We start from the raw sequence: 57,028 nt of genomic DNA, 5'->3' as shown, positions 1-57,028 counted from the left end.
GGCGCGGGCCCGGGGACGGTCTCGGAGGCGGTCGACAGGACGTTCGGGATCGGGTTCGTCGGGCCGGTGACCTGGACGTAGGTCTCCTCAGCCGGAGGCTCCGGAACTGGTGCGGACTCGCGCGGAGCCGCAGGCGGTGCGGCTGCTTCCTCGGTGGTGGCGCTCTGCTCCGTAGGCGCGGGGGCTGCCGGTGCCTGACCGGGCTGAGTCGGCGGTGTCGATGGGGGCGCCGACTGCACCGCTGACGGGGCGACCGTCGCGCCCTTGCCGGCACCACTGCGCCGCAGCCGGTCCAGGACCCCTCGGGCTGCGTTGGCGACGCCGGCTCCGGCAGCGCTGACGGCGGCGACCGTCGCGCCCGCATTGGCCCCTGCGGACCCGCTTCCGGCGCTGCCGGCGGCCGACGACGGACGCTGCGCCGTCGGCATCGGCGTCGAGCTGGACTCGCGGTAGCCGACCACCTGGTCCCAGCTTCCCAGCGAGCGCGCCACCTCGGCCGCGGAGACGGGGGGTTGGCTGCTCCAGGTGCGTTCGCACAGCTCGTCCAGAACCGGGTCGACGCCCGGCACAAGCGTGGAGGGCTTGACCGGAACGCCGCCCAGTCGTGGTGCGGAGGGGATGCCGGGGCGCTTTCCGGGCCACCGCCCGGTCAGGCCGTAGTAGAGGATCTCCACCAGAGCACGGGCGTCTGCGCGGTCGGCGGCCGAGGGGTCGTGACCGGCTACCCGGCTCTCCAGGTCCAGTGCGGCCGCCTCGATACCCAGGCCGCTGACCTTGATCGTGCCGTCGGGAAGAACGCGGATGGACTCGGGTGACAGGTTCAGATGGTGCAGACCCTTGCGGGCGCCGGCGTCGAGCGCCTGCGCGGTCTCGCCGATGATGGCGCGCGCCTGTGCCGGGGGCATGCCCCGTGAGACCAGGGAGGAGAAGGTGCGTCCGGTCAGCGGCTCAGTGACGATGACGGAGGGCTCGGCGCGCTCGACGTCGTAGACCTGCTGAAGGCGCTGGTCCTCGACCAGCACAGCCCGGCTGGCGGACTCCAGGACGTTGTCACGGTGAAGCGTCGCGTCGGTGAGAACCAGGATCGTGACTTCTCGATCCAGGATCGTGTCAACGCCACGGTGCCTGACAATGCGCGGCAGCGTGGTGGACAGCGTACCCAGGAGTCCGTAGCGACCACTGCCGATCGGCGTCGCCTCCGACATGCGTCTCCTTCCTTGAGATGGTTGTCCATCTGAACCAGTTGAACCCATCGTAACTGTCTGAGGGCTCCAAACCGGGGTGATGTGGCTCGTGTGGGCAGAGACGTGGGGCGGGTAGGGGGCGGACTGCCCTGTGGCCACCCGGGAGGGAGGGATGCTCGCGGGAAGTGAGGGAGGGATACTCCCGGGAGTGTTGGCTGGGACGTGCCCCGTGGTCCAGGAGCGATGAGAGGCGTCAGCCGCGTAGTCGGCGCGTGTAGGGGGTGGTGGTGCCACTGCCTGCGAGGGCGCCGGGGGCGCGGGCGCGAGCGGGTAGACGGGCTGTCCGTCCTGGGTGTAGCCCGTGGGCGCCTGCGCGGGCCGGCCTCCGGCACTCCGCTGCCCCATTTGACCCGGCTGATCCCAGGAGTCGGTCTGCGCCTGCGGGGGCGGGGGTGGGGCGGACGGGGAGGCATGAGTGCCGCCGGCGGTGTAGCCAACAGCACCATGAGCGGCCTGATGAGCGGACGGTCCCGATGGCATGGCCGACGGGACGGAAGCCGATTGAGGCGGTGGCGGTGGTGCTGGCGTCTGAACGGCATCCATCTGAGCGGTTGCCGTCGTCGTCGGCTCCGGCGGCGACAGCCAGCTCGCGATCGCCAGAACCACTCTCCCGAGGCCGCCGGGCAGGCGACGACCGATGGTGGACAGGATCCGTGAGAAGGGCCGGAAGGCGACGGCGATCTCCTCGATTCTGACGACGCGCCCCATGAGCAGGTAGACCAGTGACATGACCGTCGCCACGATGCAGATGTGCCCGAAGGCCGCGAGCATCTTGGTCAGGGAGGAGTCGGCGTCGACATTGCCCAGGATCAGGTTGAGGACGATCCCGGCGATGACGGCGGGTGCCACCGCGATGACCAGACGCAGGTGGGTGGTGATGATCTTGCGTCCGTCGAGGCTGGGCAGGTGGGAGCGCAGCATGGGGATGACGACCAGGCAGCCTCCGATCTGGCTGAGCGTGTTGGCCGCGCCGGCCCAGGCCATCCAGTGGTTGGCCGGGGCCATGAAGTAGGCCATGACGCACAGGACGACCGGGACGACTCCGACGACGACGTCGGCCAGGAGCAGCCGCTTGGTGTCCGAGTAGGCCAGCATGACTCGCTGGGTCCCGAACCAGATGCCCTGAGGGACGATGCCCAGCGCCAGAGCGATGAGCATGGGGGCGCTGGCCTGGGCCTCGGGAAGGGTGATCGAGGGGGTGAAGAGCTGGAGGGCCGGGACGGCCAGCACGCAGATGCCCGCGGTGGCCAGGACGGTGAACACGCCCGCCGAGCGCAGTCCCAGGGAGAGGTCCTCACGCACGCCGGCGGCGTCCCCGGCCGCGGCCTTCTCACTCATGCGGGTGAACAGGGCGGTGATGATGGAGGTGACCACCAGGGACTGCGGCAGCATGTAGATGAGGTAGCCGTTGAGCCACATGGTGGTCGAGGGCACGATGACGTCCGCGTACTCGGGCTGCTCGGAGGCCGTCACCGCGTAGGAGCCCAGGTTGGAGGTGATCCAGTTGCTCAGGCTGGCCACGCCCACTCCGGCCAGCGCCCACAGGGCCACTTTGACGGTCTTGCCCAGGCCCAGGCCCCGCACCCCGAAGATGATGCGCGGCCGGAAGCCGGAGCGCACCAGGGGGATGTAGAGGACCAAGGCCTGAACGGCGATACCCAGGGTCGTTGTCGCCCCGATAAGCGTGATCCGAGGAACGTCCCAGACCTCAGGCCCTTGGCCTGTGGTGTACCGGCCGTAGATATGAAGGTAGGCCAGGATCGAGGCGATCGAGATGATGTTGTTGAGCACCGGCGACCACATGTAGGGCCCAAAGCTCGAGCGCGCGTTGAGCACCTGACCCCAGAGCGCGTACAGGCCGTAGAAGAAGACCTGCGGCATGAACCAGAACGCGAAGGCGAAGGACAGCATCTGCCACTGCCCCTGGGCCAGGGAGCTGGCATTGATGGCGAAGATGAGAGGCGCGGCCGCGGTCGCGATGCAGGTGACCACCAGCATGAGAGTGGCCGCAGCGGTCAGGAGACGGTTGACGACCTCCTCGCCGTTGCGCCGTCGCAGCGCCTGGACGATCTGCGGCACCAGGATGGCGTTGAGGATGCCGCCGATCATCATGTTGTACAGGTACGTGGGCAGGTTGTTGGCCGTGTTGAAGGCGTCGGCGGCCCCGGACCCGGTGGCGCCGAGCGCCATGACGATGAGGGCGTTGCGCACCATGCCCAGGACGCGGGAGACCAGCGTCCCGGAGGCCATGATCGCCGAGGATCGCGCCAGGGAGGCCTGACTGCGTCCCTGGGAGGAGGAGCGCTTGGCTCGTGAGTGCTTGATCATGCTCATGCCGTCTCCTGTGCAGCCGGGGTCACCGCTGTGCGGCGGCCTCGTCTTACTGTCCTCACGGTACCGATCACCACGATGGAGACCAGGACGCCGACGATGACACCGGTGCCCCGGCTCTCCCAGTCGGCGCGGACTCTCATGTTGACGGTGGTGGGGGTGCCCACGGTGGTGCCGTCCGCGGCGAGGACCTGCACCGTCAGGCCGACGTCGCCGGAGCCGACGGCCTGGATCGGTACCGTGACCTTGGCCTGCTGGTGGGCGGGGACGGTCACGGTGGTGGTGCGTGGGACCTGAAGGCGCTTGTTGTCCGAGGTCAGGTAGACCTGGACGGTCACGTCCTGGGCCAGGGAGGAGGTGATCCGCACCGGCAACTGCGCCTCGGAGCTGATGAGGTTGATGGTCGACGACGGTACCGCGGCCAGCGAGGAGGTGACTCCGGTTCCGGCCGCCTCGGCAGCCGGAATCTGCGCCCTGCAGGTCGCTGGTTTGGCCCGCCAGGTCGCCGAGGAGACGACGGCCTCGAGGTTGGTGTACTCGCCCAGCAGCGCAGCCGGGTCGGAGAGCACCGATGCGACTGACTGGAGCCTGCTGGCCGTGCCGCCCGCGGCCGCAAGGGTCGCCGTGGTCAGCTCGTTGTCGTCGGTCACGTTGTCGTCCGATGGCTCGGAGCGCTCGATCCCCGAGGTCCCCGCTTCGACGGCCTCGACCTCGGCCCGGGCGCGTTCCTCAAGGCCGCTCAGGGACTGGGACTGAGTCCAGGAGGTTGAGCGCAGGGCGGCCACGCGCGCCTTCAGGGCGGACGGGTCCGCGGTGGAGGCGGCCTGGCGGGGCATCGCCACAACGATGTCGCGTTCCAGCCCCGGGGCCTGACGGGTCAGGATCGCGCTGTTGCCGCGTAACAGCTGGCGGGTGTCGAGCTCCGCGGCCTGAGTGGTCTGGCCGGATGAGGAGGCCTGCCGCGCCTGGTCGGAGGCGCCGTCCTGGGACGCCTCATCGGATGTGTCATTGGATGTCTTGCTGGATGGCTCGCCGGCGAGTGCCTCCGACAGGGACTGCTCGGGGATCAGCACCGCGCGATCGCCGAGGGCGCCGAGTCCGGAGGGCGTGTAGGTGAGCTCGTCGGTCACGGGCAGGGAGTCGGGTGAGGTGATGATGGTGGAGGTTGATTGCGGCAGCGTATTGACCGTGGCGGAGTCCATGACGCTGGAGGCCAGCCAGCTCATCGACGCCGGCGCCCCGGCCTTGACGATGGCCGACTCCTGGGTGCGTTGCGTGGCGGTCTCGATCAGATCCGCCCGCTGCAGGTGCGCCAGTGCGGCGGTGTCGGAGTCTCCCCACGGCAGGGCCACCAGGCTGCCGGTGCCGATGGCCCGCATGAGGGCGGCGGAGAGCTGGGCGACGTCGTTGGAGGTCTTGCCGCCTGACGATGGTGCGGTGGCGCTCGCCGATGGTGAGGCCGTACTGGGTGAGGACGGCGTCGGGGATGAGGACTCCGCCGCTGGTGCCGATGGGTCGGCGGAAGCCGAGGGACTCGCGCTGGACGACCCGGACGAGTCGTCGCCCTGAGGTGCCTGAGGGGTTCCGTCCGGCGTCGAGGGCTGGGAGTGGCCGTTGCGGGCGGCCTTCTCCAGGTCGGCCGATGTGACGCCGAGGGCCTCGACCAGTGCGGGGTCGACCGCCATGACGACGTTGTCGCCGGCCATGCCCAGCAGACCGAGGACCCGTCTGTGGACACTGGTGAGGGTCTTGGCACGCTGCGAGGTGTGCGGACCGGCGAGAACGGCCATCTCCTCCACGGAGGCGGTGACCGGGATGAACGTGGTCAGGCGTACGGGTGTGACGGAGGCGCCGCTCTCCCAGACGAGAATGCTGCGGTCCTGAGCCACAGAGGTGCCTTGAGACTCCAGCGTGACGGCTATGCCGCGCGGCCCCCACCGGTCGGCGCTGGTCAGCGGCAGCTCGTCGGCAGGAACGGTGATGGAGAACTGGGTGGTCTCACCGGGCTGGAGGTCGCGGCCCAGCGGGATCGTGACCGGGTCCGACAGCCCCGACTCGTCGGTTCCGGTCAACCACTTGGTCAGGCTCTCACTTGTGACGTCGGTGGATCGCTGCACCCTGGTCACCAGATCCACCCCGGAGACGGCCTGGCCGGTTCCGTTGGTGATGGTTCCGGTCAGGGTCAGGTCCTGGTCGCTGTGCAGCACCTCGGGGGTCATGGTGTCGATGCTCAGGGTCACCTGCTTGGCGGCCGCCTCGGTGTTCTGGATCGAGGCGCCGGTGGTCCTCCCGCTCATCGACGCCGAGGCGGGCAGTGCGGAGGGGACCGTCGTCGCGGACGGTCCGGCCGGGGCCACCGGCGCAATCTTGGCTGAGAGCGCGCCAGGGGCCGGTTCCGCCTGGGCCGTCGGCAGGGCGATCAGCGGCCAGGTCGCCAGCCCCGCAAGGCCCAGCAGGGCGGCAAAGGTCACCATCGCCCTGCTCCGCAGCCGGGAGCCCAGCGTGGTGACCACCTTCGCGCACAGGTCGGTGGCGCTGGTCATCCATCCCCCACCAGGATGTCCCAGGCCGCGGCGACGATACGACGCTCGTTGGGGTAGGCCAGGCGGTGGGAGACGTCCTCGAGGGCGACCCACTCGACGTCCTCGGCCTCATGGTCCGGGTCGTTCTCCGTGGTCAGGGTGCCGCTGACCGCTTCCAGCAGAAAGTGGTGCACCACCTTGTGGACGCGGTGCTCGTGACCGGCGAACCAGTAGTCGATGGTCGCCAGGTGCCGAAGAACACGGCCGGTGATCCCGGTCTCCTCCATGATCTCGCGGACCGCGGCCTGCTCGGGGGTCTCGGTACCCTCCAGGTGCCCCTTGGGCAGGCACCACTCCAGCCGGCCTCCGCGGTTGCGTCGGGCGATGACCGCTGTGAAGGCCTGACCGTTCTGAACGTCGACGACCAGGCCGCCGGCACTGGTCTCGTTGACGATCGGCAAAGCGCGCGCACTCGCCCGATGTGCCGGGTTTCCGGCGCGGGGCGTGCGAGTGCGTGGCGAGGGCATAGGGACACTCTAGGGCGTCCAGGCCGCAGGATGTCTCTGGCCGAGTACGTCGTCGCACACAACTGCGCCGCCGGAGGGCAGCGGTGCCTGTACGTGCGAGTACGCGCGAGAGGGTCCTCACGGCGAGACCGATGGCGTCGTCGACGACGGCGCGCCGGTCAGGGTTCATGGCAGGCTTGGGCCGATGACTGCTCACCCCGCTCCCGCCGATCCCGTCAATCCTACGGACGCCTCCGCTGAGAACCGAGGCCTGACGCCCAAGGCCCGTCGGGCGCTTGAGGGCCTGCCCCCGGCCCTGGCGGCCCTGGGGCACGCCTTCGTGCGCGCCGGGCACGAGATCGCCCTGGTCGGCGGACCGGTGCGGGACGCCTTCCTCGGCGTCGCCCCCCACGACCTGGACCTGACCACCTCGGCGCGCCCCGAGCAGACCGAGAAGATCCTGGCCGCCTGGGGTGAGACCACCTGGGACGTGGGCCGGGCCTTCGGCACCATCGGCGCGCGCAAGGGCTCCACCATCGTGGAGGTGACCACCTACCGCAGCGAGGCCTACGAGGTCGGCTCCCGCAAGCCCCAGGTCACCTACGGAGACACCCTCACCGGGGACCTCACCCGCCGCGACTTCACCGTCAACGCCATGGCGCTGCGCCTGCCCGACCTCGAGCTCGTCGACCCCTGCGGCGGCCTGTCCGACCTGGCCGCCGGTGTCCTGCGCACCCCGGTCAGCGCCGAGCAGTCCTTCGACGACGACCCCCTGCGCATCATGCGGGCCGCCCGCTTCGCAGCCCAGCTCGGCTTCGATGTCGAGATGGACGTCATGACCGCCATGGAGGAGATGGCCTCCCGCCTGGAGATCGTCTCCGCAGAGCGCGTGCGCGCCGAGCTCGAGCGGCTGCTCATCAGCCCCTGGCCCCGGCGCGGACTGGAGCTGCTGGTCCACACCGGCGTGGCCGACGTCGTCCTGCCCGAGCTGAGCGCCCTGCGCGAGACCGTGGATGAGCACAAGCGCCACAAGGACGTCTACGAGCACACCCTGACCGTCCTCGACCAGGCCATCGACCTGGAGACCGGGCCCGACGGGCCCGTCCCCGGTCCCGATCTGGTCCTGCGCCTGGCCGCGATCCTCCACGACATCGGCAAGCCCGCCACCCGTCGCTTCCTGCCCGACGGCACCGTCACCTTCCACGGCCACGACCACGTCGGTGCCCGAATGACGGCCAAGCGCCTGCGGGCGCTGCGCTTCGACAAGCAGACCATCAAGGACGTCTCCCGGCTGGTCGAGCTCCACCTGCGCTTCCACGGCTACGCCGACGCCGCCTGGTCGGACTCGGCCGTGCGCCGCTACGCCACCGACGCCGGTCCCCTTCTGGAGCGCCTTCACCGGCTCACCCGGGCCGACGTCACCACCCGCAACCGCCGCAAGGCCGCCATGCTGGACCGCGCCTACGACGATCTCGAGGAGCGCATCGAGGCCCTGCGCGCCGCCGAGGAGCTGGCCGCCATCCGCCCGGACCTCGACGGCGGCCAGATCATGGCCGAGCTCGGCGTGGCCCCCGGACCGATCGTCGGCGAGGCCTACCGTTTCCTCATGGACCTGCGTATGGAGAAGGGACCGATCGGCGAGGACCTGGCTCGCCAGGCGCTGCGATCCTGGTGGGCGGCCCGCCAGAAGAGCTGAGGGCGGGAGAATGCTTGAATCGTCAAGGGAATTGCGGGTCGGCGTCGTCGGCATCGGGGCCCGCTGCTACCTGGCCGCGCTCGCGGACTCCTCGCCCGTTCCGGCCCGGCTCGTCGCCGCGGCCGACACCGCCCCCGACGCCGCCGAGCGTGCCGAGCGGCTCCTGCCCGAGGGGGTGACGGTCGTGGGCGACCACCGCGACCTGCTGGAGTGCGGGCTCGACGCCGTCGTCCTGACCACTCCCGATGACACGCACGAGGAGCTGGCCTGCTTCTTCCTTGAGGCCGGTATCCCGGTCTACCTGGAAAAGCCCCTGGCCATCACCATCGAGAGCGCCGACCGCATCCTGGCCACGGCCCGGCGCACCGGCACCCGGCTCTACGTGGGCCACAACATGCGCCACATGGAGGTGGTGCGGCTGCTGAAGTCGATCATCGACTCCGGGCGGATCGGGGAGCTCAAGGCCATCTGGTGCCGCCACTTCGTGGGCAACGGCGGTGACTACTACTTCCGCGACTGGCACGCCGAGCGCCGCCACGTCACCGGCCTGCTGCTGCAGAAGGCCGCCCACGACATCGACGTCATGAGCTGGTTGGCCACCTCCGAGCCGGCCCGCGTCGTCGGCATGGGCGGGCTCATGGTCTACGGCGAGGCCGGGCGCCGGGAGCCGGGAACGAGCGCCGGCACCGTCATGCAGGACTGGTTCAGCCTCGATCACTGGCCGGCCGATGAGGTGAGCGACCTCAACCCCGTCATCGACGTCGAGGACCACTCCATGCTCATGATGACCATGCGCAACGGGGTCATGACCTCCTACCAGCAGTGCCACTTCACCCCCGACTACTGGCGCAGCTACACGGTCATCGGCAACCGCGGCCGGGCCGAGAACCTCGGCGACGGCGCCGGCGACGTCGTCAAGGTGTGGACCGAGCGCACGGAGCACTACAGCGAGTGCGCCACGCAGGAGTACGTCATTGCCGAGGAGGGCACCGGGCACGACAGCGCCGACCAGCTCGCCATCGATGAGTTCCTGCGCTTCGTGCGCGACGGCGGGGTCACCGACGCCTCACCGGTCTCCGCCCGGGAGGCGGTCGCCGCCGGGGTGCTGGCCACCCGGTCCCTGCGCTCGGGGTCCGTCCCCTACGACGTGCCCGAGCTCGACGCGGACCTGGCGGCCTACTTCCATCGTGGCCAGCGGGGCCCGGACTCATCGACATTTTCTTCATAGATGACGCGGCTCCGCGTCATCTATGAAGAAAAAGTCGGTTTGGACGGTCGGCACCACGTACAGTGCGAGCCGGGCGGGGCCGGGGTCTCACGAGGACCTCGCCCGTAGGCGGACAGGCAGGATTCGAGGAGAGCGCATGATTCACCACATCACCCTGACCGGGCGCAGCATCGCCCTGGCCTGCGACGGCACGGTGACCACCCAGCACGGGGCCGGTGGCGCCACCGGCGCGGTCTACGTCGAGGCCTCCCACCTGACCCTCCTGCACGATATGCGCGACGGCGAGTTCTACCGCACCGGCCAGAACTCCTGGTCGCCGTCGGGCTGGCGCCGCCTGAGCGAGGCGCCGATGCGTATCGCCGATGAGCAGCGCCGTCGGACCGCCGACGACGACCCCTGGGACGACACCGTCCGCCACCACTCCGCCTGGATGGCGGTTCTGGAGGACTCCGCCGGGGCGCTGCTCGTGGGCTGCCTGGACGGGCGCACGCCGCGGGTGCGCGCCGACACCGCGGTCCTGGAGGCATTCACCGAGTCCGGCGACCCGGCGCGCTGGGTGATCCTGCCCGGCCCGGCCACCGCCGTCATGGCCCGCTACGCGCGCGAGCTCGGCGAGAGCCTAGGCAGCCGGGCCATTGAGCCGCAGAGCGTGTGGTGCTCCTGGTACTCCTACTACGAGGGCATCTCGCAGGAGGCCCTCGAGCGCGAGATCCCGCAGGTCGCCGAGCTGGGCTTCTCCACGCTTCAGATCGACGACGGCTGGGAGGTCGCGGTCGGCGACTGGGAGGCCGGTGAGAGCTTCGGCGACGGCATGGAGGCCGCCGCGACCCGGATCCGCGAGGCCGGCATGCAGCCGGGCCTGTGGGTGGCGCCCTTCATCGCCCTGCCCGGCTCCCGGGCGGTGCGCGACTACCCGGAGATGTTCGTCCACAACGCCGACGGTGGACTGGCCGTGGCCGGCTCCAACTGGGGCGGCAGCTACTACGCGCTGGACACGACCCACCCCACCGCCCAGACCTACGTGCGCAAGCTCATCGCCAAGATCGTCCACCGGTGGGGCTTCAGCTACCTCAAGCTCGACTTCATCAACGCCGCCGCCATCCCCGGCTACCGGCACCGCCAGATCGACCGGGAGGAGGCCTACCGCACCGGGCTGCGCCTCGTGCGCGACACCGCCGGCGACGAGACCTTCCTCCTGGGGTCCGGGGCGCTCATCATGCCCTCCATTGGGCTGCTCGACGCGGTGAGGGTAGGGCCGGACGTGGCCCCCATGTGGGAGAACTACGCCTCCGACGACCTCTCCGACGCCAAGGCCTACAACGCCCTGCACGCCGGCATCAACCGGCTCTGGCTGGGCCGGGTCATCGGGGTCGACCCCGACGTCGTCTTCTTCCGCCACCGCCGCAACCTCCTGGATGACACCCAGATGCAGTGGCTGCGCGATGTCGCCGAGGCCAGCCGCTACCGGTGCCTGTCGGACCAGATGACCTGGCTCGACGACGAGGAGAAGGAGGCCGTGCGCGCCTACCTGGCCGCCGAGGACGAGCCCCTGGAGATCCTGGGCCGCTACCGCTTCAGCCTGGGCGAGCGCGAGATCGACCTCACCGAGGCCATCGAGGGCAAGGCGTCGGCCTACCCTCTGTGAGGCGGGGCTGAGCCCCGGCTGGCTGGAGTCGGTTAAAGCTAGGTGGATCGCTTGATCGACTGTTTGGTCGCCTCTTCATGATCTGTTTGGTCTGTGTGTGCGCATCGCTCGCTTGAGGCTTCGCAAGTCAACTCCATCGCCATCACTGGAGATACCGGTTAGTGGCCTCTTTGCACTTGACCCGGTACCCGGGCCCGGTCAGCCGGGCCAAGACGTCTATTGCACGAGGGTTGGGGGCTACTGGAAAAGGGGTGGGGGTACTCCACATGGGTGGTGGGTTCGTGCAGTACGCACGACCCCTGGCCAGTAGATCCCCACCCTCGTGGAGTGGGGCGGTCCGAGGACGGTGCCCAGGGCTTAGTGGGCGTCGAGCCACTGCCAGGAGGCAGCGTGGGAACCAGAAGGGGCCGGGCAGGAGTCAGGCGGCGGGAGATGAGGGCGCGCAGCCTCACGACCAAGACCTCACAAGACCTCGCGGAATCGAGCACGTCAGCAGCCCAGTGTCCACGGCGCTGACATCAACGAGCCCGCCGTCGGCACGCCCAGTGGGAACCGTTGGAATTCCAAGGATCCTTCCCGGCTTGCGACGCCGGTGCGGGGTTGATGTCAGCGCCATGGACACCAGCGCCCCGCCAGACCGCTGTCAACGACCCGATCCTCAGCCGGCCGTAGGTCCCGCGCGCCTCGACGCACTCGACAGCGGGATGAGTAGTGCGCGAGCTGTCGGCGCAGAACTGGCCGGGGAGGCCGGTCCTGGGCCGAAGCCCCGCCAGATTCCGTTGGGATTTCGCCGTCGTCGGGCCGGGGCCCTACTTGGTGGGGGTGCGGCCCAGGGTGAGGTAGCCGGGGAGCGTCTGGTCCTGGCCAGCGCTGGAGAAGCGCAGCGGCTGGCCCGACTCCAGCGGGTTGACCACGCGTACCAGGATCGTGTTCTCTCCGGCCGGGTCGTCCGGCAGCTGCCCGGAGAAGGTCTGGGTCTTGCCGATCTCGATCTTGCGCAGGTCGCCACTGAGCGTGGTGCGCCCGACCTCCGTACCGGTCGAGGTATTGAAGGCCACCGCCTCCACGTTCCAGTTGTAGTAGAAGGGGGCCACCCCGTTGTTGGCGATCTGCACCTCGACCTTGCCGTTGCGCATCCGCCAGCGCGCCACCGCCAGATCGTAGCCGGTCTCGGCGGAGGCCTGCACGGTCCGCTCGCGCTCGGTGCCGTTGAGCGTCGTGGTGAAGGCCCAGTTGTCCACCAGCCAGCTCGCGTGCGTGGCCTTGATGGAGGCGCTGATGTCCACTGTTCCTCCGTTGGAGCCCGAGGCCATGCAGCTGCCCGGGTTGCGCACGGAGCACTCCTGGATACCGGGGTAGATCTCGCCGCCGATCGGGTAGTGCTGCCAGGCCTGGTCCGCCTTGGCCTGCTTCAGCTGGGGCAGGAAGTGCCAGTCGGCGGTGTCCATCGTCGCGTAGCCGAAGGAGTCGTCGTGGTAGCCGACTCTGTGCTTGGCCGTCTCCGCGGACGGGTAGCGGGCCAGCGTCGGCGTCACCTGGAAGGCGCCGTCCCAGGTGTCGACGAGGGTGTTCTGGTTCGCCGTCGACGGCATCCAGTTCTCGCCGGAGGGGTTCTCCCCGGAGACCTTGCCGTTCATCGGGTAGGTGTGCCCCTCGCCCCAGAAGCCCACCAGGCCGTGGGTGATGAAGGCCAGGCGCGGATCGCCGTCGTACTGCTGGCCGAGGGCGGAGATGAAGCCGGTGAGCATCGACATCATCTCGGGGTCGTTGTAGTCCGGCGCCAGCGACTGGCCCGGCGCGTTGCCGTTGACCGTGTACTCGCGGGTCGGGACCTCATGGGAGCTCAGCAGGTAGGCAGGCATGCCGCTGGGGCGACCGGGGTAGTCGACGTAGAAACGCAGCACCGCCTGGTGCCCGCGCGCGGCGATGGCGTTGAGGTGCGCCTCGAGCTTGTCCCACGAGTAGGAGCCGGGCCCGGCGACGACGTCGCTGACCGGCAGTGTCAGCCACTCCATCGTGTAGGGCGGGGCCGTCTCGGGCAGCCCGGGCGAGTAGGAGGCGTCCGACGGCGCGAAGGGCATCATGCCCTTGAGCGGGTTGGCCTCCGGTGTGGCCGCCGCCGGCACCTCGGTCCAGGCCCGGTTGCAGTTGCAGGCCCGGAACCCGGTGGCCAGGGACACGACGGCGACGAGCGCCACAATGAGGGCGCCGAGTCGCGGCCTGCGCCCCCTGCGGAGCCGGTCGATCAACTGGCGGCCCAAGGAGGGCTCGCGATCAGAACCTGGACCGTGCGACTCCTCTGCGGCCCTCGAGCTGGAGCCGGGAGCTGCTGCCGAAGTGGTCTCGTCGTGCTGTGAATCGATCATGAAAACTTGTTAGGTAGGGACCTGGGTGTGGGTAAACCCTACCGGTCAGTTGAGCGGTCTACCTGTGCTATCGCTGACAACGTGCTTGGTTGACAGGGCGGAGCGCCTATGTCACCCGTACTTTTAGAGGACATGAGAATTTCGCGCCGTGCTGCGCCTCGTTCCGGCTGTGGCCCGATGTCGGCCGGCGTTGTCGGCTGGGGAGAACGTTGAGGAGCTCTTCGGGGCCGGCCGAGGCGGGGTGGGATGAAGAGGTGTCATCGTCGCCAGGCGGGACGAGATTGCCGCCGCGCGCATAAGAGGCAATGATGACTCCGTGCGCGTCTTCAATTTCTCCGCCGGTCCCGCCCAGCTCCCCCTGCCCGTCCTCGAGCAGGCCGCCTCCGAGCTCACCAGCTGGGGAGGATCGGGAATGTCCGTCCTGGAGGTCTCCCACCGTGGAGCCGACTTCGTGGCCTGCGCGGCCGACGCCGAGGCCACCTTGCGCCGACTCCTGTCCATCCCTGAGAACTACCGCGTCCTCTTCCTCCAGGGAGGGGCCAGCGCCCAGTTCGCCGGCATCCCCCTCAACCTGACCGCCCCCGGTGACACGGTCGCCTACCTCAACACCGGCCAGTGGTCCGCCAAGGCCATCAAGCAGGCCGGCGCCTACGAGCTCGACGTCGTCGTGCCCGCCGACGAGGCCGCCTCCTCCTACACGACCACCCCCGAGCCCGGCTCCTTCACCGTGCCCGAGAGCGCCCGCTACCTGCACTACACGCCCAACGAGACTATCGGCGGCGTCGAGTTCGACTACGTGCCCGAGGCCGGCGACGTGCCGCTCGTGGCCGACTTCTCCTCCACGATCCTCTCGCGGCCCATCGACGTCAGCCGTTACGGCCTCATCTACGCCGGCGCCCAGAAGAACATGGGCCCCTCGGGCCTGGCCGTCGTCATCGTGCGCGAGGACCTGCTGGGGCACGCCCGCCCGGTGACCCCCACCGTCCTGGACTACCAGAAGATGGCCGACGCCGACTCCATGCTCAACACGCCCCCCACCTTCGCCATCTACCTGCTGGGGCTCATCGGCCACTGGATCGAGGACGGCGGCGGCCTGGAGGCGATGGCCGAGCGCAACCGCGCCAAGGCCGAGCTCCTCTACGGCTTCATCGACTCCTCCGACTTCTACGCCAACCCGGTCCAGAAGCGCTCGCGGTCCTGGATGAACGTGCCCTTCACCCTGGCCGACCCAGCCCTCGACGCCGACTTCCTGGCAGGTGCCCAGGCCGCGGGCCTGACCAACCTCAAGGGCCACCGCTCCGTGGGCGGCATGCGCGCCTCCATCTACAACGCCATGCCGATCGAGGGCGTGCGCGCCCTCATCGACTACATGACCGACTTCGCCGACCGAGCCTGAGCCTGAGCCGCCTGCCGGCCTTTGGGCTCGGCTTCCCGCCGCAACCGCCCCTCCATTCGGACCGTTCTGAAGAAAGTACCTCCGTGACCACCAGCAGCGCTGACCGCAAGTTCCGCATCCGTACTCTCAACGCCATCTCCGGGGCGGGCCTGTCCCGCCTGCCCGACGATCTCTACGAGGTTGGCGGATCCGTGGAGGAGCCCGACGCCCTCCTGGTGCGCTCGGCCAAGCTCCACGACACCCCCATCGAGGATTCGGTCCTGGCCGTGGCCCGCGCCGGCGCCGGCACGAACAACATCCCGGTGGACAGGCTCACCGAGCGCGGCGTGCCCGTGTTCAACACCCCCGGCGCCAACGCCAACGCCGTCAAGGAGCTGGTTCTGGCGGGCCTGTTCATCGCCTCGCGCAACCTCATCCCGGCGGCCCGCTTCGCCCACACCCTGGAGGGCGACGACGCCGAGATCGCCAAGGCCGTCGAGGCCGGTAAGAAGCAGTTCGTCGGCTTCGAGCTGCCCGGCCGCACCCTCGGCGTCATCGGGCTGGGGGCCATCGGTGTGCAGGTGGCCAACGCGGCCCTGGGGCTGGGCCTCAACGTCGTCGGCTTCGACCCGGGCATCTCCGTGGAGCACGCCTGGCACCTGAGCGCCGAGGTCGAGCGGGCCGACTCCATGGAGGAGGTCTTCCGCCGCGCGGACATCCTCACCGTCCACGTGCCCCTCATCCCCGCCACCCGCGGGCTGGTGAGCACCCAGCGCCTGGCCCTCATGAAGGAGACCGCGGTGCTGCTCAACTTCGCGCGGGACGAGATCGTCGACACCGACGCCGTCGTGGCCGCCCTGGACGAGGGTACGCTACGCGGTTACGTGTGCGACTTCCCCTCCACGCAGGTTCACAAGCACCCCAAGTGCATCTCCCTGCCCCACCTGGGCGCCTCCACCAAGGAGGCCGAGCGCAACTGCGCCATCATGGCCGCCGACTCCCTGCGCGGCTTCCTCGAGGACGGCCAGGTGCACAACTCCGTGAACTTCCCCGAGGCCGTCATGGCGCGGCAGGAGGACACGCACCGGCTCGTCATCGTCAACCGCAACGTGCCCAACATGGTCGGCCAGGTCTCCACGATCGTGGCCCAGCACGGGCAGAACATCGCCAACCTGCTCAACAAGTCGCGCGGCGAGCTGGCGGTGACGCTGGTCGACGTCGAGGGTGACATCGAGCCCAGGGTCCTCGAGGAGCTGCGCGCGATCGACGGCGTCCTGTCCGCTCGCGGCATCTGAGCGGCCTGCTTTCTCGGCCGGGGACGAACCTGTACGGCCGGGACGAACGACGCGTGCGGGGACAGGAGCTCCTGTCCCCGCACGCGCAGGATGTGCCCGACCAGTTGTGGGTCAGAGGTTGTTGACCCAGGCCCGGCGGTGCCCGAACAACGAGAGCGTGGGCTTGTAGAGCAGCACGTACTGACCGCCGGCCGACACGTCGGTATCGAAGCAGACATCGCCGCTGACCGAGCCGCCCGCGATGAGCGTGGAGGAAGACAGGTGGTTGCTCGACCCCAGGAAGCCGCTGTTGCTGATCGCCCCGGCCGGGTTCTGCAAGGTGAAGTCCAGGGCGTTGACGTCCAGGTTGTTCTTGGAACCGTTGGTGATCGTGATGGTCGAGCAGGCGGTGGGGCCCAGGGTGGCGTCGCCCGCGGCCACGGTCGTGGCGGTCACCTTGACGCCGTCGTCGTCGATCGTGTCACCGGCCTTTCCGACGACGTCTCCCGACTGCTTCCCGGGGAAGCTCAGGCCGGAGTCGGTCTTGCCGGCATCCGTCTTGCCCGTGTCGTCGGCCTGAGTCGTCTGCTCGGGGGAGGGTGCAGGGGCGGCATCCTGTCCGGCAGTCTCCTGGGGGGCCGCGCTGGCGACGGACTGGGTGGTGGACTGGGCGGCGGGCGAGGCGGCGGCGCTGGACTCCCCCGTGCCTCCGCCGCCGTTGAGTGCGGAGGCGACGATGCCGACGGCGACCAAGGCGCCAATACCGGTGAGGATCTTGTGGCGGGCGAACCAGGAGCGTTTCGGCTCAGGGGCAGGCATGGCTGCCGGTGGCCAAGGGTATCCCGGGGCGGGGCTGCCGACGGGTGAGGGCGGGACTGGGTTGGCCGGGTTGGTCATGATGGGTCCTTCGAGATGTAGGCGGTGAGGTGCTGAACCGGAAGCGGCGGCGCCGACCGGGATACGAGTCATGGCTTGAGCCGACGGGATCAGCTGACGGGAACAACGATGGCCCCGGCTGCGCAGTGGGCACATCGACCGATGAGTCCGAGACGGCTGTCCAAAAGGGTGCTTGTCGGGACTGTCCGAAAGGACGACGAGTCGGGTGCTCGATCGTCCGGAATCGTGTCCTATCGGGTGACTATGCGTGTCAGTGCCCGGCTCTACAGTGAGCACATGTCAGTCCCCGGCCACCCGTCCGCTCCTGCACCCGGCACACCGCCCGTGCCGGGGTGGAGCGGTGTCGCCGGCGTTGGCCGGGCGGCGCCCACCTCCAGGACGCCGGGCCCGCAGAGCCGGCCCGCCTACTCTCCCTATCCCACCCACCCGGGGTATCAGGGGTACTCGGGATACCCCATGCCACCCTCGTATCCTGCTTATCCCACTCCTCCCGCCGCTTCTGCGGGGGCGGTCCCGCACCTCCGCCCCCCGATGGCTGCGGCTCCCTACGGTCCTGCACCGCTCACCCCTGCGAGACCAGCTCCGTCGTTCAAGGAATCCCTGTCCCCGTCGCAACGCCGCACTCTCGAGGTCACTCTCGCGGTCCTGCGCTCCCTGGGACTGTTCGTCCTGTGCCTCCTGAACTCCCTCATCGCGCTGGGGTCGCACTTCGGTCATGAGCAGGCGCTCAAGCAGACGGGTAATGTGCTGCTCGAGTTTGCCGCGGTCCTGATGGGGCTGGTGCTCCTCGTCGCCGTCTTCCTGCGTCGGCGCTGGCCGGTACCGATCACGGTCGCCTCGGCGCTCTCGGGCATTGCGCTCTTCTTGGACACCACGGTAGGACTCATCGCCTTCACCACCGTGGTGCGCCGGTCCCGGTCCCTGCGAGACCCAGTCCCGTGGGCCGCGGGTGCCCTGCTCACCGTCGGTACCCTGGTGGCGCTCTTCCGCGACGCGAGCTATGGATCCACTGGGAACTCAATGATTGGGAAGATCGCCTCGGGATCACCTGATCCCGATGCCGTGACCCATGTGTCGGCGCTGCAGGTGCTGTTCCTCGCGATGGTGGTCATGGCCCTGCCTATCGCCGTCGGGCTGTGGCTGCGCGCACGTGACGGGGAGAAGGAGGCGCGACGTCGGGCCCACGAGGCCGCTGCCGCATCGGCCCGCGCCGAGCGCACCGCTGAGGAGCAGGCACAAACCTCGACCCGCCTGGCGGACACCGTGAGCCTGCAGGCCGAGCGCGAGCGGGTGGCCCGTGAGGTGCACGACGGGCTCGGCCACCGCCTGTCGCTGCTTGCCCTCCACGCCGCCGCCCTTGAGCAAGGGGTGCTGGCGACGCCGGACTCCCAGGGTGCCGTGGGCTCCGCCGACCCTGCGGATGAGGAGAGTCCTCAGGCCGCCGCCCAGCGCGTGCGGGAGGAGGCCCAGGGGGCCATGAAGGATCTGCGCTCTCTGCTGGCGGTCCTGCGCGAACCGGTGGGTGCGGCCGAGCCCGCCCCGCGTCTGGAGGACCTCAAGGAGGTTGTCGACGGGGTGCTCGCCGCCAGCCAGCCGCTGAGCTCGTCGATCTACCTCGATCGGGCCGCGGAGGCCGACGAGGTGCTCTCCCGCGCCGTCTATCGGATCGTCCAGGAGTCCCTGACCAACGCCCGCAAGCACTCGCCCGGCATGAGCGTCCAGCTGAGGGTCGAGGGCGGGCCGGAGGCCGGCATCGACATCACCTGTTCCAACCGGATCCCCCGCCAGAAGCCGACGCCCGAAGCCGGTGCGCATGGTGAGGAGGCCTGTGAGGCGCCTCAGGTCGTCGGCTCCGGCTGGGGACCAGGAGCGGGCTCGGGAGTCGGTGCCGTGGCCGGTGACACCCAGGGCGGCTCGGGCCTGCGCGGCATGGCTCGGCGGGCGGAGATTTGCGGCGGCACCTTCCGTGCCGGCCCCGACGGCCACGGCAGGTTCGTGGTGAGCGCGCACCTGCCGTGGCGCTCGGTGGACTCGTCCCCGGCTGGCCGCTGACCGGGCCGAGCCCCGGGAGATATGGATCAGGGCACTGGGCACTCGACCTGAAGAATCCTCGTGCGTCTGGGCCGTTGGGACGGTGATCGTGTCGGCGCACGCACCTAGGCTGGCCCCGTGCCCGACCCCTCCGCCGCCCCGGTCCCCTCACCGTCCTCCCCTGTGCGCATCATCCTCGTCGACGACGACCCGCTCACCCGCGCCGCCATCAAACCGCTTCTGCGGCCGCGTGAGGACTACGCGGTGGTCGCCGAGGCCGGTGACGGTCGCCAGGCGATCGAGGCCGTTGAACGGGTTGAGGCCGATATCGTGCTCATGGACCTCGGGATGCCTGTCATGGACGGGATTGAGGCGACGCGCCAGATCTGTGCGGCTCCGCGTCATCCTCATGTCGTGGCTCTGACCACCTGGGACGTCGATGACGCCGTCGTGCGGGTCATTGAGGCCGGTGCGGTGGGCTACCTGCTCAAGTACTCGGCCTCCGAGGAGCTCGACGCCGGACTGCGCCGGGTCATGATGGGCGAGTCCGTCCTGTCCCCGGGCGCACTGGCCGAGCTGTTGCGCTACGTGCGCTCTCAGCCGGCGGTCGCGGCCCCGGTGGTGGCGGCCTATGACGCTCGCGCCGAGGAGCGTCAGCGCGCCGTGGCGCAGGCCCGGCAGGCCGCGGCCGGGCTCAGCCGGCGCGAGCTCGATGTCATCGCGGCGGCGGCCGAGGGACTGACCACCGAGGAGATCGCTACCCGGCTGTACATCTCGACCTCCACCGTCAAGACCCACCTGCACAGCGCCCAGGACCGGGTGGGGGCCCGCAACCGGGTGCACCTGGCGGTCCTCGCCGAGCGCGCCGGCCTGCTGGGGTGACAGGGACGCGACCGGCCCCTGAGACCGTGGTGTCTCAGGGGCCAGTCATCTGAACGAGGGGATCAGCTCGAGTCCGGCACCATGGCCTCTCGGGTGATCAGTTGTTGCCGCCGGCGTTGTTCCCGCCACCGCCGGGATTGGGGTTGGCTGGTTGCTGTTGGTTGTTGTTGTCCCCGCTGTCCTTATTACCAGTGGAGACCGTGAGGTTGACGGTGGAACCGGCGGGCACCTGAGTGCCAGCCTTCGGATCAGTGCCAATGACCTTACCGGCGTCCACGTCCTTGGAGGCCTTCTGATCCTGGGTAACGTTGAGACCGAGCTTCTGCAGCTCGGCAGCCGCTTCATCGGCAGTCTTCCCGTTGAGGTCCTTGGGCACCGTCACCATGCTGCTCGGCGTCGGCGTGGCCCCGGCCCCGCTGGAGAAGTGCACGGTGATCGTGTCTCCCGCTGAGGCGCTGGAGCCCGAGGCCGGGTCGGAGGAGACGGCCTTGCCCTGCTCGACCTCGGTGGAGGTGACGTCGTCGCCGCGCTTGAACTTCAGGCCGGCGTCCTCGATGGTCTTCTTCGCCGTGGCCTCGTCCTGGCCGCTGATGTCGGGGACGGAGGTATTGCCGGTGGAGAGCACCAGGTTCACCGTGGTGCCGCGCTCAACGGAGGTCCCCGCCGATGGATCGGTGTAGATGACCCGGTCCTTCGCGACGCTGGAGGAGTCCTCCAGGGTGGTGTTGCCACCCTCGAGCCCCGCCTCTTTGAGGGCCTTGCGGGCGTCCTCCTGGGTCTTGCCCTCCAAGTCGGGCACCTTGACCGTGGCCGATCCGGTGGAGAAGTGGACGGTGACGGTGGTGCCCGGATCGACCTTCGTGCCCTTCGACGGGTCGGAGGAGACGGCCAGGCCTGCGCTGACGGTGTCGTTGGCGACCTCATCCTTGGCGAACTTCAGGCCGGCGTCCTCGACGGTCTTCTTGGCCGAGTCCTCATCCTGGCCGGCGACGTCGGGGACATCCACCTTGCTGACGGTCGCACTCGGCGTCGGGGTCGGGTGAGAGTCGAAGGCTCCGGAGGCCCACAGCCCGGCGACGACGGCCAGGGCCATGAACAGCAGGAACACGAGGATCCAGACCCAGGCGTGGCTCTTGGGCTTCTCCTCGGGCTCCTCGGCCTCCTTGGCCGCCTGTATCGGAGAGGACCCGGAGGGCACCTGGGCGAAGGCGGAGGTGGGCTGAACCGGCTCGGCGGCCGGTGAGGCCATGACCGAGGTGGCCGGGGACCAGGAGTCGGCGGCCGGCGCGGCCACGGACATGCCCCGAGCGGCCGCCTGCAGGTCGGCGCGCATATGGGCGGCGTCCTGGTAGCGGTCATCGCGGCTCTTGGCCAGCGACTTGAGGATGACCCGGTCCAGGGACTCGGGGACGTCGGCGGCCAGCGAGGAGGGCCGTTTGGGAATCTCGCGCACGTGCTGATAGGCGATGGCCACCGCGGAGTCGCCCTGGAAGGGGGGCTGACCGGTGAGGAGCTCGTAGAGGAGGCAGCCGGTGGAGTACAGGTCCGAGCGGGCGTCGACGGACTCACCACGGGCCTGCTCCGGCGAGAGGTACTGGGCGGTGCCCACCACGGTGTGGGTCTGGGTCACCGTGGAGGCGGAGTCCTCAATGGCCCTTGCGATGCCGAAGTCCATGACCTTCACCGCACCGGTGGAGGTCAGCATGATGTTTCCGGGCTTGATGTCGCGGTGGACGATCCCCACCCGGTGGGAGTACTCCAACGCGTCCAGGACGCCGGAGACGATCTCCACGGCCTCCGGGATCGGGACGGCCTCGCCCTCGCTGAGGAGCTCGCGCACGGTGTGCCCCTCGACGTACTCCATGACGATGTAGGGCACGGTACGGCTGGCGCCGCCGGGCTGAAGCAGCTCCTCCTCGCCGGAGTCGTAGACGGCGACGACGGCGGGGTGATTGAGTGCCGCCGCCGACTGGGCCTCGCGGCGGAAACGGGCCTGGAAGGTTGGGTCGCCGGCGATGTCTGAACGCAACAGCTTGATGGCCACGACCCGCGACAGGCGGGTGTCGTAGCCGAGGTGCACCTCTGCCATACCACCACGTCCGATGAGGTCGCGGATCTCGTAACGGCCCGCGAGGACCTGGGGGAACTGACTGGTCACAGTACCTCCTTGACAGGGATGCTCAGCATCAAGGCTGGCATGACCTGATGCGCATGGGCAAGCGTACCCGTGCTGTGCAGGGTGATGAGGGCGAGTGCGGGGATGATGACTCTCAGGGTTAGCAGATTGAGGCCGAGGAAGGAGCGTCCGGAGGCGTGCCGGGCGGTGCGCGACGGCGTCGGCTCCTGGGCCGCGTGACGGCCGGGACGCACCGTGGTCGGCTGCGGCAGCTCACGGGTCTGCGGGCCACGGCGGCCGGTGGACTCCCAGCTGAGCGCCTCGCGGGGGTCCCAGGCGTCCGTGGGCAGGTTCACGACTGCCCGATCCAGGGCGCGGGCCACCTCGCGTGCTGAGCGCGGGCGGTCGGCCGGCTTCTTGGAGAGCAGCTTGAGGACGATGTCACGCACCTGCGGCGGGACGGCGTCGGGAAGGGCCGGCACCTGCTCATTGACGTGGGCGAAGGCGATGTCCACCTGGGTGGCGCCGCTGAAAGGACGGCGTCCCACCAGGGCCTCGTAGGCGATGATGCCCAGCCCGTAGAGGTCGCCGGCCGGGGTGGCCATGTTGCCCATGGCCTGCTCGGGGGCGAGGTACTGGGCGGTGCCCATGACCATGCCGGAGGCCGTCAGCGGGCGCTGGTTGATGCCGGTGGAGATGCCGAAGTCGGTGAGCTTGGCCAGCCCCTCGCGGTTGATGAGGATGTTGGAGGGCTTGACGTCGCGGTGGACGACGCCGGAGTCGTGGACGACCTGGAGGGCCCGGGCCACCTGGGCCAGGATCGGCAGGATCTCGGCGGGGGACAAGGTGCCCTTCTCGGCGATGATGTCGGACAGGGCGCGGCCCTGGACGAGCTCCATGATGAGCCAGCCGGTGCCGTCCTTCTCACCGGAGTCCAGGACGACGGCGAGGTTGGGGTGACGCAGACCCTGAGAGTTCTTGGCCTCCGCGCGCAGACGGGACAGGAAGATCTCGTCCCCGGTCAGCTCGGGACGCAGGATCTTGGCCGCCACCGCCCGACCCGAGCGCAGGTCGGTGGCACGCCACACCTGCCCCATGCCACCCAGGGCGATCTGCTCCACGAGCTCGTAGCGGCCCTGGAGCTGGAGTCCTGCGACTGGCTTCACTGGTCCACCGCCGCATCGATGACCTGAGCCGCGATGGGGCCGGCGATCTTGCCGCCGGTGGCGCCGTCCTCGGTCTCGGCATTGCCGTCGAGCACGACGGCGAGCGCGATCTGGGGCTTGTTGATGTCTGTTCCGGCGAAGCCCACGAACCAGGTGGTTGGGCCGCTGTCCGTACCGGTCTCCGCGGTACCGGTCTTGCCGGCCACCTGGACCCCGGCGACCTGGGCGCTGGTGCCCGTGCCCTCGGCGACGGCGGTCTGCATGAGAGAGGACAGGGACTTGGCGGTGGCGGAGTCGATCGGGGTGCGGGCCACCTTCTTGGAGGTGGTGCTGACCTCGTTGAGGTCCGGGTCGAGGGTCCGCGAGACCAGGTAGGGGGTCATCTGCTCGCCGTCGTTGGCCACGGTGGCCGCCACCGTCGCCATCATGAGCGGGGTCGCCTGCACGGAGGCCTGGCCGATGCCCGCCATGGCCGTCTGCGCCTGGGAGTCGTTGTCTGGGAAGACCGAGGGGGTGACCTTCAGCGGAATGGACAGATCCGAGCCGAAGCCCCAGTTACTGGCCTCCTTGGACAGCTCCTTCTCACCGACGTCCATCGCCAGCCGGGCGAAGGGGGTGTTGCAGGACTCGGCGAAGGCGTGGGAGAAGCTCGTCCGGCCACCGCCGCAGGACTCCCCGCCGTAGTTCTCCAGGGAGTGGCTGGTACCCGGCAGGGTGATGGTGTCGGGGGCGTCGACCTCGGACTCCGTCGTGATCTTGCCGGTGCGCAGCGCCGCCGCCGTGGTGATGATCTTGAAGGTCGATCCCGGCGGGTAGCGGTTGCCGGCGATGGCCCGGTTGTCCAGTGGCCGGGAGGAGTCCTCGCTGAGGGCCTTGCTCGCCTCGATGGCGGCATTGGCATCCTGGGAGGCGAACGCCGAGGGGTCGTAGGAGGGCGAGGAGACCAGGGCGAGGATGGCCCCGGTGCTGGGATCCAGAGCGACGACGGCGCCCTCACGGTTGCCCAGGGCCTCGTAGGCCGCCTGCTGGATCTCGGGGTTGATGGTCAGCTCAACGGCCCCGCCCTTCTGCGATCCGCCGGTCACCAGGGTCTTGATCCGCGAGGAGAACAAGGAGGGGTCGTCCCCGTTGAGCACGGAGTTCTCCTCCCGCTCCAGGCCTGTCATCGAGGCGAAGGCGGGCGAGAAGTAGCCGGTCACCGGGGCGTAGAGCGGGCCATTGGCGTAGACGCGCTGGTAGTTCTGGGAGCCCTGGCCGTCGTCGGACTTCTGGGTGCTGGCGATGGTGGTGCCACCGGCCAGCAGGATCGGGCCGCGGTCGGTCCCGAACTCCCGGCTGACGGTGCGCGAGTTGCGTGCGTCGGAGGTGAGGGCTCCGTTGGCGGACAGTGGTTCCCAGATGGCGGGGCGAGCCAGGCCCTGGACGCTGGTGACGGACAGGGCCAGAGCGGAGAACATGACCAGGACCAGGAAGGCGACCTGCCGGATCTGTCGGTTCATGGCTGCTGCCTCCTGTCGCTGTCGTCACTGAAACCCGGGGCCCGCGATGAGCGCAGTGTCTCTCCGTCCGGTGCGGTGTGCGGCGGAGGCGGTGCCTCCTGGCTGACGAAGACCGTGGGGGTCGCGTCGTTCGTCGGGTTGCCGGGCGCCGCGGAGGGGGGCCCGTAGCCTCCGGCTTCGGGCTGACCGGCTCGCTGGTCGTCGACATAGCTGGCAGAGGCTGGAGAGGCGGCTTGGGAGGGGCTGCTGCCGACCGTCTCCTCGGCCGGCTCGTCTGCGCCGGCGTCCTGCACCCGACGACGCAGGGAGACCGGCAGCTCGGCCGTGTCGATGATCCGCGGTGCGTGGGTGGCCGGACGGCGGGCGGCGTCGGACAGGCGCAGCAGGAGGGCCAGGATGACCCAGTTGGCGAGGAGTGAGGAGCCGCCGTAGGCCAGGAAGGGCAGAGTGAGCCCGGTCAGCGGGATCAGCCGGGTGACGCCACCGATGACCACGAAGATCTGCAGGGCGATGGCGAAGGACAGGCCCACTGCCAGGAGCTTGCCGAAGCCGTCGCGCAGGGAGACGGCAGTACGCAGCCCCCTCTGGATGAGGACGAGGTAGAGCATGAGGATGGCCAGCGTGCCGGTCAGGCCCAGCTCCTCGCCCAGCGAGGCGAAGATGAAGTCGGAGTTGGCGAAGGTGACGAGAGTCGGTGACCCCTTGCCCCATCCGGCCCCCATGAGTCCGCCGGTGGACATGCCGAACATGCCCGTCAGCAGCTGCCAGGAGCCGCCGGCGGCGTTGTAGACGGCGTTGTCGGTGGCGTGGAGCCAGCCGTTGATGCGCTGCTGGACGTGATGGAGGTGCGTGGCCGCGAACCAGGCCGCCGGGAGGAACAGGGCCGCTCCGATGAGCAGCCAGGAGGGGCGGTCGGTGGCCACGTACAGGACGACGACGAACAGGCCGAACAGCAGGACCGAGGAGCCCAGGTCCTTCTGGAGGACCAGGACGCAGATGCTCACGCCCCACACGATGAACAGGGGGCCCAGGTGGCGGGCGCGCGGCAGGCTCATCCACAGCACCTTGCGGCCCGCCAGAGCCAGGTTGTCCCGGTTGGCCACCAGGTAGGAGGCGAAGAAGACCGCCAGCAGCACCTTGGAGAGCTCGGCCGGCTGGAAGCTCATGGGGCCGATCCGGATCCAGATGCGGGCGCCGTTGATGCTCTGACCGATGAAGGGCAGGAAGGGCAGGACGAGGAAGACCAGGCCGGACCACATGGCCCAACGGTCCCAGCGCCTCAGGCGCCGGTAGTCGCGCAGCAGGAAGAGCACGGCGCAGAAGAGGATGACACCCAGCAGCGTCCAGATCAGCTGCTTGGCGCCGACGTAGAACTGCCACTGCTCGTTGACCTCGTAGGCCAGGTCCAGGCGCTGGATCATGGCCAGGCCGATCCCATTGAGCGCCACCGCTGCCGGCAGGAGGACCGGGTCGGCCCAGGGGGCGGTGTAGCGCACCCACAGGTGCATGAGGACGGTCAGGCCGAGGAAGGCGCCTCCCAGCATGACGGTCTGCGCGGGGGAGGAGCCGGTGCGGTTGAGCGCGGTGAGCACGAAGCCGCCCAGGCCGAGGACCAGGGCCACGCCGAGCAGCGCCGCCTCCGCCCACCGGCCCGAGTGCCTCGCGGTGCCGGCGGGTTGGATCGTCGCTACGCCTGCGGGGGCGCCCATGGGGCCTGGAGCAGCAGTCATCTCAGCCCTCCTGCTCGGCCTGATCGGGCTGAGCCGGTTGAGCAGGCGTCTTCGATGAGGGAGTGGACGTCGGTTTCGGAGATGCGGAGGGGGAGGGCGTGGCCGTTGAGTCCGATGAGCCTTGCGGGGAGCGGGCCGGCTTGAGGTAGGAGCGGACGGTCTTGTCGACGTAGGTCTGCGCCTCGCTCATCGACTTCTGGGTGACGGTGGCCTCCAGGCGCTCGCGAATGTTGTTGTCGAGCTTCTCCACCGGCAGGTCCGCGTAGGTCTTGACCGAGTGGCTGAGCTTGAGGGGGCCGATCGACTGCGGGATCCCCTGGTAGATGGCGACCTGGCCGTCATAGGTGGAGACGTAGTAGCGGGTCTGGGTCCAGCGGTAGAACAGGGCGCTGGCGCCGACGAGCGTGGCGAGCAGGACGATGCTGCCCACGAGGACCCGACGGCGGTGACGGCGCCGGGCCTTCTGCTGGGTGGCGGCCTCGACGGCAATGGCCTCATCGACGTCGGAGGAGTCCTTCTTGGAGGTGGAGTCGGGCCGTTCCTCCAGGGTGGCCATGAGGGCCGCGGCCTTGGCGGCGGGGCTGGCCTCCTCGGAGTCCTTGGTCCCCGCCTCGCCGTCGGCCTTGCGGTTGGCGGCCGCCGCACGCTCCTGAGCCAGGCGCTCGGTGGCGGCACTGCCCACGACCTGCGGGACGGTCTGCGGCTCGGGATCGTCCTTGACGACGTCGAAGACGACGGCGGTCACGTTGTCCGGCCCACCGGCGCGCAGGGCCAGGTCGACGAGCTGGTCGGCGGCCTGACCCGGGTCGGCGACGCCGGCCAGGACCTCGCCGATGGTCTCGGCGGTCACCGGGCCGCTCAGGCCGTCGGAGCACAGCAGCCAGCGGTCGCCGGGGACCGCCTCGCGGATCGACTCGTCGAGTTGGACCTCGCCCTCGGTGTCGCCCAGGACGCGCAGGAGGACGGAGCGCTGAGGGTGCTGGCGGGCCTGGTCCCGGGTGAGGCGTCCGGTCTCCACGAGGTACTCCACGAAGGTGTGGTCGGTGGTGACCTGGGTGAGGGTGCCGTCGCGCAGCATGTAGGCGCGTGAGTCGCCCACGTGGACCATGGCGAGCTTGTTGCCGCTGCGCATGACGCCGATGCAGGTGGTGCCCAGACCGGCGAGGTCGGGGTCCTGGGAGGACAGGGTGACGAGCTCGGTGTGGGCGGCCTGGACGGCGTCGCGCATGAGGCCCAGCAGCTCGCCGGCCTGGTGGGAGTCGGCGTCCAGGGGCATGAGGTGCTCGATGGCGACCGCTGAGGCGATGTCTCCGCCCGCGGGCCCGCCCATCCCGTCGCACAGGAGGCACAGGTGGGGGCCGGCGTAGCCCGAGTCCTGGTTGGACTGGCGGACCAGGCCGACGTCGGAGCGCGCGGCGAAGCGCAGGGAGATGGTCATGAGCGCAGCTCCAGCGTCGTTTGGCCGATTCTGACAGGAATGTTCATGGGGAGCTCCACGGCGCCGTGCACGGGGCGGCCGTCCATCATGGTTCCGTTGGTAGAGCCGAGGTCCTCCAGCCACCAGGCGCCGTCCTTGGGGAAGACGCGGGCGTGGCGCGATGAGGCGTAGGAGTCGTCGAGGACCAGGGTGCACGAGGGAGAACGGCCGATAATGATCGACGAGGGGCTCAGGGGCACGGTCGAGCCGGCCAGGGGACCCTCGGTGATGACCAGGCGGGTGGCGCTACGGCGTCGGCCCCTGGGGGGAGGACCCGGGGGCTGCTCGGAGCCGCCCGCGGAACGCCGGCGCGAGGGGCCGGCGGCGGGGGAGTCGGCCATGTCGCGCCGCATGACGCGCACGATGAGGTACAGGAAGAACCACAGCAGGACCAGGTAGCCCAGCCGCAGGATCGTGAAGGCGAGTGCGCTCACCCGTTGACTCCGCTGTTCTGGGTGCCGTCCCAGAACAGGATCTGGGTGCGCCCGATAGTGAGGGTGTTGCCGTCCACGAGTGTGACGGCATCGACTCGCTGACCCTCGACGAAGGTGCCGTTGGTCGAGCCCAGGTCACTGGCGATGGCGTTGCCGTGCGTCAGACGGATCTCCAGGTGACGGCGTGAGACGCCGGAGTCATCGACAATGATGTCCGCCTCCGAGCCGCGCCCGATGACGGTGACCGGGCCCGTGAGCAGGTAGCGCTGGCCGTTGATGTCGACGATCGGGTGCGCCGGGGTGGCGGAGGCGGAGGCGGCCGGAGCGGCGGCGCCGCGCCGCGTGGAGGACTCGATCTCGATGGCCGGAGCGTTGGGGTTGTTGTTGACGAGGAAGGAGACCTCGACCGGGCCGACGAAGGAGTAGCCCTGGTCGGCGGCGTGCGAGGTGGCGACCTCCTCCATCTGACGCACCATCTCGTCCTGGCCCCAGGCCGTGATGCGCTCGATGCTCGGCGGGGTGAGGTGGATGCGGAAGATGTTGGGAACCACTGAACGGTCGCGCGCGAAGGACGCGGCACGCTTGTCCATGGTCTCGCGGAGCTTCGAGGCGATCTCGATGGGCTCGATGTCGTCCGAGAATCGGGACATGGCGCGGTTCGTGACGTTCTCGACGCCCTTCTCGAACTTGTCCAGGAATCCCATGGACAGTACCTCCCCCAGATATGGTGTGGCGGCCCCCGGGATGGAGCCGGGAGGCGGGACGGCCCCGCCTCGCTATGGGCCTGCACGGACCTGCGTGCAGGTCGATACCGTTCCCATCGTAACGGTAGCGAAGCCATCGCAGGGAAGACGGCCCCGTCTGTGTGAGGTAATTGTGTCGTGAGCGGTCTCACGGCCGAATGCGGGGGTGAGGATTGGACGTCGGCGGGGTCGGCGGGCTAGTCTCATGCTCGCTTCTCGCGCGAGTGGCGGAATTGGTAGACGCGCACGGTTCAGGTCCGTGTGATCTTACGATCATGGGGGTTCGAGTCCCCCCCCGCGCACAGAACGGAAAGGCCCGGACCTTCAAGGTCCGGGCCTTTCGCTATGCCCGTTCCCGGTTACTTACTTTGTCGCTCTCTGTTGCTCTTTACTGCTCTCTGCAGGGCGGTCAGCGCCGTCGGCGGGTCGTCGGCTCCGGTACGGGTCAGGCCGAGGCGGGCCGGGGGTGCAGGCGGCGCAGCAGGTACCAGGCGGCCAGGGCGCCCGCCCAGGCACCGACGGCGTTCTGTCCGACATTGGCCAGTGAGGGCCGCCGCTCCAGCATCGGCAGGAGGCTCTGAAGGACCTCGGCGCTCAGCCCGACGACGCAGCCCGCCAGCGCCCACATCCACCAGGGGACGTCCCGCCAGCCCGCGACGGTGCAGAAGGTGGCCGGTGCCAGCATGACCAGGTTGAGGACGACGTCCTTGCCCTCCTGGCTGAGGAAGGCCGGCCCCAGCGAGTCCTTGAGCTCGGCGACCTCGCGTCCGGAGGGCCACACGACCGCCACGCAGATGATGACCAGGAAGATGACAGCGGCCACGCGGGCGATCCGCTCGTGGGTGGTGACGGCGGGGGTGACAGTGTTGTCAGAGTTGTCAGAGTTGTCAGGGCTGTCAGGGCTGTTGGTGGGGTGGGTGCTGTCGGCGTCGGTGGAGGTCAGGGCTTGGGGGGTGGGTTGCTGGGTGGGCACGCTCACGACGCTACCGCCCGCCCCCGGAGGACCCCGGAAGGCGGGCGGTAACGATCAGAGTACGGAGGTGTGTTCGGGGATCAGCAGCAGCTGGCGTTGATCTCCGTCTCGGCCTGTCTGGCCCGGGCGCGCCAGAACTCGCGCTCGCTCATGGGGCCGTGCCCCGGCTCCTGCGCCGACCCATGCCCTGGCCCGTGGGCACCGCCGGGGCGGTTCGGGCAGTCGGCGTGCTCGCGGGCGTAGCGCTCCAGGTAGCGGTCGTAGGCCGACTCCCCAGTCATGTCCCGCCACAGGGTGCGAGCCTGGGTCAGGGCCTGGCGCACCCGACGGCGGGTGCCCGCCCGCCCTGCCGCCTGTGCTGTCGAAGGGGTCTGCGTCATGACTTCTCCGCGTGGGCCTTGTGGGGGATGAGGGCGGGGTCGCCCACCTGCTCGTACTCCTGAGAGACCTTCTTCATGAGCGAGGAGGCGATCATCGTCTCGGGCGCGTAGAAGTTGGACTCCTGGTACGGGTCCTCCGACGTCGTCGTGTCCCGGTTGCGGATCGTCTGGATGATGCGGATGAGGCCGCAGACCATGACGAAGGCGACCATGACCAGGAAGACGATCGACAGCGTCCCCTGGATCATCGTGTTGCGCACGATGGCCCGGGTCTCCTCGATCTTGGTCGGGTCGGTGAGCGTGCCCAGCTTGGCGACGGCCTCGCGATGCTGCTGGAAGTAGCCCACGAGCGGGTCGGTGGAGAAGATCTTCTGCCACGAGGCCGTGAAGGTGACGGCCGTGTCGAACACCAGCGGGATCGCGGGGATCCACACCCACTTCGTGTAACCCTTGCGCACCACCATGACGGTGACCACCAGCAGGGCCACGGCCGCGATGAGCTGGTTGGCGATGCCGAACAACGGGTACAGCGTCTGGATGCCGCCGCGCGGGTCGGTGACCCCCATGAGGAGCAGGGCTCCCCAGGAGGCGACGACGACGGCCGTGGTCCCCCAGGCGCCCGCGTGCCAGGACGGGTCCTTGAACTTGGGGAAGGCGTTGCCCAGCGCGTCGGAGAGCTGGAAGCGAGCCACGCGGGTGACGGCGTCGACGGCCGAGAGGATGAACAGGGCCTCGAACATGATGGCGAAGTGGTACCAGAAGCCCATCATGGCGCGCCCGCCGCCGATCTGGTGGAGGATGTGGGCGATGCCCACCGACAGGGTGGGGGCGCCACCGGTGCGCGAGACGACGTTGGGTTCGCCGACGTCGCTGGCCAGGCGCTCCAGGGCCTCGGCGCCCGTGTAGGTCTTGGGGTTGCCCTGATCGTCCCAGGAGTCCCACTCGGGGTTGAGCTTGCGGCCCTGGGCGTCGGTGACGCCGAGCTTGGCCACGGCGGCCTCGGCGAGCTTCTCGCAGTGGTGCTCGGGGTCGTCGGTGGTCTTGCAGGGGGCGGAGGCGACCGTCTCGGGGCCGGCGATCTTGTTCATGGTCGCCGTCGAGGTGTTCATGGAGAAGTAGATGCCCGGGCTCAGGGAGACCGCGGCTGCCAGCGCCATGATGGCCACGAAGGACTCCATGAGCATGCCGCCGTAGCCGATCATGCGGACCTGGGTCTCCTTCTCCACCATCTTCGGGCTGGTGCCCGAGGAGACCATGGCGTGCATGCCGGACAGGGCGCCGCAGGCGATGGTGATGAACAGGAAGGGGAAGAGGGTACCGGCGAAGACCGGGCCGTCGGTGTTGAAGGCGAACTCGGTGACGGCGGCCATCTCCACCAGCGGGCGCACGATGATGATTCCCAACGCCAGGATCGTGATGGTGCCGACCTTCATGAAGGTCGACAGGTAGTCGCGCGGGGTGAGCAGGACCCACACGGGCAGGACCGCGGCCAGGAAGCCGTAGATGATCATGGCCCACACCAGGGCGGTGGGGGACAGGTGCAGGTAGTGGCCGAAGGAGGACTCGGCCACCCAGCGCCCGCCGATGATGACGGCGATGAGCAGGCCGAAGCCGACGAAGGAGACCTGGGTGATCTTGCCGGGCTGAACGAAGCGCAGCCACAGGCCCATCCCGATGGCGATCGGGATCGTCATGCCCACCGAGAAGACGCCCCAAGGGGAGGCGGCCAGCGCGTTGACGCAGACCATGGCCAGGACCGCCAGGACGATCATGAGCATGACGAAGACGACGACGGTTGCCACGATGCCGCCGATCTTGCCGATCTCGTCGGTGGCCATCTGACCCAGTGAGCGCCCGCCGCGGCGCATGGAGAAGAACAGGACGAGCATGTCCTGGACGGCGCCGGCCACGAGCACGCCGATGATGATCCACAGGGTGCCGGGCAGGTAGCCCATCTGGGCGGCCAGGACCGGGCCGACCAGTGGGCCGGCGCCGGCGATGGCTGCGAAGTGGTGGCCGTAGAGGACGACGCGGTGAGTGGGGTCGAAGTCGCGCCCGTTGTTGATGCGCTCGGCCGGGGTGGCGTTGGTGTCGTCGGGGCGCATGATGCGCCGTTGGATGTAGAGGGCGTAGAAGCGGTATCCGATCGCGTAGGTGCACACGGCGGTGACCACGAACCAGATGGTGTTGACGTGCTCGCCGCGCACAATCGCCAGCATCCACCAGCCCAGGACGCCCAGGGCGGTGATGACCACCCAGGTGGCGATCCGTGCGGGTGTCCATCGATTGTCAGGACGTATGCCGACGGGGACGCCGTCGGCGTTACGGATGATCCGCTTCTCCTCCTCCGGTGAGTAGGTGGGTAAGGAGGCTTCTTTCTGGGGCATCGGGATTCCGCTCTCGTCGTCGAGAAAAAGGTATGACGTCATCGTCTTCGGTGACTCATCCAGGGTATTCCTCCTGGTCGAGGAAGGGAAGCAATGGCGAGTCCGGCGGCGGCGCGCTCGGCTTCCAGGCCGGATATCCGTTCGATTTATCCCACCTATTGGATACTCCTTCCGATGGTTACTGTCCGGTGTCACGTACGACGTCGTCCAGGTCCCGCCGTGGACTGGGCCGCGCGGCGCGCTCGGGGTGGCCCACGCGGAAGGCGAGCAGGCTCTGGGCGGCCGGGACGCCGGTGATGGCGGCCCAGCGCTGCGAGAACCGGTCCGGCCGATCCTGCGCGGCATCGCGGGCAATCCGCTCGGTCACCTGGTTCATGTGGTGCAGCCCGAGCCCGGCGGCGGTCGCGGCCAGATGGACGTGCTGGAGCAGGCGGCCGCCGTCGAGGCGGTTGCGGGGGTTGTCGACGTCGTCGACCCGGACGATCCCGTAGGCGCGGGCAGTGGCGGTATGGACCTCGCGAGTGCTCTTGACCCAGAAGTCGTCGGAGGCCTTGCGCGACTGGGCGGGCAGGATCTTGGCCGCTATCAGCATGGTGTTGCTCAGGCCCTGGCAGTCGAGAGTCAGGCCGTCGCGGTGGGCGTCGATCTGGGATCGGTCGTTGCGGAACCAGGTGAAGGAGTCTGCCGACATCTGCGCGTCGTCGGTGATCGCCTGGGTGGCCTCGACGTACAGGTCACCCAACCTCGCGACCGCCGATACCTCAGTGACCCAGACGAGCTGAGCGCCGTCCGGGGCGGCCCTGGTGAGTGAGTCGAGGACGGTCTGCTCCAGGGCGCTGGCGGTGAAGGGACCGCGGTACGTGTGACGCCGCGGGATCGCTGTGGCCAGCTCCTGCTCCCGGGCGGTAGGCGGGGTGTCATTGACGATCCGGATGCGGGCAATGTGATCGGGGCGCTCCGAGGCGCCATCGGGCCAGGGCTCGATCTCGGCCCGCTTGCCCTGCACGCGGGCGGCGACCTCGATGGCATGGAGGGCGCAGCCGAAGCCGGCGGCGCGCTCGCGGCCGTCCGGATCGCACAGCGGTGTGACGCGATCGGGGTCGGCCCGCAGGTCGATGCTGCCGGTGCTGTCCTCGGTGCTCCCGCTGTCGCCGCTGATGTCGAAGAACCAGGGCTGGATGTTGTGCGGGTTGGCCGCGAGCGTGGCGGCTGCGACAAGGTTGCGAAGCCCTGAGGTGCCCGCGCTCCACTGTCGCCACAGCTCGTAGGGCGCCCCTTCGCTGGCGTTCCAGGCGCCGTTGGCGGCGCCACGGATGCCGACGCCGGCGGCCCCAGCGGCCAGGACCGCACCACTGATGCCGACGGCCTTGAGCGCTGTGCGCCGAGACGGGTGGCGGCGTCCGCGAGGACGGCGGTTGGATCTCTCTGAGGCTGACTCCGTTGGGTCCGTTCGGTTGGGCTCGGAGCCGTCGGGAACAGTGCCTGAAGGGCTGATCGGGGTCGTCATGGGTGGTCTCCGTCGGCGTCGGCGCTGGTGGGCAGGTGCAGGGCACGGCGACCGGCCTCGGTGAGGTGCGGCTCGATGATGGCGCGCCCGTAGTGCTGGGAGTCGATGCGGGGGTCGTCGACGATGCTGGCGAAGGGCTGGGCGGTCTCCGAGACGAGCCAGAGCAGGCTCACGAGGTCGCGGATGGTGGTGGGTGGGGCCGGCGGGCGCAGGAGCCCGGCGTCGATGATGCGCTCGACGGCGCGGACGAACTCGTCGCGGCGGGCGGTGTAGCCCTGGCGGTAGGCCACGGCCAGGACCGGGTCGGTGTGGAGAAGAGGAAGGAGATCGCGCAGGAAGAAGGCGTAGGCCGGATCCGGTTGCTGCGTCTGGGTGGCGCGGTTCCACAGCGCGCGCAGGGCGTCGACCGGCTCGGTCACCTGCTCGGTGGGGATGCGCATGCGCTCGGCCCAGTCGTCGAACAGGGCGCGGACGATCTCCGCCTTGGAACGGAACCAGTAGTACAGGTTTCCCGGGCTGATACCGGCCTCGGCGGCGATCTGGTTGGTGGTGACAGGTTCAATGCCGTGCTGGGTGAACAGGTGACGGGCGGCGTCCAGGATCGCGGTGCGACGTCGGGCTGTGCGCTTGGGGCTGCGCGGGGGTCTCGAGGGCTCGGGAGAGAAGGAGGGCGTGGGGGCGTCATCGGGCATGGAAGCACTGTAGCCCTTTTTAGAGTAAAAACTCTAAAAAGGGTGATGGAGTGTTCTCTGGACTCCCCATATGGATCCTGAAGTGTCGCAATGCGAGGGAGCCACCCTGCTGCCACCGGATGGCCCCCGGAGGGGCATCAGCCCCTGAGGAGCTGAATCAAGCAGGTGACAGGGGCGACTCGCCGCGGAAGGCATCCTTGCTATGGCGCGTCTCGGCGATGCATGTCTGTGTTCGGCTGGGGCCTGTACCTGGATCAGTGGGCGGGGCATACAGGGCCTTCGAGGCATACGGCTACCCTGACGTCGTGTCCGTGCTTCATCCTGTCCTCGACGTCCTTGTTCAGGCGCCGATCCTCACCGTCTTCCTCGTCATCGGCCTGGGAACCGCCGTCGGGCAGGTCCCGCTCGGACCGATCCGCTTCGGTGCCGCCGGGGCACTCTTCGTGGGTCTCGCGGTGGGCGCCCTCGACCCCCGGCTGGGCGCGGACCTCGCCCTGCTGCGAAGCCTCGGCCTGGCCCTGTTCTGCTACACCGTGGGCCTGGCCGCCGGCAACACCTTCTTCCGCGATCTGCGCAGGCAGCTGCCGCTCATGGCCCTGTGCGTCGTCGCACTCGTGATCGCCGGCGGGGCGGGCGGCCTTTACTCCCACCTGGCTGGCGTGAGCCCCGCGATGGACTCCGGTGCCTACGCGGGTGCCCTCACCTCGCCGGTGCTCGACGCCGCCATCGAGGCGGCCGGCACCCAGGAGCCCGCCGTCGGCTACGCCCTGGCCTACCCCGTGGGCGTGGCCGTCGCCATCCTCATCGTGTCCGGGGTCGTGGGGCGCTCCTGGCCCGGAGGGCGCGACCCGCGGCCCGCCAGCGCCGACGGCATCACCGCCACCAGCGTCTACCTCCTCCAGCGGGTGGCCCTCGGTGAGATGAAGGCCTTCAAGGAGGGGAGCATCCGTATCTCCTACCTGGAGCGCGACGGCGAGACCCGGGTCGTCGCTCCAGGTGAGGAGCTGCTGCCCGGGGACAAGGTCGTCATCGTCGGGGCGCCGTCCGCCGTCGAGTCCGCCATGCATGACCTGGGCACCGGGCTCAACAAGTGCCTGGCCAAGGACCGCAGCGTCGTCGACTTCCGGCGCCTGACCGTCTCCTCGACGCGGGTGGCCGGGCGCACCATCGCCGAGGTGGACCTGCCCGGGCGCTTCCAGGGCGTCATCACCCGCGTCAAGCGCGGCGACCTGGATCTGCTGGCCCGCGAGGACCTCGTCCTGGAGCTCGGCGACCGGGTGCTGGCCGTCGTCCCTAGCGACGAGCTGGAGAAGGCCGCCGACTGGTTCGGCGACTCCGAGCGCTCCATCGCCCAGATCGATGCCTTCTCCGTAGGGGCCGGTATGGCTCTCGGAGTGCTCCTGGGACTGGTGGCGATCCCGCTGCCCGGCGGCATCACCCTGCGGCTCGGGGTGGCGGCCGGGCCGCTCGTCGTCGGCATGGTCCTGGGGTGGGTGGGCCGCACCGGGCCCTTCGTGTGGGGGCTGCCGCACGCCGCCAACTCCACCATCCGCCAGCTGGGGCTGCTGTTCTTCCTGGCCGCGATCGGGCTGGCTTCGGGGCCGGACTTCGCGGCCTCGGCCTTCTCGATGACGGGACTCAAGGTGGGGGTGCTCGCCGCGCTCATCGTGGTGGTCAACGCGATCGTCCTGCTGGCCGGGGCGCGGTGGGCCGGGGTCTCCGCGCAGCGCGCCTCCGGCGGCCTGGCCGGGCTCGTTGGGCAGCCCGCGATTCTGGCCTTCGCCCTGTCCAAACGCGACGACGAGCGCATCGAGGCCGGCTACGCGACCCTGTTCGCCCTGGCCATCGTCGTCAAGATCGTCATGGTCCAGGTCCTCGTGGCGCTGTAGGCACGGATCCAGGCGGCGGTGCACGAGGGAGTGCCTCTCGAGCCGCCGGATCCTGGCCGAGTGAGCCCAGAGGTGTCCACATCGGTGACAAAGGAACCTGCGGCCCGATCAGGCCGTCAACGGAACCGCGGAATCATGCGGTTTCTTTGTGGTGGTGTGTACCCGGAGCCCGCCTTTGTCACCGATTTGGACACGCACGCCTCTTTCGCGACCTGCTGAGGCCGCCGCGATACGAGTCGATGCGGACGATCAGTCGGCGGCGTCGCGCTCGGCGAAGACCTCGCGTGCCACGAAGGTGGCGTTGAGCGCCCGCGGGAAGCCGGCGTAGACCGAGGCGTGCAGGATCGCCTCGATGATCTCCTCGCGGGTCAGGCCCACGTTGAGGGCGGCCCCGATGTGGATCCTCAGCTGCGGCTCGCAGCCGCCGAGGGCCGTGAGCACGCCGATCGTGACGAGCTGGCGGCTGCGGGCGTCCAGGTCGGGGCGGGCGTAGACGTCCCCGAAACCGAAGGCCGCGATGTGGTGGCCGAGCGCCGGGCTGATGTCGGCCAGCGAGTCTATGACGGCCTGGGCCGCCTCGCCGTCGACTGTGCGGGCGACCTCCAGGCCGCGCTCGCGCCGGGCCAGGTTCTCGGGGCTGTTGATGTCGTCCTGGGAGTGAGTGGTCTCAGCGGTCATGAGGGGTTCTCCTTGTCAGTGTCGGAAGTGTTGATGTTGTCCGGGGTGGCCTGCTCCTCCAGCTCCCGCGTGTAGGTGGCGATCTTGTACTCGGTGGCGGCCAGCGCGAGCCGGAGCTCGTCGATCCGGGCTCGTAGCCCGTCACGGTGCTCGGTGAGCAGGGTCAGGCGCTCGGGCACCGTGTCCCGGCCGGCCTCGACCATGTCGACATAGCGCTGCAGGTCGCGGATCGACATGCCCGAGGTTCGCATCCGGGTGAGGAACACCAAACGCCGTACACCCGCGGCGTCGTAGCGGCGGTACCCGGAGGCGTCGCGCTTCACCTGCACGAGGCCGATCCGCTCGTAGTAGCGCAGGGTGTGGGCGCTGACCCCTAGGCGATCGGCGGTGGTCGCGATGTCCCATCCGGCCGCACCGGGGCCGTTTGCCGGTCCGACGTCGTTGCTGGGCGGGACGGAGGCGAGCCGCAGCGCCTCGCGGAGCCGGGCGTCGTCGGGCTCGCTACCCGAAGCGGTCGTGCTGGTCATGATGCAGACCGTAGGACTTCGAGTGCGCTCAAAGGCAAGAACGGTCGGAGCGGCGGCCCGGATGGTGCCGCGGGGCTAGCCTGGCCGCATGCTTGTCGCCTTCTCCGTGTCCCCAACCACCACCGATACGCCCGACGGCTCGGTCTCCGAGGCGGTGGCCCGAGCCGTGCGCGTGGTGCGCGACTCGGGGCTGCCCTACGAGACGACGTCGATGTTCACCACGATCGAGGGCGAGTGGGACGAGTGCATGGACGTGGTCAAACGGGCCTGTGCGGCGGTCGCCGAGGTGAGTCCGCGCGTGGCGCTCGTCCTCAAGGCAGACATCCGCCCCGGCTGGACCGGCCAGATGACCGCGAAGGTCGAGCGCGTCGAGGCCCGCCTGCGCCAGGCCGACTGAGCGGCGCCCGGCAAATCGACCAAAACTTCATAAACGACGCGGCTCCGGGTCGTTTATGAAGAAAAGGCCGATCTATGAAGAAAACGTCGGTGAGTGCGGCTATGAGACCGCCAGGTCCTCCAGCCACCGCCCGATCGAGCGCGGTTGAAGTCTCAGGATCTCCTGGGCACTGCTGTCCTCGGCGATGGTGTTGCCGTCCTGAGCGTTGAGCGCCCGGTAGAGGTTGATAACCGGCGCCGCGGCCGGCCCGAAGAACGGCGTGATGAGCTCGCCGAAGGCCTCGGGCGTGATGCTCTCGAAACGGACCTCGCGGCCCAGGCGGCTGGAGAAGGCCGCGGCCAGATCCGGTCCCGTCAGTCCGGGCAGGTGGCCGACACCGACCGTGCCTGTGGTGGGGGAGGCATCCGTGAGCAGGCGGGCGACGACCTCGGCCACATCCAGGTGCGAGCTCCAGGAGACCGGGAACGACGCCGGGAGCGGGTAGCGCAGCACGCCCTCCTCGCGCACGGGGCCCAGAACGACCGGCAGGAGAAGGTTCTCCAGGTAGAGGCGCGGAGCAACCACGGCCGTGGGGACGCCGCTGCCGGTCACGCCGTCGATGAGCGTCATGATGGGGCTGTCCACGGGAGCCTGCAGCGGCGAACCCGGCTGGTCGACGATCTGCCCGCTGGTGGAGATGATGACGCGGCCGGGGTGGGCCCGGGTGACCGCCTCGACGACGGCCCGGGCCTGGGCGGCCGCCACCTCGGGTGCGCCCATAGGCAGGTGGACGAAGACGCCGTCGGCGCCCTCATAGGTTGAGGCGAGGGAGTCCACTGAGGCCAGGTCGACCTGCCGAACGGCGATGCCGTCGGGGACCGCCTCGGGATGGCGGACCGCAGCGACGACGGAGCGCCCGGCGGAGGTCAGAGCGGATAGAACGGGAGAGCCTTGGGCGCCCGTGGCGCCGTGAATGATGTCAGCCATGACGCCATTAGTGCATATGATGCACCAGTTACGTCAACTGCACTATTGGGGTAGGTTTCGATGTCATGAGTGAGGTCGATCTTCCCGAGTGCGGGGTGGCGAGGTTCCTGCTGCTGTTCGACGGGCCCTGGGCGACGCTCATCGTGCGCGAGCTCATGCACGGCCCGCAGCGCTTCGGGGAGCTGCGCGATGCCCTGCCGGGGATCAGTGCGCACACGCTGACCAACCGGCTGCGGATGTTCGAGTCGCGCGGGATCGTCAGCCGACACGCCTACCCGGAGGTGCCGCCCCGCGTGGTCTACGAGCTCACCGACCTGGGCAGGAGCCTGAGGCCGGTACTCGATGCGATGAATGAGTGGGGCGCCAGCTGCCCGACGTCGGCCTTCACGCCGCAGCCCGGCTCGCGCCGGTGAGGCGCGCCTGCGCCCGGCAGATCGACCAAAACTTCATAAACGACGCGGCTCCGGGTCGTTTATGAAGATTCTGTTGAAGTGTGGGTGGGGAGGGAGGTGCGGGCGGCGTCAGCGACTCAGCTGAGCAGGGCCAGGACGACCGCGGCGCTGCGGGCAGCGGCCTCTTCGACGGCGATGTGGAAGTCTTGGCCCGCCTCGGGGCCGCACAGGTCGGACACGCCGCGCACTGAGACGAAGGGGACGCCGGCGCCCGCCGCCACCTGCGCCAGCGCCGTCGACTCCATGTCCGTGCTCAGCGCTGCGGGGAAGACCTCGCGGGTGTCGGCCACGTTCGCGGCCGTCACGAAGGAGTTGCCGGCCAGCATCTGACCGACGCGCAGTCGCGCCGAGCCCGACGACGCCGTGGCCCCGCGCAGGGCCTCCTGGCCCACCTGCTCCAGTTGCTCCAGCAGGGCCGCATCCCCGGCGAAGGTCTCCGGCTGCCCCGGGGTCTGGCCGCGGGCGTAGCCGAAGGCGGTGGCGTCGGCGTCGGTGTAGGCCAGGGTCGCCGAGGCGCACACGTCGCCGACCTCGACCTGGCGGCCGAGCCCGCCGGTGGTTCCCGCCGAGACGATGGCGCTGGGGCGGACCTGAGCCAGGACCGTCGCCAGTGCGCTCGCGGCCGCCACGAGCCCGATGCCGCTGCGCACGACGATGAGCTCGCGCTCGCTGTCGGGAAGCTGGAGGGACCAGGCGCGTGCGGCCTCCGGCAGGGTCGGCGCCTGGGCAGCCGCGCGCTTGGGCAGGGCGTCCAGGAAGGGCTGGGCCTCCTCGGCCATGGCGCAGGAGACGATGACGGGTGCGGCACTGGTGCGACTCACGCGCCGAGCCTACAGGGGGCGGGCGGCGACCGGCGTGGTCAGTGAGGGCTGCCTCGAGGGCTACGCTTCTCCCGGCTCCTGCGCTCTCCTGGCTCACTGACGGGGACATTCCGCGCGGCCGGGTGCTTCTCGTTCCAGCCAGGGGCGTTCGACGCCGTCGGGGACAGGAATCCCGTCCCCGGACGCGCAGGATGTCCCCGGTGGTGCGGAAAGGTCCCCGGACGTGCAGAATGTCCCCGTACGTATCGGGCCAGTCCGTCGCGTCCGCCGGCCCTTGCTTCACCCCACCGCCGGCCCTTGCTTTGCCGCGCCCCTTCGCTGGTCCTCAGGCCCCGGGCCCCACTATGTTCCGGCGCCCCATGGTCTACGACGGCCTACTGCCCTGCACCGTGATCGTCCTGGGAGCCCGCGGCCGCGGTGACGGCCGCGGCCGGGTTGATCGGCAGCGCTCGGCGCGACTGGTCGCGGCGCAGCAGGAAGTTCCCCAGCCGGATCGGCCAGGCCACGTGGTTGATCCGCGGCCAGCGCAGCATGACGTAGTCGACGGCGTCGTCCACCTCCAGGCGCCGCGTCGAGTTGCCGACCCGCACCCACAGCGCCGCCCCGTCGCGCCCCTTGGCCGGCTTGAGGTAGACCGGCAGCGGGGACGGGGGTGCGGTCACCCGGCACACCTCCGCGGTCCCGTCCGGGGTGGGCGCGAAGTCCACCTGCGGCAGCGCGGCGGCGTTCGTGCCCATGCGCGTGCGCCACATGCCGCGCAGCCACAGCTCGAAGCGGTCGGCGTCGGGCTGCTTGAGTGTCGTGTAGTCGGGGCCGAGCCCGATGAGGTTGCCGGCGTCATCCACCCCGAGCAGGAGCGTGCCGCCCGCGGAGTTCATGAAGGCGGCCACCGTCTTGGCCACGATCTCCTCCATGGCCTCGTCGCGCTTGTCCGTGCGCAGGTTCCAGCGGGCCGAGGACTTGAACTCCAGGCGGTCGGACTCGCCCATCTGGGCGACCTCCGCGATCGGCTGCAGCGTACGGTGGTGCTGGAGGCGCGCCAGCACCGCGGAGGTCGCGACCAGCACGACGACCGCCACGCCGCAGGAGGTCACCAGCATCTTGACCGAGAACAGGTCGCCTTCGTCGAAGAGCCACCCCGCCAGCAGCAGTCCCAGCCACAGCCCGATGAGTGCGATGAGCGTGGCCGCCGCGTCCGAGACGGCGACCCGCCCGCGCAGCAGGAAGCGTGTCGCCCGCCCCACCAGGAAGGACAGCAGGAGCAGCAGCGGCTGAGCGACGACCCACCAGATGAGGACGGGGTTGGCGGGATTGGTGATGGTGACGGTCTCGATGCTCTCCACGTGCGTCAGGCTCTCTTCGGGTCGGTGCCTCGCGGCGCGGGCATGGGACGGGCAGGTGCGGGCTGAGTGAGGCTCAGGATACGGCCGGCGCCGGTGCCTGACCGGGCCCGACGGCGGAGCCCGACGACGACGTGCCGTCTCACCCCGTCACTCTGCCGGGCCCGATGTTGCCGGGCTGTGAGGACTGTTCCTCCCCAGCGGTCTGATCGGCCCGACCGGGCTGCTCAGGCACGTCAGGCCATGACCCGCGTCCACTCCTCGCGGTCGGCGAGGAAGTCGCGCACCGCCTCCTGGGCCGCGGTCAGCGAATGGTTCGCTCCCCAGCCGCACTGGACCTCGTTGGCCGCGGGCACCTCCTCGGCATCGAGGAGGTCGCGGAAGGTCGCCTCCAGAAGCGGCAGGAAATCCTCGGTCTCCACCCCCAGCATGAGGGCGTAGAAGCCGGTCTGGCAGCCCATGGGGGAGAAGTCGATGAGGCGGTCGGTGTGGTTGCGCATGAGCTCGGCGCTCAGGTGCTCGATGGAGTGCACGGCCTTCATCTTCAGGTGCTCGCGGTTGGGCTGGCAGAAACGCACGTCGTACTTGACGAGCACGTCCCCGCCCGGCAGCTCCTTGCGGTCGGCCACGCGCACATACGGCGCGGCGACCTTGGTGTGGTCCAGGTTGAAGGACTCGACGTTCATCCTCGGCGTGCTCTGCTCGCTCGTCTCGCTCATAGGGCCAGCCTACGGGGCGGGTACAGGGCAGGATGGGGGCATGACTTCACTGTCGCGCATCGTCTCGGGGCCCGACGGCGCCCCCACCCTGGTCCTGCTCCACGGCATCACCGGCTCCGCGGTCTCCCTGGCCGAGGCCATCGACCACTGGGTGGAGCGCGGGTACCGGGTCGTCGCGGTCGACGCCCGCGGGCACGGCCTGTCCCCGCGGTGGACGCAGGCCCGGCTCGAGCGGGCCGGGGAGGTCCTCGTGGAGGACCTCATCGCCGTCCTGGAGGACCTTGCCACCTCCTCACGCGGCCGGGCCGCGCTGGGGCTGCCGACACCGCCCGCCCCGGTCGTCATCGGCCACTCGATGGGCGCGGCCACCGCCATGGTCGCCGCCGGGCGCCGCCCCGACCTGGTCACCGGCGTCGTGCTGGAGGACCCGGCCCGCTTCGGCACCCGCAGCCCGCGTGAGCTGCTGGCCCGTGGCGCCGCCCGGGAGCGCGCCCGCGCCGCTGAGGTCGTCGACCTGCCGGCCGCCGTCGGCCGCGCCTTGGAGGCCATGCCCGACGTCGAGGCTCTCCCGGGCGTGTGGGCCTCTCAGCGCACCGACCCGGGCCTGCTGCTCTCCGGCGTCGTCACCCCCGAGGTCCCCTGGGACGAGGCGATGGCCGCGCTCGACGTCCCCGCCCTGCTGCTCACCGGTGACCGGCCCGGCAGCGCCCGCGTGGGCCGCGAGGGCCTGGAGACCGCCGCCCGCAATCCCCGCGTCTCCCCGGTCCTCGTCCCCGGCGCCGGCCACCAGGTGCGCCGCAGCGCCCCGGAGGCCTTCTACCGCGCCGTCGACGAGTGGCTGAGCGAGGTCCTACCGGTGGGCTGAGCCCGCGGTGCGCCGGCGCCGGAGCCCTGGGAGAGACGGAGAACTCCCACGGCGCGCAGGGGTCGCGCCGTCGGGCCGACGCCGGTCCGTGGGAGGATGCGGGCATGGCAGCTGTGTCCGAGAAGGCCCGGAAGGCATCCGCACCCGTTCCCGGGGAGCGCTCGCAGGGGGAGACCATCGCCTACCTCCTGGCGGCGCTGACGATCGGGGCGGTGGGGCTCTACCTCATCAAGGACCTCTTCGCCCCGGCCTTCTTCGCCCTCACCCTCGTGGTGACGGTCCGGCCGCTGGTGTCCTGGATGACGCGCCGTCATGTGCCTCGCGTACTCGCGGCAACGGCGGCGATCCTGCTCATCTTCGCCTTCGTCGTCCTGCTGTTCGCGGCCCTGGCCGTCGCGGTGGCTCAGCTCGTCGACACCCTCCCGCAGTACGCCCCCAAGTTCCAGGCGATCTGGCGCCAGGCCGAGACCCAGCTCAACGGCATGGGGGTCGACCAGTCCACGGTGCTCAAGGAGGTCACCAATGTCCTGGACACCTCCCGGCTCGTCACGATGGCGCAGACGATCCTGGGGCAGCTGACCTCGGCCAGCGCGATGCTCGGCGTCATGGCGATGGTGGTCGTCTTCCTCATGTTCGACACCGCCAAGATCGAGATCCGCGCCGCGGCCCTGGGCGTCCTCAAGCCGGGCATGGCCTCCGCCCTCGTCTCCTTCTGCGAGGCGGTGCGCTCCTACTGGATGGTCTCGACGGTCTTCGGCCTCATCGTGGCCGTCATCAATGTGCTGACCCTGTGGTACTTGGACGTACCGATGGCCATCACCTGGGGCGTGGTCTCCTTCATCACCAACTACATCCCGAACATCGGCTTCGTCCTAGGCGTGGTCCCGCCGGCGGTGCTGGGGCTGGTGGACTCCGGGCCCTGGACCGCACTGTGGGTGGTCCTGTCCTACGTGGCGGCCAACTTCGTCATCCAGTCCCTCATCCAGCCCAAGTTCACCGGGGACGCGGTGGGACTCAACACGACGACGACGTTCCTGTGCCTGCTGTTCTGGTCCACCGTCATCGGGGCGCTGGGGACCATCCTGGCGGTGCCGCTGACGCTGTTCGTCAAGGCCCTCCTCATCGACTCCGACCCGCGCTCGCGCTGGGTGGGGATCTTCCTGTCCGCCGGCGACTCGCCCGTGCGTGACCCCGATGAGCTGGACGAGGACGTGCTCGACGAGCTCGACCAGCTCGACCTCGACGGCGACGGCGTCGGCGAGGCGGATCCCGACCACGGCCGGCCGGTTGTTGAACGGCTCGCCGACAAGGCTGAGAAGGTTGAGGCAACGGCCAAGAGGGCCGACAGCGCCGAAGACGGCTCCGTGCCATCCGGCAGCCATCAACGCTCCCAGGCGGACTGACCGCCTAAGGACGAGCTGGGCGCCCCTGGGAATCGGCGACTGCGCTTCGCCGCGAGAACGTACTTCTCCCGCAGACGACTGAGGTCCACCCCCAGTCATCTGCGGGACAACGCAGTTCTTGCGCGGAAAGTACGTTCTCGATGACGCGATCTGCCGGTTCAGCTGGCCGGTGCGGGAGCCCTCGGGCTCAGGCCTCGGCGCGGCCCTGGCGCCAGTAGCCCATGAAGGCCACAGAGCGCCGGTCGATGCCACGTTCGCTGACCAGGTGGCGACGCATCGTCCGCACCGCAGCCGCCTCCCCGGCGAGCCACGCGTACAGGGTGGTGCGCTTGAGTGCGTCCCCGCCCTTGGCGTGACGCGGCACGTCCCACAGCAGCTCACGGTCGACGTCGATCTCCTCGACCTCCTGCGGCACCCCTACCGGACACAGCTCCCCGGCGGCCCGGCGTACACCCTCGACGAGCAGCTCCCCGTGCGAGCGGCCGTTGCGCCCAGCCACCCGCACCTCGATCCCGGGGTGCGTGGGCAGGTAAGGGGCATCCGCGTCACCGGGCATCTCGACGACGGCGACTCCCCGCGCGCTCGCGGGCAGGTCCTCCAGGATCCGGGCGATCGCCGGTGCTGCCGTCTCGTCCCCGCCCAGCAGGTAGCGCTCGGTCACCTGCGGCGGCACGAAGTCCACGCCACCGGCGTCGCCGTCCCACTGCCGGTTCGGCCCCAGCAGGACCGCCTCGGTACCGACCTCGGCCTCAAGGATCCACCGAGAGGCCGGGCCGAGCGGGTCGTGCACCACCATGTCGACGTCCACCTCCGCACGCGTTCCGTCCGGACCCTCCGCCTCGTGGCGAACCGTGCGCGTCGTGTAGGTGCGGATCGGGCACCGGTGCTCTTCGGGCAGCTTCATCAACCGGCCGTACCAGTCCTCGCCGTCGGGTAGCTGCTCGTAACCCGACGCCGGCGCCGGCAGCACCAGCTTGATCCGCTGGTCCCAGCCCGGGTCGGCGTAGTGGACCAGATCATCCCCGATGAAGGTGAAGCGCCGCATGGACGGCGTCACGTCGCGGACTGCCGTCACCGTGACATGGAAGAAGCGGAACGGAGATGTCGGTGAGGCGGACGGTCTGGCTGGGCTCATCTCGGGACTCCTTCGTGCGTCTGGCGGCGTGGTGTTGGGGAAGCGCCCTCGAGACCGCTCTGAGGACTGCTTGAGGCGGCTATCAGACGGCACCGATGGTTGGGCGATCGGATGGGCTGCTCCCGTTCTCCGGTGCCGTGCACGCCATGGCGGCCCTTGGGAAGGATGATGGGCGTGCCGAAGGCCGGACCGGAGATGGCCCTGGAGGGCGGGGCGAGTATGTCGACGCTAACCGAGGTAAGCCATACCTAACAACGGGTGGGTTGGTGCAATAGCGCACGCTGACGCCGCGTCATCTCGCGAGGTTCCCGTAAGAGCCCGGATGGCTGCGGGTTTCCAGGCCGACCCGAGGATGGTGCCCGGGTGGTTCAGGGCTGGCGGGCGAGGTCAGCGGCGCCGACGAGCCCGGCCTCCTGACCTCCCTCGGCCAAGACCACCGGAATGGCGGGCCGGTGGGTGCCGGCCGTGAGGTTGGCGTTGAAGGCCTTGCGGGCGGGAGTCAGCAGGATGTCGCCGGCCTCGGCCAGGCCGCCGGCGATGACGATGACCTCGGGGTCCAGCAGCGCGCACATGTCCGCCAGCCCCACCCCCAGCCAGTGGGTGAGCTGCTCGTAGCACTCCAGGGCGGCCGGGTCGCCCTCGCGGGCCGCGGCGGTGACGGCCTTGCCCGAGATGTGCTCCGGGTTGCCGCCGGAGAGCTCGATGATGCGGGCCGCGTAGGCCGGCCGGAACTGCGCCAGCTCCCAGCCGTTGACCCCCAGGGCCGTGCCGGCGCTGTATCGCTCCAGGCAGCCTCGCAGTCCGCAGCCGCAGGGGCGCCCGCCGGGGACGACGTTGATGTGCCCGATCTCCCCGCCGAATCCGGCCGCCCCGCGCAGGAGGTGCCCGTCGACGACGATCGCCCCGCCCACGCCGGTACCGATGGCCACGATGAGGGCGTTGCGCTTGCCCCGGGCCGCCCCGAAGCGGGCCTCGGCCCAACCGAATGCGTTGGCGTCGTTCTCGACGACGACCGGCAGGCCCACGCCCTCGGAGATGACGTCGCCGATCCGCATCCCGGTCCAGTCCAGGTTGGTGCCGTGCGCCATCGTGTTGCGGTCGGAGGACACCATCCCGGCCGCCCCGATGCCCACGGTGGCCGCGTCCGGGAAGTCCTCGTGCAGGCGCCTCACCACCGTGGTGATCGTGTCAACGATGGCCTGGCGGTTGACGGCGGGCGAGTCGCGCCGAACCGTCTGCAGGACCTGCCCGTCGTCGTCGACGACGCCGGCCGCGATCTTCGTTCCTCCGACGTCCACGCCAATGCTCAGTGCCATGCTCTCGCTCCTTGTGAAAACGACCGTTGTTTACGTTGCCATCCGCGTTGCTGCTCGTCCAGCGACCGATGAGCCGAGGGTGAGTTGAATGGGAGAAGAATATCGTCCCCCGGCCCGCCGCGAGGCGAGTCGGGGGACGAGGTGCGGTCGTCAGCGCGTCGCCGTTGGCGCCGCAGAGGTCTTGGAGGTGTCGGACGTCTTGACCTTGGCGGCCTGGCTGTTGATGACGGCCTTCATGTACTCGGCGTCCTGGTAGCCGCTGATGAAGGTCTCGCCCACGATCATGAACGGGGTGCCCGTGATGCCGATCGAGTGGGCGTGCTCCTTGGCCTCGGTGACTGCGGAGACGGTCTCGGCAGCGTTCATGTCAGTGCGGAACCGGTCGATGTCCGCCACTCCGGCCTTCTTCGCGAAGGCGACCAGTGAGTCCTCGGTGTACTCCGGGTGGCCCTGAGGATCGGCGGCGGCGTAGACGGCGTCGTGGAACTCCCAGAACTTGCCCTGCTTGGCGGCGGCCCGGCCGGCTTGGGCGGCCAGGGGCGAGGTGGGGCTGATCTGGGCGAGGTCGCGCCACTCGACGCGCAAGGTGCCCTGGGCCACCAGGTCGGCGAGCTCGGGCTCGACCTTCTGGGCGAACTGGGTGCAGTAGGGGCAGGCGAAGTCGGAGTAGACGACCATGACGACGGGGGCGTCGACCTTGCCCTTGGCCTGGGCGTCGGCGGGGTCGCGGTGGGTCTCGGAGCGGATGAGCTCCAGGGTCTGCGCATCGGGGACCGGCGGTGCCGGCGTGGGCTCGGCGGCCGTTGTGGCCGCGGCGGCCGATGTGGTGGAGGTGGCCGCCTGGCTGGTGGCGGCGGCGCCCTGGCGGTGCCGTGCCACGTTCTGCAGCAGCAGTGCGGCGATGACGGCCAGGATGACGGCGATGACCACGAGGACGATCACCGTGGTGCGGTTGCTCCTCGACTGTGCTGGTGTCGGAGAAGGCGGCTGAACACTCATGGCGGGAGTCTGTCAGAGGAGCGCTGCCCCGCAATACGTCTGATGGGGCTGGTGGGAGCACACTTCGTCACAGCCGTCTCAGAAGCGTCTCAGCAGCGGCCCCAATCTCACGGAGCGCTCACGGGCCGCTTACGGGGCGCTCACGAATGTCACCGATGGTCACCGGCGTCGGGCCGACGTCGTCGCAGGCAATTGAGTCGGGATGCCCGCTCCGGCGCAGTCCTAGCGCAGGGCGGCCCCCGCGGACAGTCCGAGTCCGACGGCGCCCAGCGTCGCCGCCGTCATGAGGGCGGCATGGGCCAGGGCCGGGCCCCACCGGCCCGCCAGCAGCAGTCGTGCCCCCTCGACGCAGGCCGTGGAGAAGGTGGAGTACCCGCCCAGGAACCCGGTCCCCAGCACGGTCAGCGCCGCAGCCGCCCAGGACTCGGAGTGCGGAGAGTCGCCCGCCCAGCCCACGAGCAGGCCCATGAGGAGGCAGGCGGTGACATTGACGACGACGGTGCCCCAGGGCATCCAGGGGGACGCCCCGGAACGACGCCGTTCCAAGGCGCTTGCCGAGGCGGCCGCGCTCGTCCGGCCGCTGAGCCGGTTCACGTGGGTGTCCACGCTCCAACGGCAGGCCGCCCCCGCCCCGCCGGCCAGCGCCAGGGGGAGCCAGTCGGCGAACCAGCCCAGCAGTCCGGTGGCTCCGGCCCCGCTCATGACGTCTCCCTGCGGTACAGCCGGCCGGCCAGCCACAGTCCGAGGCCGGCCGCCGTCAGCCCGACCGCCATTGATCCCACCAGGTAGGCGGCGCCGAGTGCGGCATGGTCGGTGGCCCCGCCGGAGGCCAGGAGCCGGTGGCTCTCCAGGATGAAGGTCGAGTGGGTCGTCAGCCCGCCTAGCACCCCCGTGCCCAGGGCCAGGCGCAGGTGGGGGCGTCGCTCGCCGAGTGCCCCGAGCAGCAGCCCCAGGGCCAGAGCGCCGACGATGTTGATGGCCAGTGTCGTCGTCGGCAGGTGGCCGGGTGCGGCGGGCCAGGCCCGCTCCAGGGCCGCGCGCACCAGGGTGCCGGCGCAGCCGCCCGCGGCGACCAGTGCCAGAGAGACGCCCACCGACGGGGCCCGCCGGGCCCCGGTTCGAGGTTCCGCGTCGGACGTCGTCTCAGCCATTGCGCTTGGCGATCTGGAAGCCGTTCTTGTTGTAGATGACGGTGTAGGTCGCCCCCTGCTTGGAGTGCTGCTCTCCCCAGGTGGCGGCGTCGGTGGTGCTCCACTGGTTGCCGCCGCCGTTGCGGTTCATGACGACGTACTCCTTGTCGGGCCCGCTCGTTCCCATCCAGGAGACCTCGGCCCGCGGCACCAGGTAGGCCAGCATCGACAGGTCGGTGACCACCGTGGACCCCTCCGGGATGGTGGTGATGACCTCGCGGGCGGTGGACACCCGCCGCGCCTCGGGGTCCTCCTTCTTGGTCTCGGCGTTGGGCGTGTTGAAGTTCTGGTCGGTCGCCTTCCACAGCGGTAGGTAGGGAGCGGTCAGCACGCCGGTGGCCACCACCGTCAGGATGCTCACTGCGGCCATATAGCGGTGGTGCAGCGGCACTGTGAGCCAGGTGGGGAAGGCGATCGGGCGCCGGCGGCGGATGTCGACTGCGCCCGCTCCGGCGGCCTCGGCGCCGGAGTCGTCGGCAGCCTCGGGCGAGGACTCAGGTGAGGACTCAGGCGAGGACTCGGGGACGGCCAGGCCGTCAACACCCACCTCCCTGACGGGCCGGCCGGCCGTGTGGGCGCCGCGCGCGCGGCGCCTGGCGACGACGTCGAGCAGCGCTCCCAACGCGATCGGCATGAGGGTGACGTTGTAGTGCCAGTTGTCCCACACCCAGTAGAAGTCCACCGATCCCAGGAACCGCCAGGCCAGGGTGGGCAGGACCACGAGCAGCCACGGCGAGGTCAGCCCGACGACGCCGCTGGTGAGGATCAGCATGACGACGACCTTGATCTTCTGGGTCAGGGCGTCGGGGCTGATGGGTTTGTCCTCCGAGCTCAGCCCGTAGCCCCACACCCCGTCGGGGTGGAAGGCCGGCAGGAACACCAGGATGGAGAAGAGGAAGGCCGCCACCCCGCCGACCATCATGCCTGCTCCCAGCCGCAGCCCTCGGCGTCGGTTGCGGGCCTCGTCGGTGCGGGCCGTGTCGTCGAGGTCGTCGGCAGTGGGGTCGACGACGGTACAGCTGCGGTACCAGGCCGGCACCAGCGAGGTGAGGATGACGGCCACCCCGATCATGAGGAGCGTCAGTCCCATGTCCTCCTTGACCAGGACCAGCGGTGCCGACCAGGCCGTCACCGCCACCCAGCGCCGCTCCACGAAGGCGACCGAGGCGTAGGCCAGCATCGGCATGGCGAAGGCGACCTCATGGAACTGCGCGGCCACGGCTCCCTGCATTCCCCAGGACAGGACGTAGACGAGACCCAGGGCGCCGCCCACCCACTGGTTCGTCAGTCGGCTGGCCAGCCGGGTCAGCGGCCAGGCCGAGACCGCCAGCAGCAGGTCCTGGGTGATGAGCAGGCTCAAGGGGGTGGGGAAGAGCCGCCAGATCGGCCCCAGCAGGATGAGGATCGGGTGGAAGTGGTCGCCCAGGAGATTGAACCCGTCGCCCTTGACCGGCACGATCGGGGCCTGGAGGTGGGCGTAGGCCTTGGCCATCTCGGAGAAGATCGCCAGGTCCCAGCTGGGGACCTGCTTCATCGTCTCCCACTGGACGATCGAGTAGTAGATCATTACCCAGGCGCCGATGACGACGACGATCACGGCCGGAATCGAGTGGCGGATCTGGTCTCGGAGGTTCGCGGCGAGGTTCACGGCGCTGAGCCTACCCGTGTGAATCAGGGATGAACCTGGTACCGCTAGGCTCGTGGCGTCACCCACGATCAGGAGACGAGATGTCCCAGCCGCAGCAGCCCGCCGAGTCCACGCCGGCGATCGACTCCTCAGCGCCGCAACAGCGGTCTGACCTCGACCAGCTGGTGGATCACGACGCCGAGCCCCAGCTCCAGCGCCACCTCACCAACCGCCACGTCCAGCTCATCGCCATCGGCGGAGCGATCGGAACCGGGCTGTTCATGGGATCGGGAAAGACGATCTCCCTGGCCGGCCCCGGTGTGTTCCTCGTCTACGCGGTGATCGGCGCCATCCTCTTCCTGGTCATGCGAGCCCTGGGCGAGGTACTGCTGTCCAACCTGTCCTACAAGTCCTTCGCCGACGTCGCCCACGACCTCATCGGGCCATGGGCCGGTTTCTTCGTGGGCTGGACCTACTACGTGTGCTGGCTGGTGACGGCCGTGGCCGAGGTCATCGTCATCACCGGATACGTGGGGTACTGGTGGCCGCACCTGCCCCTGTGGGTCACGCCGGTAGTGACCGTGACCCTGCTGTTCAGCCTCAACCTCGCCACCGTCAAGGCCTTCGGGGAGATCGAGTTCTGGTTCTCCATCATCAAGATCGTGGCCATCATGGCGCTCGTCGTCGTCGGTGTCTTCATGGTGCTGCACGGATTCACGGCGCCCAACGGGGCTCACGCCCAGATCTCCAACATCTGGAGCGGAGGCCTGTTCCCCAACGGTGCGAGCGGGTTCTTCGGGGCCTTCCAGATCGCCATCTTCGCCTTCGTGGGCACCGAGCTCGTGGGAACCGCGGCCGCCGAGGCCAAGGACCCCGAGGTCACCCTGCCGCGGGCCATCAACGCCATCCCGGTGCGTATCGTCCTGTTCTACCTGGGGGCGCTCGCGGCCATCATGGCCGTCACCCCGTGGCAGGAGATCAACCCCAAGGACAGTCCCTTCGTGGCCATGTTCGCCCTGGCGGGGCTCGGCGTGGCCGCCAGTGTCGTCAACTTCGTGGTGCTCACGGCCGCGGCGTCGTCGGCCAACTCCGGGGTCTACTCCACCTCCCGGATGCTGTTCGGTCTGTCCTGGGCGGACAACGCTCCTCACATCTTCCGCAGGCTGACAGCCCGCTCGGTGCCGGGCGTCTCCCTCATCGTCACCTGTGCCAGCCTGCTGACCTCGATCCCGCTGCTCTACACCTCCGAGTCCATCATCGATGCCTTCACAACGGTGACGACGGTGGCCAGCGTCCTGTTCATCTTCGTGTGGTGCGTCATCGTCGTGTGCTACCTGCGCTTCCTCACCCTGCGGCCCGAGCTGCACGAGGCCAGCACCTTCCGCCTGCCCGGTGAGCGCGCCGCGGCCTGGCTGTGCCTGGCCTTCTTCGCCTTCGTCATCTGGACCCTCACCCAGGCCCACGACACCCGCATCGCGGTCTTCGCCTCGCCCCTGTGGCTCCTGGCGCTGGGCGTGGCCTGGGTCGTCCACAGCCGTCGGCTCGCCAGGCAGCAGGAGCTCCAGTCGTGAGCGCGTCCGGCGACGAGAGCAAGGCCGCTCCGACGTCCTCGGCCTGCCTGGAGGACCTGCTCGCCCAGGCAGTGGGCGCTGTCCGCCGGGCGGCCGCCTTCGCCCTGGACCCGGGCGAGGAGCTGCGCGTCGAGGCCAAGGCGCACCGCAATGACCTGGTCACCCAGGTCGACCGCGGCGTCGAGGAGCGTATCGCCGGCTGCCTGGAGGCCACCGGCATCCCCATCCACGGTGAGGAGGCGCACCGCGTCGAGGACTTCGAGACCTATTGCGGGCGGGCCTGGGTGCTCGACCCCATCGACGGGACCCTCAACTACGTGTCCACCCATCGCGACTGGGCCATCTCGCTGGCTCTGGTCGACGACGGCGTGCCCGTCCTCGCGGCGCTCGCCGACCCCGTGGCGGGCTGGCTCTACACGGCCGTCCGCGGCCGAGGCGCGCGGATCGAGCCGCTGACTGGCGAAGCAGTGGGCTGCGACGGCGTCGCGTCGAAGGCGCTGGAGCCGGTGAAGGACCTGCCTCTGAGCGAGGGAATGGTCATCGCCCATTACCAGCTCACGCAGCACGCGGGCATCGGTCGGGCCATTGAGGGCTCGCGTGGCATGCGCTGCTACGGGGCGGCCGCCCTGGAGATGGCGGAGGTGGCCGCGGGCGGTGCGGTGGTATACGCCCAGCCGCTGCTCCAGCCCTGGGACGTTGCGGCCGGTGCGCTGCTGTGCACCGAGACCGGTGTGGTTCTCACCCGGATGGACGGGTCGGCCTTCGACGTGCGTCGCGCCGGGTCGCTGCTCGTGGGCAGCCCTGCGGCCCACGCCGAGGTGCTGGAGTATCTCAGCCCTGACCGGTGCTAACCTTTGTAGCGGTCGTTTAGGTGTGGGGCGCTTGCCGCCACCCGAGAACCCTCGCGAAAGGTGCGCCGTGTGAGGCAGGCACTCATCTTGCTGCTGATCTGCACCGCCAGCTTCATGAACGTCCTGGACGTCACGGTCGTCTCCGTCGCCCTACCCGATATGGGAGCCACACTGGGCGCGTCGCTGAGCGAGCTCCAGTGGGTCGTCAACGCCTACACCCTGCCACTGGGCACCCTTCTCATGTCGGCGGCGACGCTGAGCGGATCGGTCGGGCGGCTGCGCCTCTTCCGCTGGGGAGTCGCCCTGTTCACGGCCGGCTCCCTGATCTGCGCGCTGGCGCCGTCGGTCAATGTCCTGGACGGGAGCCGCTTCATCCAGGGTGTCGGTGGCGCGATCTTCCTGGGCGTCGGCGTCCCCATGATCTCGGACCGCTATCAGGCAGGCCCCGCCAGGGCGCGGGCGATCGGTGTCTACGGCGCGGTCTCCGGCGCGGCCATCGCCCTGGGGCCGCTCATCGGCGGAGGACTCGTCCTGCTGGCGGGCTGGCGCGCGATCTTCTGGATCAACGTCCCAGTGGGCCTGGCGGTCTGGCTCGGCTCGCGCTGGGTCCCCGAGACCGGTGCGGACCGGGGCGCCACTGCGGCAGACGCAGCAGCCAGGAGGGTCGACTGGCCGGGCACGGCACTGTGCGTCGCCATGACGGGGGCGCTCACGCTGGCGCTCCTCCAGGGCAGCACGTGGGGGTGGACCTCGCCCGCGATCGTCTCCCTGCTGGCCGGCTCGGCGGTGCTGTTCGGGGCCTTCTGCGTCGTCGAGAAACGATCGGCCGACCCCATGGTCGACGTCTCCATCCTCTCCGAACCCACCTACGCCGGCAGCGTCATGGTCGGCTTCATCATCCAGGCGGCCCTCGTCGGGCCGATGTCCTTCCTGTCCCTGTACGCGCAGAACATCTACCGACTCACCCCGGCCCAGACCGGACTGTGCTTCCTGCCCTTCAGCGCCGCCGCCCTCATCGTGGCCGCCACCTGCGGGGGAGCGGTCCGACGCCACGGGGCCAGGGCGAGCCTGCTGGGGATCGTGCTGGGCGGCGTCGTCGGCTCCTGCCTGCTCATGCTTCTGCGCGGTTCAAGCACCTGGCTGGTCCTCATCCCCGGGCTGATCATGGCGGGGGCCGCCACCGGGGCCACCGGGACGATCGTCAACCAGCTGGCGGTCTCCTCGGCCGATGAGGACACCGCCGGGATGACCTCGGGATTCTCCGCCTCCGCCCGTCAGCTCGGCATCGTTATGGGGGTCGCGGTCATGGGCGTGAGCTACGAGCGCGTCATGCGGAGGGTGATGACCATGTCGCTGGAGATCGGCGTCCTGGGGCGGGCGGCGGATCGGGAGCGCCTCATCTCCCTGGTGGCCTCCGGTAAGGGGCTGCGGGCGCTGGACGGCTGGCCCACCGCCATGACGGCCGGCATGCGCTCCCACCTGGCACCACTGGTCCGCTCCGCCACGGATGCGGGTCTCACCGTCAGCCTGGGGGTGGGGGCTGCGGCGATGTCCGTCGTCGCGATCTACCTGGCCCTGACCGTTCCCGGGCGACGCGCGAAGGCCGAGGTCTCGCACCTGTTCGCCTCGTGACCATGCGCCCGCGCGGTCGTACTTGAGGGTGCGCGTTCGAGGGGTAAAAGGTGCGAACGGGCGACCTGCCCGACGAACGCGCGGACGGTCAGCCGGCGGCGGGGGAGACCTGGCTGGAGAAGGTCTCCTTGCCCTGGTTGTCGGTGACGACGGCGGTGACGACGGCCTGCTCATCGGTGGGGACCGTGGTGGTGGCCCGGGCGCCGGTGAGGACCTCCTCGGTGCCGTCGGCGTGCTGGACGTACCAGTCGATGCTTGCGATCGCACCGTCGGCATCGGTGGAGGCCGATGCGTCCAGGGTTAGCTGTTCGCCGTCACGGGAGACGCTGATCGCAGCAATGGGTCGGGCATTGGCGGCCTGCGCCTCGACGTCGGCGAGCTGGGCCGGCTGGGTGGTCCGGTTGGCGACGCCCAGGGCCTTGATAACGGCGTCGGCCGTGGCGCGGTGGCCGTCGGTGTTGGGGTGGAAACGTCCGGTCTCGAGCAGCCCGAACATCCACGAGCCGTGACGGCCGCACAGCTCGTGGCGCTCGAAGTTGCCGGTGGGGTCGGCGAACAGGTAGCCGTGGCGCAGGGCCGCGGCCTTGAAAGCGGTGTTGAGCTCATCGGTCTTGGCGTTGATCCAGCGCTGGTCCACCTTGGTGACGCCGTGGCAGCGGCCCAGGAGGAGCCCGCCGGAACCGCCCTGCTCGGGGAAGAGACGCGGGTAGCCGACGGCGACGACCGCTGCGTTGGGGGAGCGGGTGCCGATGTCGGTCATGATCGACTCATAGCTGTAGACGCCGTCGCGCGTGGTCTTGCCGGCCAGGGCGTCGATGGCGCCGTCGACCGCACCGGTCACCTCCGCGTCACTGCTGCAGCCGACCGCCGAGAGGAAACCCCGGTCTCCACCGCCGATGCAGTCGCCGAGGATCCTGGCGAAGCCGGCGTCGTTGCCCCCGATGGAGAAGGTGACCAGGCCGGTGTCGGGGTCGAGGCGGTCGAGCTGGGCGGCCTCTCCCCAGGACTCGTTGGCCTCGTAGAAGTTGCGGGTCCGGGCGCCGGAGCAGGCGCCCATCTCCAGGGTCCGCCCGGTCCTCTCGCTCACGATGTGCGCGTAGGAGCCCGCCGAGCGCCGACAGGTATTGCCGCCCGTGACATCGGTGCCCGCCGCGTAGGGCGGCACTCCGAAGCCCGAGGCGTAGGAGTCGCCCAGAGCCACGTAGGCGCCCTCCGGCAGGCCGCTGAGGTCGGGTGGGTCGAGATGCACCGCTGGCGCCGCCTGGCTCGCGCCGAGCAGAACCGCGATGACCGTGAGCAGCACCAGCCGCACGGCCGGGCAGCGCCGACGGCGTGGGCGGTGGTTGGTCGAGTCGGTAGAGCCGGCCTGGTCGGCGGACTGCGGCGGGGTACCGGATGCGGGCAAATGACGCTCCTCGGATTGTGGTTGAGCGTTGAGTCAACCACGACCCGGCAACGGGACCAAGTCGGCGCCTTCGGGAACGGATGGATACGTCGTCGGCGTACTGATGGCCGCGCTTTGCCTTTCCATCGACAGATTCTTCACAGA

General features: G+C 69.8%; 45 protein-coding genes and 1 tRNA gene. 16 read left to right on the top strand and 30 right to left on the bottom strand.

Annotation, left to right across the window (positions count from 1 at the left end):
* From BKH33_RS07175 to BKH33_RS07165, 3 genes are all read right to left on the bottom strand, one after another.
* Window positions 1-3,578 (bottom strand): lipid II flippase MurJ (locus BKH33_RS07175; RefSeq protein ID WP_076142670.1); only part of this gene is annotated, 3,578 nt, incomplete at its 3' end.
* Window positions 3,575-6,118 (bottom strand): DUF6049 family protein, encoded by a 2,544-nt coding sequence (locus tag BKH33_RS07170; RefSeq protein WP_003783584.1) that lies wholly within the window; start codon window positions 6,116-6,118, stop codon window positions 3,575-3,577. The genes BKH33_RS07170 and BKH33_RS07175, both read right to left, overlap by 4 nt.
* Window positions 6,115-6,624, bottom strand: a complete 510-nt coding sequence (locus tag BKH33_RS07165) for an NUDIX hydrolase (protein WP_043539449.1) — start codon at window positions 6,622-6,624, stop codon at window positions 6,115-6,117. Before BKH33_RS07165 ends, BKH33_RS07170 begins: the two co-directional genes overlap by 4 nt.
* 184 nt (window positions 6,625-6,808) lie before the next feature.
* Between BKH33_RS07165 and BKH33_RS07160 the strand changes: the two genes are divergently transcribed.
* The 3 genes from BKH33_RS07160 to BKH33_RS07150 all read left to right on the top strand — a co-directional run bounded on the left by BKH33_RS07160 (window position 6,809) and on the right by BKH33_RS07150 (window position 11,172).
* Entirely contained in the window at window positions 6,809-8,299 is a 1,491-nt protein-coding gene (locus BKH33_RS07160) for a CCA tRNA nucleotidyltransferase (RefSeq protein ID WP_076080281.1), read from the top strand.
* Between the two features lie 10 nt (window positions 8,300-8,309).
* Window positions 8,310-9,527, top strand: a complete 1,218-nt coding sequence (locus BKH33_RS07155; protein WP_003783792.1) for a Gfo/Idh/MocA family protein — start codon at window positions 8,310-8,312, stop codon at window positions 9,525-9,527.
* A 136-nt stretch (window positions 9,528-9,663) separates the two neighbouring features.
* Window positions 9,664-11,172, top strand: coding sequence for a glycoside hydrolase family 36 protein (locus BKH33_RS07150; RefSeq protein WP_003783543.1), 1,509 nt, complete (start codon window positions 9,664-9,666; stop codon window positions 11,170-11,172).
* Window positions 11,173-11,981: 809 nt separating this feature from the next.
* Here the strand turns inward: BKH33_RS07150 and BKH33_RS07145 are convergent.
* Window positions 11,982-13,538 carry a DUF4832 domain-containing protein gene (locus BKH33_RS07145; RefSeq protein WP_003783690.1) on the bottom strand — a complete coding sequence of 519 codons (1,557 nt, stop codon included), beginning with the start codon at window positions 13,536-13,538 and terminating at the stop codon, window positions 11,982-11,984.
* Window positions 13,539-13,854: 316 nt separating this feature from the next.
* Here BKH33_RS07145 and serC point away from each other — a divergent pair, with 316 nt between their 5' ends.
* Both serC and BKH33_RS07135 read left to right on the top strand, forming a co-directional pair.
* Window positions 13,855-14,934, top strand: coding sequence for a 3-phosphoserine/phosphohydroxythreonine transaminase (gene serC / locus BKH33_RS07140; protein WP_003783722.1), 1,080 nt, complete (start codon window positions 13,855-13,857; stop codon window positions 14,932-14,934).
* Between the two features lie 83 nt (window positions 14,935-15,017).
* A complete protein-coding gene (locus BKH33_RS07135; protein WP_003783631.1) occupies window positions 15,018-16,208 on the top strand; it encodes a phosphoglycerate dehydrogenase in 1,191 nt (396 codons plus the stop codon).
* Between the two features lie 111 nt (window positions 16,209-16,319).
* On the opposite strand, the gene BKH33_RS07130 is transcribed toward BKH33_RS07135, so the two are convergent.
* Window positions 16,320-17,006, bottom strand: coding sequence for a DUF4352 domain-containing protein (locus BKH33_RS07130; RefSeq protein WP_232621410.1), 687 nt, complete (start codon window positions 17,004-17,006; stop codon window positions 16,320-16,322).
* A gap of 609 nt (window positions 17,007-17,615) precedes the next feature.
* Here BKH33_RS07130 and BKH33_RS07125 point away from each other — a divergent pair.
* Window positions 17,616-19,136, top strand: a complete 1,521-nt coding sequence (locus tag BKH33_RS07125) for a sensor histidine kinase (RefSeq protein WP_003783743.1) — start codon at window positions 17,616-17,618, stop codon at window positions 19,134-19,136.
* Window positions 19,137-19,253: 117 nt separating this feature from the next.
* Window positions 19,254-19,997, top strand: coding sequence for a response regulator (locus BKH33_RS07120; RefSeq protein WP_076142669.1), 744 nt, complete (start codon window positions 19,254-19,256; stop codon window positions 19,995-19,997).
* Window positions 19,998-20,094: 97 nt separating this feature from the next.
* On the opposite strand, the gene pknB is transcribed toward BKH33_RS07120, so the two are convergent.
* From pknB to BKH33_RS07085, 7 genes are read right to left on the bottom strand one after another with little or no spacing between them, the layout of a single operon-like run.
* On the bottom strand, window positions 20,095-22,155 hold the full coding sequence (gene pknB, locus BKH33_RS07115; protein WP_003783589.1) for a Stk1 family PASTA domain-containing Ser/Thr kinase: 2,061 nt from the start codon (window positions 22,153-22,155) through the stop codon (window positions 20,095-20,097).
* Window positions 22,152-23,279: a serine/threonine-protein kinase gene (locus BKH33_RS07110; protein WP_003783695.1), complete on the bottom strand. Its 1,128-nt coding sequence runs from the start codon at window positions 23,277-23,279 to the stop codon at window positions 22,152-22,154. Before BKH33_RS07110 ends, pknB begins: the two co-directional genes overlap by 4 nt.
* Entirely contained in the window at window positions 23,276-24,778 is a 1,503-nt protein-coding gene (locus tag BKH33_RS07105; protein ID WP_075405801.1) for a peptidoglycan D,D-transpeptidase FtsI family protein, read from the bottom strand. Before BKH33_RS07105 ends, BKH33_RS07110 begins: the two co-directional genes overlap by 4 nt.
* Window positions 24,775-26,508, bottom strand: coding sequence for an FtsW/RodA/SpoVE family cell cycle protein (locus tag BKH33_RS07100; RefSeq protein ID WP_076142668.1), 1,734 nt, complete (start codon window positions 26,506-26,508; stop codon window positions 24,775-24,777). The genes BKH33_RS07105 and BKH33_RS07100 overlap by 4 nt, the downstream gene beginning before the upstream one ends.
* 1 nt (window position 26,509) lies before the next feature.
* Window positions 26,510-27,946, bottom strand: a complete 1,437-nt coding sequence (locus BKH33_RS07095; RefSeq protein WP_076066626.1) for a PP2C family protein-serine/threonine phosphatase — start codon at window positions 27,944-27,946, stop codon at window positions 26,510-26,512.
* Window positions 27,943-28,419 (bottom strand): FHA domain-containing protein FhaB/FipA, encoded by a 477-nt coding sequence (locus BKH33_RS07090; protein WP_003783696.1) that lies wholly within the window; start codon window positions 28,417-28,419, stop codon window positions 27,943-27,945. Before BKH33_RS07090 ends, BKH33_RS07095 begins: the two co-directional genes overlap by 4 nt.
* Window positions 28,416-29,123 (bottom strand): FhaA domain-containing protein, encoded by a 708-nt coding sequence (locus tag BKH33_RS07085; protein ID WP_003783548.1) that lies wholly within the window; start codon window positions 29,121-29,123, stop codon window positions 28,416-28,418. The genes BKH33_RS07090 and BKH33_RS07085 overlap by 4 nt, the downstream gene beginning before the upstream one ends.
* Window positions 29,124-29,380: 257 nt before the next feature.
* Between BKH33_RS07085 and BKH33_RS07080 the strand changes: the two genes are divergently transcribed.
* A tRNA-Leu gene (locus tag BKH33_RS07080) sits at window positions 29,381-29,464 on the top strand.
* Between the two features lie 143 nt (window positions 29,465-29,607).
* Here BKH33_RS07080 and BKH33_RS07075 read toward each other — a convergent pair.
* From BKH33_RS07075 to BKH33_RS07055, 5 genes are all read right to left on the bottom strand, one after another.
* Window positions 29,608-30,141: a VanZ family protein gene (locus tag BKH33_RS07075; protein ID WP_081395426.1), complete on the bottom strand. Its 534-nt coding sequence runs from the start codon at window positions 30,139-30,141 to the stop codon at window positions 29,608-29,610.
* A 74-nt stretch (window positions 30,142-30,215) separates the two neighbouring features.
* Entirely contained in the window at window positions 30,216-30,515 is a 300-nt protein-coding gene (locus tag BKH33_RS07070; RefSeq protein WP_003780622.1) for a CstA-like transporter-associated (seleno)protein, read from the bottom strand.
* On the bottom strand, window positions 30,512-32,902 hold the full coding sequence (locus BKH33_RS07065) for a carbon starvation CstA family protein (protein WP_043538766.1): 2,391 nt from the start codon (window positions 32,900-32,902) through the stop codon (window positions 30,512-30,514). The genes BKH33_RS07070 and BKH33_RS07065 overlap by 4 nt, the downstream gene beginning before the upstream one ends.
* 178 nt (window positions 32,903-33,080) lie before the next feature.
* Window positions 33,081-34,409, bottom strand: coding sequence for an Acg family FMN-binding oxidoreductase (locus BKH33_RS14105; protein ID WP_003780615.1), 1,329 nt, complete (start codon window positions 34,407-34,409; stop codon window positions 33,081-33,083).
* Complete coding sequence (locus tag BKH33_RS07055) at window positions 34,406-35,101, bottom strand: TetR/AcrR family transcriptional regulator (protein ID WP_003780620.1); 696 nt, start codon at window positions 35,099-35,101, stop codon at window positions 34,406-34,408. The genes BKH33_RS14105 and BKH33_RS07055 overlap by 4 nt, the downstream gene beginning before the upstream one ends.
* 305 nt (window positions 35,102-35,406) lie before the next feature.
* Here BKH33_RS07055 and BKH33_RS07050 point away from each other — a divergent pair, with 305 nt between their 5' ends.
* On the top strand, window positions 35,407-36,990 hold the full coding sequence (locus BKH33_RS07050) for an aspartate:alanine exchanger family transporter (protein WP_043538768.1): 1,584 nt from the start codon (window positions 35,407-35,409) through the stop codon (window positions 36,988-36,990).
* A gap of 249 nt (window positions 36,991-37,239) precedes the next feature.
* On the opposite strand, the gene BKH33_RS07045 is transcribed toward BKH33_RS07050, so the two are convergent.
* Both BKH33_RS07045 and BKH33_RS07040 read right to left on the bottom strand, forming a co-directional pair.
* Complete coding sequence (locus BKH33_RS07045) at window positions 37,240-37,668, bottom strand: carboxymuconolactone decarboxylase family protein (RefSeq protein WP_003780627.1); 429 nt, start codon at window positions 37,666-37,668, stop codon at window positions 37,240-37,242.
* Window positions 37,665-38,195 (bottom strand): MerR family transcriptional regulator, encoded by a 531-nt coding sequence (locus BKH33_RS07040; protein WP_003780598.1) that lies wholly within the window; start codon window positions 38,193-38,195, stop codon window positions 37,665-37,667. Before BKH33_RS07040 ends, BKH33_RS07045 begins: the two co-directional genes overlap by 4 nt.
* Window positions 38,196-38,283: 88 nt before the next feature.
* Between BKH33_RS07040 and BKH33_RS07035 the strand changes: the two genes are divergently transcribed.
* Window positions 38,284-38,592: a thiamine-binding protein gene (locus BKH33_RS07035; protein ID WP_003780623.1), complete on the top strand. Its 309-nt coding sequence runs from the start codon at window positions 38,284-38,286 to the stop codon at window positions 38,590-38,592.
* 99 nt (window positions 38,593-38,691) lie between these two features.
* Here BKH33_RS07035 and BKH33_RS07030 read toward each other — a convergent pair whose 3' ends face one another.
* Window positions 38,692-39,558, bottom strand: coding sequence for an SDR family oxidoreductase (locus BKH33_RS07030; RefSeq protein WP_003780625.1), 867 nt, complete (start codon window positions 39,556-39,558; stop codon window positions 38,692-38,694).
* A 65-nt stretch (window positions 39,559-39,623) separates the two neighbouring features.
* On the opposite strand from BKH33_RS07030, the gene BKH33_RS07025 reads away from it, so the two are divergent.
* Window positions 39,624-39,971 carry a winged helix-turn-helix transcriptional regulator gene (locus BKH33_RS07025; protein WP_003780602.1) on the top strand — a complete coding sequence of 116 codons (348 nt, stop codon included), beginning with the start codon at window positions 39,624-39,626 and terminating at the stop codon, window positions 39,969-39,971.
* Between the two features lie 116 nt (window positions 39,972-40,087).
* Here BKH33_RS07025 and mtnN read toward each other — a convergent pair whose 3' ends face one another.
* The 3 genes from mtnN to BKH33_RS07010 form a co-directional block, all read right to left on the bottom strand.
* The gene (gene mtnN, locus BKH33_RS07020) at window positions 40,088-40,831 is read right to left on the bottom strand and encodes a 5'-methylthioadenosine/S-adenosylhomocysteine nucleosidase (RefSeq protein ID WP_003780632.1); all 744 of its coding nucleotides are present in this window, start codon (window positions 40,829-40,831) and stop codon (window positions 40,088-40,090) included.
* A gap of 374 nt (window positions 40,832-41,205) precedes the next feature.
* A complete protein-coding gene (locus tag BKH33_RS07015; protein WP_003780600.1) occupies window positions 41,206-42,174 on the bottom strand; it encodes an AlbA family DNA-binding domain-containing protein in 969 nt (322 codons plus the stop codon).
* Window positions 42,175-42,407: 233 nt separating this feature from the next.
* Window positions 42,408-42,890, bottom strand: a complete 483-nt coding sequence (locus BKH33_RS07010) for an S-ribosylhomocysteine lyase (RefSeq protein ID WP_076142667.1) — start codon at window positions 42,888-42,890, stop codon at window positions 42,408-42,410.
* Window positions 42,891-42,930: 40 nt separating this feature from the next.
* Here BKH33_RS07010 and BKH33_RS07005 point away from each other — a divergent pair, with 40 nt between their 5' ends.
* Together BKH33_RS07005 and BKH33_RS07000 are read left to right on the top strand one after the other, a co-directional pair.
* Complete coding sequence (locus BKH33_RS07005; protein ID WP_003780611.1) at window positions 42,931-43,755, top strand: alpha/beta fold hydrolase; 825 nt, start codon at window positions 42,931-42,933, stop codon at window positions 43,753-43,755.
* A gap of 104 nt (window positions 43,756-43,859) precedes the next feature.
* Complete coding sequence (locus BKH33_RS07000; protein WP_043538762.1) at window positions 43,860-45,158, top strand: AI-2E family transporter; 1,299 nt, start codon at window positions 43,860-43,862, stop codon at window positions 45,156-45,158.
* 187 nt (window positions 45,159-45,345) lie between these two features.
* Here the strand turns inward: BKH33_RS07000 and BKH33_RS06995 are convergent, their stop codons facing one another.
* The 6 genes from BKH33_RS06995 to BKH33_RS06970 form a co-directional block, all read right to left on the bottom strand.
* A complete protein-coding gene (locus BKH33_RS06995; RefSeq protein WP_003780624.1) occupies window positions 45,346-46,293 on the bottom strand; it encodes a siderophore-interacting protein in 948 nt (315 codons plus the stop codon).
* A gap of 368 nt (window positions 46,294-46,661) precedes the next feature.
* Entirely contained in the window at window positions 46,662-47,609 is a 948-nt protein-coding gene (locus tag BKH33_RS06990; RefSeq protein ID WP_003780608.1) for an ROK family protein, read from the bottom strand.
* 150 nt (window positions 47,610-47,759) lie between these two features.
* Complete coding sequence (locus tag BKH33_RS06985) at window positions 47,760-48,608, bottom strand: DsbA family protein (protein WP_043538763.1); 849 nt, start codon at window positions 48,606-48,608, stop codon at window positions 47,760-47,762.
* A gap of 222 nt (window positions 48,609-48,830) precedes the next feature.
* Window positions 48,831-49,310, bottom strand: a complete 480-nt coding sequence (locus BKH33_RS06980; RefSeq protein WP_003780619.1) for a fluoride efflux transporter FluC — start codon at window positions 49,308-49,310, stop codon at window positions 48,831-48,833.
* Window positions 49,307-49,759: a fluoride efflux transporter FluC gene (locus tag BKH33_RS06975; protein WP_081393872.1), complete on the bottom strand. Its 453-nt coding sequence runs from the start codon at window positions 49,757-49,759 to the stop codon at window positions 49,307-49,309. Before BKH33_RS06975 ends, BKH33_RS06980 begins: the two co-directional genes overlap by 4 nt.
* On the bottom strand, window positions 49,752-51,446 hold the full coding sequence (locus BKH33_RS06970) for a DUF2079 domain-containing protein (protein ID WP_076142666.1): 1,695 nt from the start codon (window positions 51,444-51,446) through the stop codon (window positions 49,752-49,754). Before BKH33_RS06970 ends, BKH33_RS06975 begins: the two co-directional genes overlap by 8 nt.
* An 80-nt stretch (window positions 51,447-51,526) precedes the next feature.
* On the opposite strand from BKH33_RS06970, the gene BKH33_RS06965 reads away from it, so the two are divergent.
* The 3 genes from BKH33_RS06965 to BKH33_RS06955 all read left to right on the top strand — a co-directional run bounded on the left by BKH33_RS06965 (window position 51,527) and on the right by BKH33_RS06955 (window position 55,479).
* Window positions 51,527-52,996, top strand: a complete 1,470-nt coding sequence (locus BKH33_RS06965) for an amino acid permease (RefSeq protein WP_003780618.1) — start codon at window positions 51,527-51,529, stop codon at window positions 52,994-52,996.
* Window positions 52,993-53,847: an inositol monophosphatase family protein gene (locus tag BKH33_RS06960; protein ID WP_003780603.1), complete on the top strand. Its 855-nt coding sequence runs from the start codon at window positions 52,993-52,995 to the stop codon at window positions 53,845-53,847. The genes BKH33_RS06965 and BKH33_RS06960 overlap by 4 nt, the downstream gene beginning before the upstream one ends.
* A 69-nt stretch (window positions 53,848-53,916) precedes the next feature.
* Complete coding sequence (locus tag BKH33_RS06955) at window positions 53,917-55,479, top strand: MFS transporter (protein ID WP_003780607.1); 1,563 nt, start codon at window positions 53,917-53,919, stop codon at window positions 55,477-55,479.
* 88 nt (window positions 55,480-55,567) lie between these two features.
* Here the strand turns inward: BKH33_RS06955 and BKH33_RS06950 are convergent, their stop codons facing one another.
* Window positions 55,568-56,884: a GDSL-type esterase/lipase family protein gene (locus tag BKH33_RS06950; RefSeq protein ID WP_076142665.1), complete on the bottom strand. Its 1,317-nt coding sequence runs from the start codon at window positions 56,882-56,884 to the stop codon at window positions 55,568-55,570.
* Window positions 56,885-57,028 lie beyond the last annotated feature (144 nt).

Origin of the sequence: Actinomyces naeslundii, from assembly GCF_001956585.1 — a bacterium.
Lineage (GTDB): Bacteria > Actinomycetota > Actinomycetes > Actinomycetales > Actinomycetaceae > Actinomyces > Actinomyces naeslundii.
Note: the sequence above shows the minus strand (reverse complement) of the source record. Positions and strands in the feature narration are given on the sequence as shown.

Bases quoted from the DNA above. Each gene is read 5' to 3' on its own strand.
- BKH33_RS07170 (WP_003783584.1), bottom strand. From the start codon at position 6,118: ATGACCAGCGCCACCGACCTGTGCGCGAAGGTGGTCACCACGCTGGGC.
- BKH33_RS07165 (WP_043539449.1), bottom strand. From the start codon at position 6,624: ATGCCCTCGCCACGCACTCGCACGCCCCGCGCCGGAAACCCGGCACAT.
- BKH33_RS07160 (WP_076080281.1), top strand. From the start codon at position 6,809: ATGACTGCTCACCCCGCTCCCGCCGATCCCGTCAATCCTACGGACGCC.
- BKH33_RS07155 (WP_003783792.1), top strand. From the start codon at position 8,310: ATGCTTGAATCGTCAAGGGAATTGCGGGTCGGCGTCGTCGGCATCGGG.
- BKH33_RS07150 (WP_003783543.1), top strand. From the start codon at position 9,664: ATGATTCACCACATCACCCTGACCGGGCGCAGCATCGCCCTGGCCTGC.
- BKH33_RS07145 (WP_003783690.1), bottom strand. From the start codon at position 13,538: ATGATCGATTCACAGCACGACGAGACCACTTCGGCAGCAGCTCCCGGC.
- BKH33_RS07130 (WP_232621410.1), bottom strand. From the start codon at position 17,006: ATGCCTGCCCCTGAGCCGAAACGCTCCTGGTTCGCCCGCCACAAGATC.
- BKH33_RS07125 (WP_003783743.1), top strand. From the start codon at position 17,616: ATGGCTGCGGCTCCCTACGGTCCTGCACCGCTCACCCCTGCGAGACCA.
- BKH33_RS07105 (WP_075405801.1), bottom strand. From the start codon at position 24,778: ATGAACCGACAGATCCGGCAGGTCGCCTTCCTGGTCCTGGTCATGTTC.
- BKH33_RS07100 (WP_076142668.1), bottom strand. From the start codon at position 26,508: ATGACTGCTGCTCCAGGCCCCATGGGCGCCCCCGCAGGCGTAGCGACG.
- BKH33_RS07095 (WP_076066626.1), bottom strand. From the start codon at position 27,946: ATGACCATCTCCCTGCGCTTCGCCGCGCGCTCCGACGTCGGCCTGGTC.
- BKH33_RS07085 (WP_003783548.1), bottom strand. From the start codon at position 29,123: ATGGGATTCCTGGACAAGTTCGAGAAGGGCGTCGAGAACGTCACGAAC.
- BKH33_RS07070 (WP_003780622.1), bottom strand. From the start codon at position 30,515: ATGACGCAGACCCCTTCGACAGCACAGGCGGCAGGGCGGGCGGGCACC.
- BKH33_RS07065 (WP_043538766.1), bottom strand. From the start codon at position 32,902: ATGCCCCAGAAAGAAGCCTCCTTACCCACCTACTCACCGGAGGAGGAG.
- BKH33_RS14105 (WP_003780615.1), bottom strand. From the start codon at position 34,409: ATGACGACCCCGATCAGCCCTTCAGGCACTGTTCCCGACGGCTCCGAG.
- BKH33_RS07055 (WP_003780620.1), bottom strand. From the start codon at position 35,101: ATGCCCGATGACGCCCCCACGCCCTCCTTCTCTCCCGAGCCCTCGAGA.
- BKH33_RS07045 (WP_003780627.1), bottom strand. From the start codon at position 37,668: ATGACCGCTGAGACCACTCACTCCCAGGACGACATCAACAGCCCCGAG.
- BKH33_RS07040 (WP_003780598.1), bottom strand. From the start codon at position 38,195: ATGACCAGCACGACCGCTTCGGGTAGCGAGCCCGACGACGCCCGGCTC.
- BKH33_RS07035 (WP_003780623.1), top strand. From the start codon at position 38,284: ATGCTTGTCGCCTTCTCCGTGTCCCCAACCACCACCGATACGCCCGAC.
- BKH33_RS07030 (WP_003780625.1), bottom strand. From the start codon at position 39,558: ATGGCTGACATCATTCACGGCGCCACGGGCGCCCAAGGCTCTCCCGTT.
- BKH33_RS07025 (WP_003780602.1), top strand. From the start codon at position 39,624: ATGAGTGAGGTCGATCTTCCCGAGTGCGGGGTGGCGAGGTTCCTGCTG.
- BKH33_RS07010 (WP_076142667.1), bottom strand. From the start codon at position 42,890: ATGAGCGAGACGAGCGAGCAGAGCACGCCGAGGATGAACGTCGAGTCC.
- BKH33_RS07005 (WP_003780611.1), top strand. From the start codon at position 42,931: ATGACTTCACTGTCGCGCATCGTCTCGGGGCCCGACGGCGCCCCCACC.
- BKH33_RS07000 (WP_043538762.1), top strand. From the start codon at position 43,860: ATGGCAGCTGTGTCCGAGAAGGCCCGGAAGGCATCCGCACCCGTTCCC.
- BKH33_RS06995 (WP_003780624.1), bottom strand. From the start codon at position 46,293: ATGAGCCCAGCCAGACCGTCCGCCTCACCGACATCTCCGTTCCGCTTC.
- BKH33_RS06990 (WP_003780608.1), bottom strand. From the start codon at position 47,609: ATGGCACTGAGCATTGGCGTGGACGTCGGAGGAACGAAGATCGCGGCC.
- BKH33_RS06985 (WP_043538763.1), bottom strand. From the start codon at position 48,608: ATGAGTGTTCAGCCGCCTTCTCCGACACCAGCACAGTCGAGGAGCAAC.
- BKH33_RS06980 (WP_003780619.1), bottom strand. From the start codon at position 49,310: ATGAGCGGGGCCGGAGCCACCGGACTGCTGGGCTGGTTCGCCGACTGG.
- BKH33_RS06975 (WP_081393872.1), bottom strand. From the start codon at position 49,759: ATGGCTGAGACGACGTCCGACGCGGAACCTCGAACCGGGGCCCGGCGG.
- BKH33_RS06965 (WP_003780618.1), top strand. From the start codon at position 51,527: ATGTCCCAGCCGCAGCAGCCCGCCGAGTCCACGCCGGCGATCGACTCC.